This is a genomic window from Pseudomonas sp. NFXW11 (genome assembly GCF_049887815.1).
GTDB lineage: Bacteria > Pseudomonadota > Gammaproteobacteria > Pseudomonadales > Pseudomonadaceae > Aquipseudomonas.
Genome location: NZ_JAGEKI010000001.1, coordinates 573,728 through 631,398, shown reverse-complemented (window position 1 = coordinate 631,398; position 57,671 = coordinate 573,728). Strand labels below are relative to the sequence as shown.

At 64.9% G+C, this 57,671-nt stretch carries 43 protein-coding genes and 3 pseudogenes (1 of these 46 cut by a window edge); 23 read left to right on the top strand and 23 right to left on the bottom strand.

Annotated features, from left to right (window positions below; translation table 11 throughout):
* Window positions 1–788, top strand: a pseudogene (locus J4P02_RS02720) (bifunctional diguanylate cyclase/phosphodiesterase) (it extends 1,783 nt beyond the left edge of the window).
* A gap of 7 nt (window positions 789–795) precedes the next feature.
* Here J4P02_RS02720 and J4P02_RS02715 read toward each other — a convergent pair.
* The 4 genes from J4P02_RS02715 to J4P02_RS02700 are packed head-to-tail and all read right to left on the bottom strand — an operon-like array spanning window position 796 to window position 6,912.
* A complete protein-coding gene (locus J4P02_RS02715) occupies window positions 796–2,217 on the bottom strand; it encodes an ATP-binding protein (RefSeq protein WP_426187506.1) in 1,422 nt (473 codons plus the stop codon).
* Window positions 2,218–4,023, bottom strand: a complete 1,806-nt coding sequence (locus J4P02_RS02710) for a DAHL domain-containing protein (protein WP_426187504.1) — start codon at window positions 4,021–4,023, stop codon at window positions 2,218–2,220.
* Window positions 4,020–5,000: a cytochrome-c peroxidase gene (locus J4P02_RS02705; protein ID WP_426187502.1), complete on the bottom strand. Its 981-nt coding sequence runs from the start codon at window positions 4,998–5,000 to the stop codon at window positions 4,020–4,022. Before J4P02_RS02705 ends, J4P02_RS02710 begins: the two co-directional genes overlap by 4 nt.
* Window positions 4,987–6,912 (bottom strand): putative bifunctional diguanylate cyclase/phosphodiesterase, encoded by a 1,926-nt coding sequence (locus J4P02_RS02700; RefSeq protein ID WP_426187500.1) that lies wholly within the window; start codon window positions 6,910–6,912, stop codon window positions 4,987–4,989. Before J4P02_RS02700 ends, J4P02_RS02705 begins: the two co-directional genes overlap by 14 nt.
* Before the next feature lie 197 nt (window positions 6,913–7,109).
* Between J4P02_RS02700 and J4P02_RS02695 the strand changes: the two genes are divergently transcribed.
* Together J4P02_RS02695 and J4P02_RS02690 are read left to right on the top strand one after the other, a co-directional pair.
* Window positions 7,110–8,468 carry an HD domain-containing phosphohydrolase gene (locus tag J4P02_RS02695; protein ID WP_426187498.1) on the top strand — a complete coding sequence of 453 codons (1,359 nt, stop codon included), beginning with the start codon at window positions 7,110–7,112 and terminating at the stop codon, window positions 8,466–8,468.
* A 187-nt stretch (window positions 8,469–8,655) separates the two neighbouring features.
* The gene (locus J4P02_RS02690) at window positions 8,656–9,312 is read left to right on the top strand and encodes a ribonuclease T2 family protein (RefSeq protein ID WP_426187496.1); all 657 of its coding nucleotides are present in this window, start codon (window positions 8,656–8,658) and stop codon (window positions 9,310–9,312) included.
* A 134-nt stretch (window positions 9,313–9,446) separates the two neighbouring features.
* Here J4P02_RS02690 and dapA read toward each other — a convergent pair whose 3' ends face one another.
* Complete coding sequence (dapA, locus tag J4P02_RS02685) at window positions 9,447–10,307, bottom strand: 4-hydroxy-tetrahydrodipicolinate synthase (RefSeq protein ID WP_426187494.1); 861 nt, start codon at window positions 10,305–10,307, stop codon at window positions 9,447–9,449.
* A 616-nt stretch (window positions 10,308–10,923) separates the two neighbouring features.
* Between dapA and J4P02_RS02680 the strand changes: the two are divergent.
* The 3 genes and pseudogenes from J4P02_RS02680 to J4P02_RS02670 all read left to right on the top strand — a co-directional run.
* Window positions 10,924–11,253 (top strand): annotated as a pseudogene (locus tag J4P02_RS02680) (PAS domain-containing protein); the annotation flags it as partial.
* 258 nt (window positions 11,254–11,511) lie between these two features.
* Entirely contained in the window at window positions 11,512–12,489 is a 978-nt protein-coding gene (locus J4P02_RS02675) for a methyl-accepting chemotaxis protein (RefSeq protein WP_426187719.1), read from the top strand.
* A gap of 91 nt (window positions 12,490–12,580) precedes the next feature.
* Window positions 12,581–13,165, top strand: a complete 585-nt coding sequence (locus J4P02_RS02670) for a LysE family translocator (protein ID WP_426187492.1) — start codon at window positions 12,581–12,583, stop codon at window positions 13,163–13,165.
* Between the two features lie 12 nt (window positions 13,166–13,177).
* On the opposite strand, the gene J4P02_RS02665 is transcribed toward J4P02_RS02670, so the two are convergent.
* The 4 genes from J4P02_RS02665 to J4P02_RS02650 form a co-directional block, all read right to left on the bottom strand.
* Window positions 13,178–14,011: an AraC family ligand binding domain-containing protein gene (locus tag J4P02_RS02665; RefSeq protein WP_426187490.1), complete on the bottom strand. Its 834-nt coding sequence runs from the start codon at window positions 14,009–14,011 to the stop codon at window positions 13,178–13,180.
* Between the two features lie 140 nt (window positions 14,012–14,151).
* On the bottom strand, window positions 14,152–16,626 hold the full coding sequence (locus J4P02_RS02660; protein WP_426187488.1) for a TonB-dependent siderophore receptor: 2,475 nt from the start codon (window positions 16,624–16,626) through the stop codon (window positions 14,152–14,154).
* A 98-nt stretch (window positions 16,627–16,724) separates the two neighbouring features.
* Window positions 16,725–17,702, bottom strand: coding sequence for a FecR domain-containing protein (locus tag J4P02_RS02655; protein WP_426187486.1), 978 nt, complete (start codon window positions 17,700–17,702; stop codon window positions 16,725–16,727).
* 6 nt (window positions 17,703–17,708) lie between these two features.
* Window positions 17,709–18,242, bottom strand: coding sequence for a sigma-70 family RNA polymerase sigma factor (locus J4P02_RS02650; RefSeq protein ID WP_426187484.1), 534 nt, complete (start codon window positions 18,240–18,242; stop codon window positions 17,709–17,711).
* A 316-nt stretch (window positions 18,243–18,558) separates the two neighbouring features.
* On the opposite strand from J4P02_RS02650, the gene J4P02_RS02645 reads away from it, so the two are divergent.
* Window positions 18,559–20,646 carry an EAL domain-containing protein gene (locus tag J4P02_RS02645; RefSeq protein ID WP_426187482.1) on the top strand — a complete coding sequence of 696 codons (2,088 nt, stop codon included), beginning with the start codon at window positions 18,559–18,561 and terminating at the stop codon, window positions 20,644–20,646.
* A gap of 34 nt (window positions 20,647–20,680) precedes the next feature.
* Here J4P02_RS02645 and J4P02_RS02640 read toward each other — a convergent pair whose 3' ends face one another.
* Window positions 20,681–23,113: a hypothetical protein gene (locus J4P02_RS02640; protein WP_426187480.1), complete on the bottom strand. Its 2,433-nt coding sequence runs from the start codon at window positions 23,111–23,113 to the stop codon at window positions 20,681–20,683.
* A 220-nt stretch (window positions 23,114–23,333) separates the two neighbouring features.
* Between J4P02_RS02640 and J4P02_RS02635 the strand changes: the two genes are divergently transcribed.
* On the top strand, window positions 23,334–24,302 hold the full coding sequence (locus tag J4P02_RS02635; RefSeq protein WP_426187478.1) for a sensor domain-containing diguanylate cyclase: 969 nt from the start codon (window positions 23,334–23,336) through the stop codon (window positions 24,300–24,302).
* A gap of 39 nt (window positions 24,303–24,341) precedes the next feature.
* Here the strand turns inward: J4P02_RS02635 and J4P02_RS02630 are convergent, their stop codons facing one another.
* The 8 genes from J4P02_RS02630 to gloB form a co-directional block, all read right to left on the bottom strand.
* A complete protein-coding gene (locus tag J4P02_RS02630; RefSeq protein WP_426187476.1) occupies window positions 24,342–25,217 on the bottom strand; it encodes a hypothetical protein in 876 nt (291 codons plus the stop codon).
* A 155-nt stretch (window positions 25,218–25,372) separates the two neighbouring features.
* On the bottom strand, window positions 25,373–26,983 hold the full coding sequence (locus J4P02_RS02625) for an ABC transporter ATP-binding protein (protein ID WP_426187474.1): 1,611 nt from the start codon (window positions 26,981–26,983) through the stop codon (window positions 25,373–25,375).
* Window position 26,984: 1 nt separating this feature from the next.
* Window positions 26,985–28,004 carry an ABC transporter permease gene (locus J4P02_RS02620; RefSeq protein WP_426187472.1) on the bottom strand — a complete coding sequence of 340 codons (1,020 nt, stop codon included), beginning with the start codon at window positions 28,002–28,004 and terminating at the stop codon, window positions 26,985–26,987.
* 1 nt (window position 28,005) lies between these two features.
* A complete protein-coding gene (locus J4P02_RS02615; RefSeq protein ID WP_426187470.1) occupies window positions 28,006–29,079 on the bottom strand; it encodes a microcin C ABC transporter permease YejB in 1,074 nt (357 codons plus the stop codon).
* A 3-nt stretch (window positions 29,080–29,082) separates the two neighbouring features.
* A complete protein-coding gene (locus J4P02_RS02610) occupies window positions 29,083–30,933 on the bottom strand; it encodes an extracellular solute-binding protein (protein ID WP_426187468.1) in 1,851 nt (616 codons plus the stop codon).
* Complete coding sequence (locus J4P02_RS02605; protein ID WP_426187466.1) at window positions 30,930–32,759, bottom strand: extracellular solute-binding protein; 1,830 nt, start codon at window positions 32,757–32,759, stop codon at window positions 30,930–30,932. Before J4P02_RS02605 ends, J4P02_RS02610 begins: the two co-directional genes overlap by 4 nt.
* Before the next feature lie 229 nt (window positions 32,760–32,988).
* Window positions 32,989–34,419: a transglycosylase SLT domain-containing protein gene (locus tag J4P02_RS02600; protein WP_426187464.1), complete on the bottom strand. Its 1,431-nt coding sequence runs from the start codon at window positions 34,417–34,419 to the stop codon at window positions 32,989–32,991.
* 99 nt (window positions 34,420–34,518) lie between these two features.
* On the bottom strand, window positions 34,519–35,286 hold the full coding sequence (gene gloB, locus J4P02_RS02595; protein WP_426187462.1) for a hydroxyacylglutathione hydrolase: 768 nt from the start codon (window positions 35,284–35,286) through the stop codon (window positions 34,519–34,521).
* A gap of 65 nt (window positions 35,287–35,351) precedes the next feature.
* On the opposite strand from gloB, the gene J4P02_RS02590 reads away from it, so the two are divergent.
* Both J4P02_RS02590 and rnhA read left to right on the top strand, forming a co-directional pair.
* Complete coding sequence (locus J4P02_RS02590) at window positions 35,352–36,110, top strand: methyltransferase domain-containing protein (RefSeq protein ID WP_426187460.1); 759 nt, start codon at window positions 35,352–35,354, stop codon at window positions 36,108–36,110.
* 107 nt (window positions 36,111–36,217) lie between these two features.
* On the top strand, window positions 36,218–36,667 hold the full coding sequence (gene rnhA / locus J4P02_RS02585) for a ribonuclease HI (RefSeq protein ID WP_058434862.1): 450 nt from the start codon (window positions 36,218–36,220) through the stop codon (window positions 36,665–36,667).
* Between the two features lie 5 nt (window positions 36,668–36,672).
* Here the strand turns inward: rnhA and J4P02_RS02580 are convergent, their stop codons facing one another.
* The gene (locus J4P02_RS02580) at window positions 36,673–36,996 is read right to left on the bottom strand and encodes a DUF2388 domain-containing protein (RefSeq protein WP_426187457.1); all 324 of its coding nucleotides are present in this window, start codon (window positions 36,994–36,996) and stop codon (window positions 36,673–36,675) included.
* A 181-nt stretch (window positions 36,997–37,177) separates the two neighbouring features.
* On the opposite strand from J4P02_RS02580, the gene dnaQ reads away from it, so the two are divergent.
* The 3 genes and pseudogenes from dnaQ to J4P02_RS02565 form a co-directional block, all read left to right on the top strand.
* The gene (gene dnaQ / locus J4P02_RS02575; protein WP_426187455.1) at window positions 37,178–37,918 is read left to right on the top strand and encodes a DNA polymerase III subunit epsilon; all 741 of its coding nucleotides are present in this window, start codon (window positions 37,178–37,180) and stop codon (window positions 37,916–37,918) included.
* A gap of 143 nt (window positions 37,919–38,061) precedes the next feature.
* On the top strand, window positions 38,062–40,317 hold the full coding sequence (locus J4P02_RS02570) for an Orn/Lys/Arg decarboxylase N-terminal domain-containing protein (protein WP_426187453.1): 2,256 nt from the start codon (window positions 38,062–38,064) through the stop codon (window positions 40,315–40,317).
* 14 nt (window positions 40,318–40,331) lie between these two features.
* Window positions 40,332–40,947 (top strand): annotated as a pseudogene (locus J4P02_RS02565) (GNAT family N-acetyltransferase); the annotation flags it as partial.
* On the opposite strand, the gene J4P02_RS02560 reads toward J4P02_RS02565, so the two are convergent.
* Both J4P02_RS02560 and J4P02_RS02555 read right to left on the bottom strand, forming a co-directional pair.
* Entirely contained in the window at window positions 40,916–41,809 is an 894-nt protein-coding gene (locus tag J4P02_RS02560) for a LysR family transcriptional regulator (protein WP_426187451.1), read from the bottom strand. The pseudogene J4P02_RS02565 and the gene J4P02_RS02560 sit on opposite strands and share 32 nt — an antisense overlap.
* A 176-nt stretch (window positions 41,810–41,985) precedes the next feature.
* Window positions 41,986–42,210, bottom strand: a complete 225-nt coding sequence (locus J4P02_RS02555) for a hypothetical protein (protein WP_426187717.1) — start codon at window positions 42,208–42,210, stop codon at window positions 41,986–41,988.
* Between the two features lie 226 nt (window positions 42,211–42,436).
* On the opposite strand from J4P02_RS02555, the gene J4P02_RS02550 reads away from it, so the two are divergent.
* Both J4P02_RS02550 and J4P02_RS02545 read left to right on the top strand, forming a co-directional pair.
* Window positions 42,437–42,994, top strand: a complete 558-nt coding sequence (locus tag J4P02_RS02550) for an NADPH-dependent FMN reductase (protein WP_426187449.1) — start codon at window positions 42,437–42,439, stop codon at window positions 42,992–42,994.
* 141 nt (window positions 42,995–43,135) lie between these two features.
* Entirely contained in the window at window positions 43,136–44,422 is a 1,287-nt protein-coding gene (locus J4P02_RS02545; RefSeq protein WP_426187715.1) for an arsenic transporter, read from the top strand.
* Window positions 44,423–44,549: 127 nt separating this feature from the next.
* Here the strand turns inward: J4P02_RS02545 and J4P02_RS02540 are convergent, their stop codons facing one another.
* Complete coding sequence (locus J4P02_RS02540) at window positions 44,550–45,506, bottom strand: DUF1853 family protein (protein WP_426187447.1); 957 nt, start codon at window positions 45,504–45,506, stop codon at window positions 44,550–44,552.
* Window positions 45,507–45,664: 158 nt separating this feature from the next.
* Between J4P02_RS02540 and J4P02_RS02535 the strand changes: the two genes are divergently transcribed.
* The 6 genes from J4P02_RS02535 to pepN are packed head-to-tail and all read left to right on the top strand — an operon-like array spanning window position 45,665 to window position 52,165.
* A complete protein-coding gene (locus J4P02_RS02535) occupies window positions 45,665–46,555 on the top strand; it encodes an NAD(+) kinase (RefSeq protein ID WP_426187445.1) in 891 nt (296 codons plus the stop codon).
* Window positions 46,552–47,526, top strand: coding sequence for a metallophosphoesterase (locus J4P02_RS02530; protein ID WP_426187713.1), 975 nt, complete (start codon window positions 46,552–46,554; stop codon window positions 47,524–47,526). The genes J4P02_RS02535 and J4P02_RS02530 overlap by 4 nt, the downstream gene beginning before the upstream one ends.
* Entirely contained in the window at window positions 47,523–48,392 is an 870-nt protein-coding gene (locus tag J4P02_RS02525) for a rhomboid family intramembrane serine protease (protein ID WP_426187443.1), read from the top strand. The genes J4P02_RS02530 and J4P02_RS02525 overlap by 4 nt, the downstream gene beginning before the upstream one ends.
* Before the next feature lie 15 nt (window positions 48,393–48,407).
* Window positions 48,408–48,668, top strand: a complete 261-nt coding sequence (locus tag J4P02_RS02520) for a YeaC family protein (RefSeq protein WP_426187441.1) — start codon at window positions 48,408–48,410, stop codon at window positions 48,666–48,668.
* Complete coding sequence (locus J4P02_RS02515; protein WP_426187439.1) at window positions 48,665–49,495, top strand: DUF2797 domain-containing protein; 831 nt, start codon at window positions 48,665–48,667, stop codon at window positions 49,493–49,495. Before J4P02_RS02520 ends, J4P02_RS02515 begins: the two co-directional genes overlap by 4 nt.
* Window positions 49,496–49,507: 12 nt before the next feature.
* The gene (pepN, locus tag J4P02_RS02510) at window positions 49,508–52,165 is read left to right on the top strand and encodes an aminopeptidase N (protein ID WP_426187437.1); all 2,658 of its coding nucleotides are present in this window, start codon (window positions 49,508–49,510) and stop codon (window positions 52,163–52,165) included.
* A gap of 12 nt (window positions 52,166–52,177) precedes the next feature.
* On the opposite strand, the gene J4P02_RS02505 is transcribed toward pepN, so the two are convergent.
* Window positions 52,178–53,836, bottom strand: coding sequence for a SulP family inorganic anion transporter (locus J4P02_RS02505; protein WP_426187435.1), 1,659 nt, complete (start codon window positions 53,834–53,836; stop codon window positions 52,178–52,180).
* Between the two features lie 363 nt (window positions 53,837–54,199).
* Here J4P02_RS02505 and J4P02_RS02500 point away from each other — a divergent pair, with 363 nt between their 5' ends.
* Window positions 54,200–55,246, top strand: coding sequence for a WD40/YVTN/BNR-like repeat-containing protein (locus tag J4P02_RS02500; protein WP_426187433.1), 1,047 nt, complete (start codon window positions 54,200–54,202; stop codon window positions 55,244–55,246).
* Window positions 55,247–55,278: 32 nt separating this feature from the next.
* Entirely contained in the window at window positions 55,279–57,654 is a 2,376-nt protein-coding gene (locus J4P02_RS02495; protein ID WP_426187431.1) for an efflux RND transporter permease subunit, read from the top strand.
* Window positions 57,655–57,671 lie beyond the last annotated feature (17 nt).

Here is a 57,671-nt window from a genome sequence, read left to right as displayed (position 1 = left end):
GGATCATCGAGCGCCGGCGCCTGGAGCAGGACCTGCGGCACGCCATCGAGCAGGACCAGTTGCTGTTGCAGTTCCAGCCACGCTATCGGCTCGGTGACGGCCAACTCATGGCGGCCGAGGCCCTGGTGCGCTGGGAGCATCCGCGCCGCGGGCTCCTGGGCCCGGAGGACTTTATCCCGCTGGCCGAGGACACCGGGCTGATCCTGGCGCTGAGCAACTGGGTGCTGCATGCGGCCTGCCATGCCGCGCGCGCCTGGCCGGAGCGCCTGCCGGTGGCGGTCAACCTGTCGCCCGTGGAATTCCAGCGCGGGCAGTTGCTGGCCAGGGTCGCGGCGACCCTGGATCAGAGCGGCCTGGAGCCCGCGCGGCTGGAACTGGAAATCACCGACAAGGTGCTACTCGATGACACCCGTCCGGTGCTGGCGATCATGCAGGGGCTCAAGGCTCTGGGGGTGCGCCTGCTGCTGGACGATTTCGGCACCGGCTACTCGGCGCTGCAGCACCTGCGCTCCTTCCCCCTGGACGGCCTGAAGATCCACGGCAGTTTCGTCGCCGGGCTGCAGCGCGACCAAGTCGGCCGATCGCTGGTGGAGGCCATCGTCGATCTGGGGCACGCCCTGTCATTGCGGGTGGTCGCCGAAGGCGTGGAGACGCCGCAGCAACTGCAGGCGCTGCGCGAGATGCACTGCGACGAGGTGCAGGGCTTTTACCTGGGGCCGCCGCTGGACGCCGAGGCCTTGTTGCAGCTGTGCCGCCAGCACGCGGATTCCTCACCGTCGATTACCTGAAACCGTCTCAAGCCGCGGTGTCGGGCACTGGCTCGCGGCGCTGGCGGATCGGCAACTCCAGGCGAAAGGTGGTGCCGCTGCCCGGTTGGCTGCGCACGCTGATCTGCCCGCCGTGCTTCTTGACGATGCCATAGGACAGCGACAGCCCCAGCCCTGTGCCCTGGCCCACCGGCTTGGTGGTGAAGAAGGGGTCGAAGATCTTCTGCAGGTGCTGCGGGTCGATGCCGCAACCGCTGTCGCTGACCTCCAGCCACACCTGTTCGCCCTCGACCCCGGTGCTCAGGGTGATGGTGCCGCGCTCCTCACCCATGGCCTGGGCGGCATTGACCACCAGGTTCATCACCACCTGGTTGAGCTGCGAGGGCAGGCACTCGATCTCCGGTAGCTCCTGGTAGTGCTTGATCACATCGGCCTTGTACTTGATTTCGTTGGCGACGATGTTCAGGGTCGAATCGATGCCCTGGTGCAGGTTGGCCAGCTGCCACTGCTGGTCGCTGTCGACCCGGGAGAAGTTCTTCAGGTCCTTGACGATCTGTTCCACCCGGCCGATGCCCTCCTTGGACTCCTTGATCAGCAGCGGCATGTCTTCACGGAGGAACTCCAGGTCGATGCTTTCCCGCAGGCTTTGCAGGCGCTTGCGGATTTCCGGCGCGGCGATGGCTTCCTCGCTTTGGCGATAGGCGCCGAGCATCTGCTCGAGCTGGCCCAGGTAGCCGGCCAGGCTGCCGAGGTTGGAGGAGACGAAGCCGATGGGGTTGTTGATCTCGTGGGCGACCCCGGCCGCCAGCTGGCCCAGGGACGCCAGTTTCTCCGATTGCACCAGCTGGATCTCCAGCTGCTTGCGTTCGTCGATCTCCTGGCGCAGGGCGCTGCTGGTGCGTTGCAGGTCGCTGGTGCGCTGCTCCACCAACTGCTCCAGGTGATGCATTTGCAGTTCGGCGCGGGCGGTCATCTGCCATTTGCTGGTCAAGGTACTGGCCATCTGTTGCACCTCGATATTGTCGAAGGGCTTCTTCAGGATCAGCAACCGGTCGTGGCCCTGCAGGCGTTCGAGCAACTCCTCCCAGGAGTAGTCGGAGTAGGCGGTGCACACCACCACTTGCAGGCGCTGGTCGGCCTGCCACAGGTGTTCGATGGTCTGCACCCCGTCCCAGCCCTGGGGCATGCGCATATCGACGAAGGCCAGGGCATAGGGACGGTCCTGTTCCAGGGCCTGGCAGAGCTTGGCCAGGCCTTCCTGGCCGCCGTAGGCCGAATCCAGCTCGAAGGCCTGTTGCATGGGCTTGGGCGCGGCCCCGAACAACAGGGCCTCGAGGCCGTCCAGGGCACCGTCCTCGGCCGGCGGCGGGGTGAGGATCTTGCGAAAGTCTTCATGGATCGACGGGGTGTCGTCGATCAGCAGGATGCGGCGGTTGCGCAACACGTCCATCTATTGGCCCTCGGCACTGATCAGTGGAACGTCCAGGGTGAAGGTGGCGCCCAGCCCGGGCCCATCGCTGTGCACGCTGAGGCGGCCGTCCATCTCGACGGCCGCCAGGGCGCAGCTGTGCAGGCCGAAGCCGTGACCGTCCTTGCGAGTGGTGAACCCGTGGCTGAAGATCCGCTCCAGGTTCTCGGCGGCGATGCCTTCGCCCTGGTCGCGGACGCTGATGCGCAGGGTTTGGCCATCCACCACTTGGGCGCTGAGGGTCAGCACCCGCAACTGCTCGGCGAGGTCGGACATGGCGTACTTGGCGTTGCTGATCAGGTTGATCAGGATCAGCAACAGGCGGTGCTTGTCGCCCATGATCGGCGGCACCTGGCTGTAGTCACTGACCACCGTGACCTGGTGCCGGGCCAGGGCGCCGGAGTTCATGCGCAGGGCATCGTCCATCAGGTCGGCGACCTGCAGCGGTTCGATCAGGCGCGAAGCCCCGGCGTAGGACTGCTGGGTGGCGACGATTTCCTTGATGTGATCGACGCTGCGGCCCAGTTGCGCCAGCTCCTCGGCCATGCCTTGCTGTTCCGTGGCGATGGCCTCCACCAGCTGGTTGAGGTAGCCAGGCAGCAGCTGGCCTTTCTCGTCCTCGCTGAAGAAGCGCCCCAGGTCGTGCTGGTGCTGGTTGACCAGTTGCATCGCCTTGCCCAGGCCCTGGGCCTTGCTCGAACGCAGGGTGCGGCTGAGGATCTCGCTGGAGATGTTCACGCTGTTGAGCACGTTGCCGACGTTGTGCAGGACATTGGTGGCGATTTCCGCCATGCCGGCCTGGCGCGCGGTGTCCAGCAGCTCGCTCTGGGCTTCCTTGAGCTCGCGGGTGCGTTCCTCGACCCGCTGCTCCAGGTGTTCGTTGGCGCCTTGCAGGTCGGTGTTGACCCGGCGGATCACTCCGTAGCTGCGCACCAGGCGCAGCGCCAGGTAGAGGATCAGCAGCACCAGCAAGGCGGAGAACAGCAGCAGGTACTGGTGCGACCTGTGGTCCCGCAGGTCGGCCTGCAACTGATCGCGGTTGAGCAGGGCGGTGATGTCGTCCAGGCGTTCGGCCACCGGGATCGAGGTGATGCGCTCCAGCAACTCGTTGACCACCGGCTGCTCGCGCAGGATCACCGCCACATGGTTGCTGAGGATATCCACCGGCTCGTGCATGGCCGCGGGCAGGCGTTCCTTGTTGACCGCCAGCTTGTTCAGGCCCACCAGGATGTCCGCGGCCTTGTCGTCGCTGGACACCTGGGCGAACTCCAGGCTGCTGAGCAGCAGGTCGTAGGTATCGATGGCAATGTTCTGCTGGGCCAGGCGCTCGCTGTCATCGAGGTCGGCCAGGCGGCGCTGGATGTCGTCCTCGGCGGTGGGCAGGAAGGCCAGGGAATTGCGCAACACCGAGTTGTGCGACTTGAAGCGCTCCACCAGCCCGGCCTTTTCCTCGAAGGCGGCGAGGAACGCCTGGCGGCTGGCGTGCCAGGCCGTCGGGTCGCTGTGGCCCTGCTGCGAGATCTGCTCCAGGCGGCTCCAGAGTTGATTGATCTGCTGCACCGGGGCCACCAGCGGGTCGTAGTTGTGGGTGATGGCGATGCGCGCCTTGAGCACCTCGGTTTCCCACTGGGCGTTGAGTTGCTTGATATGCCCCACCAGGTCCCGGGACAGGGCGTAGTTCGAGGTCTGGTCGATCACCGTCTTCAGGTAGATAAACGCCAGGGCCATGACCATGCCCAGGGTCAGCAGGGCCAGCAGCAGGTTGGGCACGCGGCGCGACAGCTTCATAGCGGCTTGCCTTGCCACTGGCCGGTGAGGGTCTTGAGAAACTTGACGATCAGGCTGGTGTCCTCGGGGTTGGGCGGGCGCCCCAGCTGGTACTTGAACATCACCTCCACCGCCTGTTCCAGGGTCTGTGCCGAGCCGTCGTGGAAGTAGGGCGCGGTAACCGCCACGTTACGCAGGCTGGGGACCTTGAACACATTGCGGTCCTGTTCGTCGCCGGTGATCAGGAACCGCCCCTGGTCGGCCTCGCTTGGGTTGCCCCGGGCGGCGAAGTAATCGCCCATCACGCCGAACTTCTGGAACATGTTGCCGCCGATATTCACCCCTTGGTGGCAGGCGATGCAGCCGTAGTCCTTGAAGCGCTGGTAGCCGTACTTTTCCTCGATCTCGAGGATTTCGGTGTTGCCCTGCAGGTACTGGTCGAACCGCGAGTTGCCGCTGAGCAGGGTCCTTTCGTAGGTGGCCAGGGCATTTTGCACATTGGCCGCGGTGAGCCCGTCCGGGTACAGGCGGGTGAAGGACTGGCGGTATTGCGGGTCGTTGCCCAGGGTCTGCAGCAGGTTGGGCCAGGTGTTGCCCATTTCGATCGGGCTTTGCAGCACATCGTCGATTTGCGCTTCCAGGCTCTCGGCGCGGCCGTCCCAGAACTGGCGAAAGTTCAGCGCGGCGTTGAACACGCTGGGTGCATTGACCTTGGTGGTCTGCCCCTTGATCCCCAATGACCTGGGCAAGCCGTCGGCGCCGCCCTGGGACAGTTGATGGCAGCTGGCGCAGGAGCGGCTGCCATCCACGGACAGCCGTGGCTCGTTGAACAGCTGGCGCCCCAGCTCCACCCGTTGCGGGTCCAGCTCCGGTGGCGGGGGCAGGGGCTTGAGCGGTTCGTCAAGGGGCGCGGCCCAGGCCACAGTGGTGTACAGCAGCAGGGTTGCCAGCACCGTGAGCCAGGGGCGCGGGCGATGGTGCTGGTCAGCCGTGCTCATGGGGCGCTCCTTGGGCAAATGGGCCCGAAGACTGCAACAACCGGGCGAAGTCGGCCGCAGGCAGGGCCTTGCTGAAGTAATAGCCCTGGCCTTCCTCGCAGCCCTGCTGGCGCAGGAAGGTCAGTTGCTCCAGGGTTTCCACGCCTTCGGCGATCACGTTCAACTCCAGGCTGCGCCCCAGGTTGATGATGGCGCTGACCAGGACCGCGTCCTTGTGGTTGTGGCTCAGGCCGTAGACGAAGGACTGATCGATTTTCAGCACGTCCACGGGAAACTTGCGCAGGTAGCTCAGGCTTGAATAGCCGGTACCGAAATCATCGACGGCCAAGCGCACCCCCAAAGCCTTGATGGCTTGCAGGGTATCCAGGGTGCTGTCGGGGTTCTGCATCAGCACCCCTTCGGTGATTTCCAGCTCCAGCAGCCTGGGGTCCATGCCGCTGGCCAGCAGTGCCGCCTGCAGTTGCTGGAGCAACTGCGGCTGGCGGAAATCGCTGGCCGATAGATTCAGCGACAGGCGAATGGCCGGCAGCCCGGCCTGTTGCCAGGCATGGGCCTGGCGCGTGGCTTCACCCATTACCCACTGGCTGACCCGGTTGATCAGGCCGCTGTCCTCGGCCACCGGAATGAACTGGGCGGGGCTGATCCAGCCCTGTTGCGGGCTGTACCAGCGAATCAGCGCCTCGGCGCCCACCACCTTGCCGGAGGCCAGGTGAATCTTGGGTTGATAGTGCAGGCAGAACTCCTCGCGCTCCAGGGCACGGCGAATACCCGACTCCAGTTGCTGTTGCTCGCGGGCGCGATGGGTCATGTCCTCGGTGAAGAAACCGTAGCTGCCCGGGGCCTGCTCCTTGCTGTTGCGCATGGCCATCTCGGCCTTCTTGACCAGTACCAGGGGGTCCTGGCCATCCTCGGGATAAAGGCTGGCCCCCAGGCTCGCACTGACCCGCAGGTTGTGCCCGGCGATCTCATGAGGCTGGCCCACCGTGGCCAGCAGTTTCTCCGCCAGCGCCCGCACTTGCAGCGGCGTTCGCTGGTCGTGCAGCAGCACCACGAATTCATCGGAGCCGTAGCGGAACACCGAGTCCGACTCACGCATGGCATGCTGCAGGCCATGCGCAGTGCGCTGCAGCAACTCGTCGCCTGCCGGGTAACCCAGGGCATTGTTGATTCGCTTGAAACGGTCGAGCCCAAGGAACATCACCGCCAGGCGCTGGCTGTAGCGTCGGGCCCGGGCCATGGCCTGGCCCAGGCGATCGCCGAGCAGGGTGCTGGACGGCAGGCCGGTGAGCACGTCGTAGTGCAGCATGTGCGAGACCTTGAGCAATTCCTCCACCCGTTCTTCGACGCTGCGTTGCAGGTCGTCGAGTTTCTGCCGCGCGTCCTTGGACAACTGCCATTTCCAGGTCAGGGCGCTGGCCATCTGGCGGATCTCCAGGCTGTCGAAGGGTTTCTTGAGAATCAGCAACTGGTCGTCGAAGGCCAGGCGTTCGGACATTTCCTCGAAGGAGTAATCGGAATAGGCGGTGCACAGGGCAATCTGCAGGTCTGGGTCGGCCTGCCACAGGCGTTCGATGGTTTCCAGGCCATCCCAGCCCGGAGGCATGCGCATGTCGATAAAGGCCAGGGCATAGGGCTGGCCAGATTCTCGGGCCGCCTTGACCTTGCTCAGGGCCTCGCGGCCCTGGAAGGCCGAATCCAGGCTGAAGACCTGCGGCGCTTGGGCCAGTGGGCTGCCGAACAAACGGGCTTCGGCGCGATCCAGATCCTGTTCGGGGCGGGGGCCAAGAATCTTGTGGAAGTCCTCGTGGATCGAGGGGCTGTCATCCACGATCAGCACCCGTCGGTTGACCGGCGCGGACAGCGGGCCCGAAGCGTCCGGCAATCTTTGCTGTGCGTCGCAGTCAGCGTCCATTGGCTTTCCCTAGCGCTCAGAGCCCAAGTTCAACGTTGTCAGCATAGTTACTGGAGCGGCGTTCGCGAGGGGTTTTTTCATCTCATCGGCCCCGGGAAAAAACGCCAAACCTGACTAGGATTGTCTTGGCAATTGTGCCGTTGTCGGTGTTGGAAAAGGGGCGGCGGCGAACGCGATCCAGCACAGGGAGAGGTGATATGGAACAACTGCAACCTGCTGAGCCGGTTCAGCGCCCGAGCCTGTTGCTGGTGGATGACGAGGCCTCGATTCTCAGCAGCCTGCGCCGCCTGTTGCGCAGCGAGCCCTACGAGGTGCTGCTGGCCGAGAGCGGCGCCCGGGCCCTGGAGATTCTTGCCGAGCGCCCGGTGGACCTGGTGCTGAGCGATGCGCGCATGCCGGGCATGGACGGCGCCGCCTTGCTGGCCCGGGTGCGCCAGCTGTACCCGGCCACCCGGCGCATCCTGCTGACGGGCTACGCCGACCTCGACACCATCGTCAAGGCGGTCAACGACGGGCAGATCCACCAGTACCTGAGCAAACCCTGGAATGACGAAGAGTTGTTGCTGATCCTGCGCCAGGCCCTGGCCCTCCAGCAGGCCGAGCGCGAGCTCAAGCGCCTGCAGCAACGGGTGCTGGAACACAACAGCGAACTCAAGGCCAGCAACGCCAACCTGGAAAAGCGCGTGGCCGCGCGCACCGCGGAGCTGCAACAGACCGCCGACATGCTCGACCTGGCCTACGAGGAGCTCAAGCACAGCTACGTGACCGCCACCGAAGTGTTCTCGCTGCTGGCCAACCTGCGCCTGCCGGCGAACAAGCAGACCAACCGCAAGCTGATCGAGCTGGTGCGTGCCTACTGCAAGAGCCATAACCTGGACGAAGCCGAAAGTCGCGACCTGGCCATGGCCGCGGCGCTGTACAACATCGGCAAGCTGAGCTGGAGCGATGCCATGCTGATGGCTCCGGCGGACCTGTTGCGCCATACCGAGCAGGCCCGCTACCGGTCCTATCCCGAGCAGAGCGAATCGGTGCTCCTGGCCCTGGAGCCCATGCAGGACGCAGCGCGGCTGATCCTCCATCACCAGGAACGCTGGGACGGCAGTGGTTTTCCCCAGCGGCTCAAGGGCGAGGCGATTCCCTGGGGGTCGCGCCTGCTCAAGCTGGCGGTGGATTTCATCGAGCTGCAGTGCGGGCTGGTACTGGAGCGTCACCTCAACAGCGACGAGGCCTTGCTGTTTATCCGCAAGTACGCAGGGCGCCTCTATGACCCGGAGCTGGTGGAACCCTTTATCCGGGTCTGCGCCGACTATTTGAGCGACGTGACCCTGGAAGACCCGACAGTGCAGATGCTCGGCACCCGTGAACTGCACGCCGGCATGGTGCTGCGGCGAAACCTCAATGCCGACAATGGCATGTTGCTGCTCAACGCCGGCAAGGTCTTGAGCGAGCTGCTGGTGCAGAAGCTGATTGCCTTCGAGGCGATGGAAGGGGCCAAGTACAGCGTCTTTGTCAGCGTGCCGGAACCTGCCAATCCGCAAACTCGGGAGGGTGGCTAGCCGGCACCGGTGTTTTCAGGAGGTGTTTTGTCTGCGTCGCAGGCAGAATGCCTGGCCGGTTTTCATGGGACCCGGGGCCAGGGCTGTCATGTTCACGCAATCTCCCCATGCCATGAAAGCCTGGTTGCCTGCAATTGCGCTTCACCAGCCAGGGTGGAGCCTATGGATTTCCCAAGGAGAGGTTGTGATGAAAAAAATCTTTACCCTGTTCACCGCCCTGGTGCTGACCCTGGGCCTGGTGGGTGTCAGTGACGCGCGCCAGCCCAAGCAACAGCGGGACTCGGTGGCCGGGGTCTTCGACTATTACCTGCTGACCCTGTCCTGGTCGCCGACTTTTTGCCTGATGCACCCGGACAACGAACAGTGCTCGGGCAAGGGCTATGGTTTTGTCCTGCACGGCCTTTGGCCGCAATACGCCAAGGGCGGCTGGCCGCAATCCTGCCCACCGCTCACGCCCCTGACCGAGGCAGAACGGGCCAAGGGCCTGACTCTGTTCCCCACGGCCAAGCTGATGAACCACGAGTGGAGCAAGCACGGCACCTGCAGTGGCCTGGGCGGCATGGGCTACCTGGAGGCGGCGGACCGGGCGCTGGCCAAGGTGCAGGTGCCCGAGGCCTTGCAGCCTTCGACTGCGGTGCGCTACTTCGAGGCGACGGAAATTGCCCGGCAGTTCCGCCAGAGCAACCCGGGGATGGCCGACAACGGCATCGCCATTCTGTGCAGCGGACCCGAGCTTTCCGAAGTGCGGGTGTGCCTGGACAAGGACCTGGAATTCGGCGCTTGCGGCAAAGGGGTGAAAACCCAGTGCCGCGCCGGACAGATCCGCGTACCGCCAATCCGCTGAGCCCGCCATTGCCCCGCGTAGGAGCCGGCTTGCCGGCGAAAGGGCCCGCCAGCCTTGTAGCGGCCGTGCAGACGCCTTCGCTGGCAAGCGGAACGCCGCCCGGCCAGCTCCTACAGAAGGGGGTTGGGCAACGGCTACAGGTTGCCCAGCAGCAGGCGCAAACGCTCGGCGGTGGCGGCGCTGCAGGGCTGCATCGGTTCGCGCAACTCCGGCCCGATAAACCCCTGCTGGGCCAGCAGGGCCTTGACCGGCGCCGGGTTGGGTTCGGCAAACAGCGCCTGGATCAGCGGCGCCAGCTGCATGAAGGTGGCCCGGGCTGCCAGTAACTGCTGGTCGCCCACCTGCTGCAGCAGTTGCACATACAACTGCGGCTGGATATGCGCCGCGGCCGCAATGGCCCCCGAGGCGCCCAGGCACAGGGCGTTGAACAGTTGCAGATCCTCGCCGCACAACACTTCCACCGCACCGCTGGCCAATAGCGCCAGGGTCTTGTCCAGGCTGCCGCCGCAATCCTTGACTGCGGCAATGCGCGGGTGACGGACGATATTGAGCAGGGTGGCGGTGTCCAGGGTCACCCCGGTGCGGTAGGGAATGTCGTAGACGATCAGCGGCACGCTGGAGGCCTCGGCGACCGTATGGAAGAAGCTTTCCAGGGCCGCCTGGGACGGCCGGATGTAGTAGGGCGCCGGTACCAGCAGGGCCGCCACCGGGCGTTGCAATATGGCCTGTTGACGCGCCAGCAGCGACTTCAGGTGGTTACCCGCCAGGCCCATGATCACCCGCTCGCCGGGGACCACTTGCAGCACTGCGTCGAGCACCGCCAGCTGTTCATCCTGATCCAGCGCCGCAGCCTCGCCGGTGGTGCCGCACACCACCAGCCCGCGCACCCCGCTGTGCAGCAGGTGCTTGCAGAGCCGCTGCAGGGCTTCGAAATCGATGGCGCCGTCGGCGAAGGGGGTGACGATGGGGACCCAGATACCTTGAAACGATGACATGCCTAACTCTCCTGATAGTTGACCGTCGGGTCGTCGTCAGAAGAGTAGAAGGGCAGTAAGCAAGGGGGGAGATCCGTAGCGCTTGGTGTCCTGTCAGCTCATCTGACGGGACACAGCGCCCCGGTCACATGAGCGACTGTTTCTTCGATTTGGAGCTGCAGGCCACACGCACTTCGGCCTTGGCCGTAAGGCCAATGACAGGGAAGCGCAAGGTGATGGCGTTGGACATGGTCGCTGCAAGCTCGAAAAATCAGGCGCTCAGTTTTAAAAGTTGACCCGGGCTTTGTCAATGCCCCCGGTTTGGCAATCGGTGTGCGGTATGGCCATGCACCCCTCTGAAACTGCGCGAGCATGGACATGCTTGCCTGGCTAAGGGTTGATCCAGGTCAGGTTTTCTCGTTCTAGGCCCTTGCACGGCAGTTGCCGGGGCAATCTTTCCCTGCGTTGTGCCTGGCCGAATCTAGACTCGAAGCGGTTGGACCTCGGGTGGCCATGGCCCAAGAGGTCCAGGAAAGTTCTGCAGGCAGGCAGAAGCAGTCTTCGGGAAATCGCAGGATGCGCAAGTTGCTGTTTGGGCAAGACAGACACTTATCTACTTTCCTGCGAGGTTTTTCCGATGAAAAACAATCTCCCGGTGACTCAGAGTGAGCGGGTGTTTCCTGGCGAGCAACGGTTGATCTCGGCCACCGATACCCACGGCAAGATCACCTACTGCAATGATGAATTTGCCGCGGTCAGCGGCTTTTCCCGGGAGCAGCTGATCGGCAGCCCACACAACATCGTGCGCCACCCGGACATGCCCGAGGCGGTGTTCGCCCATATGTGGTCCTACCTCAAGGACGGCAAGAGCTGGATGGGCATCGTCAAGAACCGCTGCCAGAACGGCGATCACTATTGGGTCAACGCCTATGTCACGCCGATCTTCAGCAAGGGCGTGATCGCCGGTTATGAGTCGGTACGGGTCAAGCCCGAGCGTCGCCAGGTGGAGCGCGCCGATGCCCTTTATCAGCGCCTGCGCGGCAAGCAGCAGGCACTGCCCTGGGGCCACAGGGCGGCGCGGGTCGGGGATTTTCTCCTGGCACCGCTGCTGGCCCTGGGCACCACCCTGGGTGCCTATTGGCTGGGGGGCACCTGGGCGGCGCTGCTGGCCTTGGCGCTAGCCTGTTTCGCCCAGCAAGGCTATGCCAGCTACCGCACCCGGCAGATGTTGCGGCGGATCGGCGAGGTGTCCCTGGGCAGTTTCGACAGCGAGCTGATCGCCCGCACCTACACCGACGAGCGGGGGCCGGTGGCGCGCCTGCAGATGATCCTGATCAGTGAGTCGGCGAAAATCCGCACCGCCCTGAGCCGCCTGGGGGACTACGCCAACCAGGCCGCGGCCCTGGCCTCCACCAGCCAGGAGCTGTCGCGCCGAGCCGAATCGGCCCTGGGCCAGCAGCGCGACGAGGCCGATCAGGCGGCCACTGCGATGAACCAGATGGCCGCGTCCATCGCCCAGGTGTCAGTGCATATCCACGACACCGCCAGCGCCGCCGACCAGGTCAACGACCTGACCCGGGTCGGCTCCGAGGAAGTGCGCAACACCCGCCTGATGATCGAGAAGCTGGCAGACACCGTGGATGCCGTCAGCCGCTCGGTGCAGGGTCTGGCCGAGGAGACCCAGTCCATCCAGCAGGCGGCCAACATGATTCGCTCGATCGCCGAGCAGACCAATCTGCTGGCGCTGAACGCTGCCATCGAAGCCGCCCGGGCCGGCGAGCAGGGGCGGGGCTTTGCGGTGGTGGCCGATGAGGTGCGGGCCCTGGCCTCCAAGACCCAGGAGTCGACCATGAGCATCCAGCGCATCATCCAGAGCTTGCAGGACGTGGCCAGCCAGGCGGTGCAGGTGGCGCACCAGGGCAGTGTCGAGGCGCGCTCGGGGGTGAGCCAGGTGATCAGCACCCAGCAGGCCCTGGACGGGATCAACAGCGCGATGGAGCGCATCCAGCAGATGAGCCAGCAGATGGCCACCGCTTCGGAGCAGCAGGCCCAGGTGGCCGAGGAGATTTCCGCGCAGATCACCCGCATCGCCCAGGTTTCGGACCAGAACGCGGAGATCGCCGTGCATTCCTCCAGCGTCGGGGGCGACCTGGCCGTCACCGCCCACGAGCTCAATGCTCTGGTGATCAGGTTCAACGGCTAAGCGCGGCAGGGTAGTTTTGTTCAATACCCCAGGCGGGGCGCTACATACCCTGTTGTGCGATCGATTCGATCCACAACCGAGAGATGAGCCTATGAGCCTGGTACTTTCCATGGCGGCCTTTGCCCTGGCCGCGTCCATTACCCCGGGGCCGGTGAATATCCTGGCCCTGGGAGCGGGGGCGCGCTTCGGCTTGCGCGCCAGCCTGCGGCACGTCACCGGGGCCACCCTAGGCTTCACCCTGCTGCTGGTGCTCACGGGCCTGGGCCTGCATGAGCTGCTACGCCAGTGGCCGCTGCTGACCCAGGGCATCCGCCTGTTCGGCGTGGCCTTCCTGTTGTACATGGCCTGGAAGCTGGCCTGCGACGATGGGCAACTGGCCGGCGAGACCCGGGTGCGTGCGCCCTCGGCCTGGTATGGCGCGTTGATGCAGTGGCTCAACCCCAAGGCCTGGCTGGCCTGCGTGGCCGGCATGGGGGCCTTTGCCGCCGATGGCGAGGTGCGCCTGGTGTGGTTGTTCGCGGCGGTGTACGGGGTGATCTGCTACCTGTCGATTGCCTGCTGGGCCTACGCCGGGAGCTTTCTGCGGCATTACCTGGACAACCCCGCGGGCCTGCGCCGCTTCAATCGCAGTATGGCCGCACTGCTGGCGGCCAGTGCCGCCTACCTGTTGCTGTGAGCGGCATGCTGTTCAGGCCAACGCCGGCCCCTGGTATTGCCCCGGGGTGGCCGCCAGGTGTTGCTTGAACACCCGCTGCAGGTGCGCCTGGTCAGCGAAACCCGCGGCTTGCGCCACCTCGGCGATGGCCGCGCCCTGGCGCAGGCGGGCCTGGGCGTACTGCACCCGCTGGTTCACCAGGTAGGCGTGGGGCGCCAGGCCGTACTGCTGCTTGAAAGCGCGAATCAGGTAGGACGCCGACAGCTGCGCGGCCTGGCAGATCTGCGCCAGGTCCAGGGGCTCGGTGCAGTGCTGGCGGATAAAGTGCGCGGCCCGCTCCAGCTTGTGATTGCTGTAGCGCGGGCTGCTCGGCGCAGGGTTGAGGCGCTGTTGCAGCTCGCTGAAGAAGGCCACCACCGCACTGTGCTTGTGCAGGGTGTCGTTCTCCGGGTTCACCAGGGCCTGGTACAGCTGCTGCAGCTCGGTGAACAGCTGCGGGTCGCGGCTGTGGGTTTCGGCAAAGGGGCGAAAATCCAGTTGCGGGCTGAAGCCCAGCTCGTGCTGCAAGGCGGTGAGCCAGGGCGTGTCGACATACAGCATGCGATACGACCAGGGCTGATTGTCGATGGGGTTGCAGGCATGCACCACGCCGGGGTTCATCAGCACCAGGGTGCCGGCGCTGACCCGGCACTGAGTGTGCCCGCTGAGGTAGGTGCTGTGCCCGGCGGTAATGCTGCCGATGGAAAACTGCTGGTGGGCGTGGCGGTTGTAGCAAACCAGGCGCCCGTCGGCGATGGCGCGGGCTTCGATAAAGGGCAGGGCCGGGTCGCGCCAGAACTGCGGGGCCTGATCGGGAGCGGGTTTCATGCTGGGCTTTCCATCGCTGGGGGAACTGCCGGCGAGTGTATTAGTTCTAGCCGTCGAAGGCGCGGCTTGATCACGCTTGCTCAAGCGTAGTCAAGCCGGGCGGTTGCCGGTGCGCCGCAGATCGGCCACCGGCCGGCGCTTCAGAAGTCCCAGCGGGTGGCCAGTTGCAGGCTGCGGGGTTCGCCGTAGAAACCGGTGCCGAAGTTGCCGATGCCGGTGTAGTACTTCTTGTCGAACAGGTTCTTCACGTTGAGGGTGGAGCTCAGGTGCGAGTTGAACTGGTAGCGGGCCATGGCATCCACCAGGAAGTAGCCGTCCTGGGCGATGCGCGAGTCATGCCCGCCATTCAGCGCATCGTTCGGGTCGGGCTGGTAGACCTTGCCGAGGAACTGGCTCTGCCAGTTGACCCCGCCGCCCAGGGTCAGGCGTTCCCAGGCGCCGGGCAGGCGGTAGGTGCTGAACAGCCGGGCCACCTGCTGCGGTTGGGTGGTTTGTAGCACCGAGCCGAAGACCCGTTGGTGATTGGCGTCGCGGGTGTGGTTGTAGCTGTAGCCGGCGGAGAGGTTCCAGCCGTCCAGCAGCTCGCCGGCCACCTCCATCTCGAAGCCCTTGGTGGTGGCGCCCTTGGTGGGACGGTAGACGGCATCGATGCCCCAGCCGTCCACCAGTTGCGCAACGTTGTCCTGCTGCACATGGAACACCGCGAAGCTGGCATTGACCCGGCCGTCCAGGTACTCGGCCTTGATCCCGGCCTCGTAGCTGTCGCCTTCCACCGGGTCCAGCAGCTTGCCGCTGACGTCCTTGCTCATCTGCGGCTGATAGATGCTGGTGTAGCTGGTGTAGACCGAGTAGGTGTCATCCAGGTCATAGATCAGCCCGGCATAGGGGGTGACCACGCCGGTCTGCTGGTAGCGCTGGCGGGCGTCGGCGCGGCTGGGGTCGAAGTAGCGGGTGTTGTCGATGCCCTTGAAGTCGCTGACCCGGGTGCCGAGGATCAGCGCCAGGTCGTCAGTGGGCTTGAGCCGGGTGGCCAGGTAGGCGCCGGTCTGGCGCTGGAGGATGTCGTTGTCGCCGATCTTGGGGATGTCCGGCTTGGCGAACTCGCCGCGCCAGTCGTAGATGCTGCCGCCCACCGGTGGGTACACCGAACCGTGCACCGGGATGTCCTGCTTGGCGTTCATCAGCATGAAGCCGGCGATCAGCTCATGCTCGCGGCCGAACAGGCTGAAGGGCCCATGCAAGTTGATGTCGAGGTTGTCCTGGCGCTGCTCGCCCTTGAACTTGCCCATGTACATGAACATGCCGTTGCCGCTGGCCTGGTCCGGGTTGCCGCCGCTGGCCGAGCCCAGCAGGGTGTCGTGCTGGCGGCGCAGGTGGTCGTAGCTGACCTTCAGGGTCCAGTCGTTGGTCAGTTGCTGTTCCAGGGAGGTGAACAGGGTCTGGTTGCTGAAGTCGCGGCGGCTCCAGTCGGTGGCCGGGTTGAACGAGCGGGAGAAGTGGGTGCGCGAGCCGTTGCTGAAGTACATCGGGAAACCGGTCCAGGTGGCGCCCCGGGAGCGGGTGTTCTGCTGGTCGAGGCCGATGGTCAGCAGGGTGTCCGGGGTCAGGTCGGCCTCGAGCACGCCATAGGCGATGTCCTTGGTGTTCTGGTAGTGATCCAGGTTCGAGCTGCGGTCCTGGTAGACCCCGACAAAGCGCCCGCGCAGGTTGCCGGTGTCGGTCAGCGGGCCGGAAATATCCCCTTCGCTGCGGTAGTTGTCCCAGGAGCCGACAGTGCCGGTGACCGAGGCCTTGAAGGCCTTGGTCGGCCGCTTGCGGATCAGGTTGACGGTGGCCGAAGGGTCGCCGGAGCCGGTCATCAGGCCGGTGGCGCCCTTGATGATTTCCACCCGGTCGAAGGTCGCCATGTCGGTGCTGGTGGTGCCGTAGTCGTAGACCCCGTCGTAGGTGGCATTGACCCCGTCGTACTGGAAATTGGTGATGGGCATGCCGCGGCTGGAGAACTCCCAGCGCTCGCTGTCGTAGTTCTGCACGCTGACCCCGGGGGCCCGGCGCAGGGTGTCGGCGATGCTGGTGGCGCCCTGGTCGTCCATCTGCTGGCGGGTGATCACCGTGACCGTTTGCGGGGTTTCCCGCAGCGACAGGTTGAGGCCGGTGGCCGAGGCGCTGGCGCCGGTGGTGTAGCTGTGGCTGTCCTCGGTGATGGCGCCCAGGCCCTGGGCGGAAACCTGGGTGGTGCTCAACTGCAACGGACCGTTGGTGGCGGGTAGCGCCTTGAGCACATAGCCGCCGTTCACCGCCTGGGCCTGCAGGCCGGAGTCGGCCAGTAGCCGTTGCAGGGCCTCGGCGACGCTGTAGCGACCGTTCAGGCCGGGGCTTTGCTTGCCCGCCGCCAGGTCATTGTGCCCGGCGATAAATACCGCGCTCTGCTCGGCGAAGCGATTGAGCACCGTGACCAGCGGCCCGGGGCCGATGCTGTAGGGGCGGCGCAGGGCTTCGCTCTGGCTGTCGGCGGCCGCTGGTGCGGCATCGGCCCAGGACGCGGCGCCGCAGAGCAGCGCGGTGCACAGGGGCAGGGTATGGAAGGGCAGGCGCGAACGGCGGGGTGATGGCATGGGGTTCCCTTGTGGGTCGGTAGTCTGAAGGCTGTTACCGGGTTAACCGAACCAGAAGGAAAAAAGGGAACCAGGGCCTTGAATATTTTTTCTCCGGGTCAGCCCCGGGGCTCCAGGGTTACCCACCAGGAGGCCAGGCGCTCCACGCGCACCGGCAGCGCCGCCTCCAGCAGCGCCAGGGCCTGGTCGGAATCGTGCAGCGGAAAACTGCCCATCACTGGCAGTTGGCCAATGGCCGGATCGCAGCCCAGATGCCCCGGGCGATAGCGCCCCAGCTCTTCGAGCAACTGCGCCAGCGGCAGGTTGTCGGCCAGCAACAGGCCACGGCTCCAGGCTTCACGGGCGGCGCTGGCGCCCAGCAGCGGGCCCAGCCCGGCGGCGTCGAAGGCCAGTTGCTGACCGGCCTGCACCACCTGCACCTGGGCGCCGTTGGCGCTTTGTACCTGCACCGCGCCGGCGTAGACATTCAGCAGGCTGCGCTGGGCCTCGCGGCGCACGCTGAAACGGGTGCCCAAGGCTTGCAGCCGACCGTGTTCGGTGGCCACCCGAAATGGCCGCTGCGGGTCCTGGGCGGTGTCGATCAGGATCTCCCCCTGGTGCAGCCACAACAGCCGCTGCAGAGCGCTGTAGCGCACATCCAGGGCCGTCAGGGCATTGAGCCAGAGGTGAGTGCCATCGCTGAGCCGGGTGTCGCGAATTTCCCCGGTGCCGGTGGCGTAGTCCGCGCGCCAGCGTTCCAGCGCCTGGGGCAGCGCGGTATTGCGCCAGGTGCCCCAGCCCAGGCCCATCAGCAGCAGGCCGCCGAGTACCTGGCGCCGCGCCAGTGGCTTGCGTCGCTCGGCCCGCAGGGCCTGGCTGGCGGCTTGCTGGGCGCCGGCTTCCTGCAAGGGCAGCAGGCGCTGGCTGACCCGCTGCACATAACCCCAGGCCTGGCGGTGTTCCGCGGCCTGGTCGATCCAGGCCTGCCAGTGCCGGCGCTGCTCGTCGCTGACCGCCGCATCCTGCAGCTGCACGTACCAGTTCGCCGCCTGTTGCAGGCTGGCGTGGCTCAATCGGTTGACCGGGGCTGGGTTCATGGCGGCTTACTCGATCAGCAGGCCGTCGAGTTCGGCCTCCAGCAGTGCGCAGTGCATCAGGGCCTGGGCCAGGTATTTCTTCACCATGCGCAGCGACACCCCCAGTTCATCGGCAATCGCCTGGTAGGGCCGGCCGTGCAGCTGCGCCAGGATAAACGCCTCGCGCACCCGCTGCGGCAAGCGCCCGAGCATGGCGTCCACCTGGTGCAGGGTCTCGACGATGATCGCCCGTTGTTCGGGGGAGGGCTGCAGGGCTTGTGGGCGTGCCGCCAGGGCCTGGAGCCAGGCCTGTTCCAGCTGGCGGCGACGCCAGTGATCGATGCACAGGCCCCGGGCAATGGTCGCCAGGTAGGAACGTTGCTGCACGTCGTCCTCGAGCTGCGGCGGACGCTTGAGCACCCGGACGAAGATCTCGTGGGCTAGGTCCGCGGCATCCCAGGCGTGGTTCAGGCGCCGCCGCAGCAACTCGTAGAGCCAACGGTGATGGCTGTCATACAGGGCATGGACCAAGGCGGTGCTGGCGGGCGGAGTGGAGGGCAAGGGCGTGGTCCGGTGGCGATCGAGTTGTAAATGGGAATTGATCGCGATTAAACCAAAAAGCCTCGATCCCGTGCAAATGCTATTGATTGGCGATCACTGCCCTGGCAACCCCCGCCGGCCTGACGGCAAGTACGCCAAGCTAAATGCCGAAGGGATAAAAGACCTGGAACACTGGCATTCGGGGCTTGCTGAGCGGGGTTTCTTCAGTGGTATCTTCACCTGCATTCCCGTCGCGATACCTGGCAGCGTGCTTGCCTGCCGGTCTGGGCGGGGCCGTCTGCAGGAAGTCGGCGCGCAGTGGCGCAGGGGAAGGTTGATGGGCTACCCACGGATCAGGCTGTTTCTCACCCACCGCCTGGCGCTATTGGCGGGTGCCGAGTCTTTGCGTTCGATCCGCGAGGGCCTGCTCTGGCTATTGCCCTGCCTGCTGGTGTCGGCGGTGATGCTGATTCTTGCCCAATGTGCCCAGGCCCTTGGCGCACCCGGTAGCCTGGTGGAGCTGCTGACCGGGCTGCATAACCGCCTCAGTTCGATCATTCCCCTGCTGGTGGCGGCGTCCATCGGCTACATGCTGGCGTTGCAGTACCGCCTGCCGCAGTTGCCGGTGGCCTTCCTGTGCCTGTCCCATGTGGTGATCGCGATCTTCCTGATGCGCGACTACCCCCTGGCCGCGGCGACCTTCGTGCTGTTTATCGCCATCGCCTCGCCGCTGCTGAATGTGCCGCTGATGGCCTGGCTGCACCGCTGGCGCTGGACCCGGCTGGTGGACGAGGACCTGGTGGGGCAGAACCTCAAGGGCACCATCAATATGGTGCTGCCCGGGGTGCTGACCTCGCTGATGCTGGTGGTGGTGCTGCAGTTGCTGTTGCAGGTGCACGATGTTGCCTATGTGCAGCGGCCGTTGGATATCGACAGCCTGGAGCACCCTTACCTCAACGCGATCTTGCTCACTTCGAGTAATTCCTTGCTGTGGTTCTTCGGCATCCATGGCACCCATGCCATGCAGCCCTTGATGGACGTGATGGAGCAGGCAGTGGCGCTGAATGCCGCCGAGCAGGCCGCCGGGCAACCGGCACGGCATGCCCTGAATAGCGGCCTGCTGGGCTGCTTCGCCTTTATTGGCGGCTCCGGTGGTTCCCTGGCGCTGGTGCTGGCGATCCTCGGTTTTTCGCGCAATCGTTCCATGCGCCTGCTGGCGCTGGCGAGCCTGGCGCTGTCGCTGTTCAACGTCAACGAACTGCTGCTGTTCGGCCTGCCGATCATCCTCAATCCGCGCTTGCTGGTGCCCTTTATGCTGGTGCCGATGGTCAACGTGTGCCTGGCGCTGCTGGTGGTGCAACTGGGCTGGGTCGGCCCGGCGCTGGTCAGCGTGCCCTTCACCTCGCCGGTGCTGCTCAACGCTTACCTGAGCACCCAGGGCGACTGGGGCGCGGTGCTGCTGCAAGTGGCCCTGCTGGGGGTCGGCACCCTAATCTACAGCCCCTACGTGCGCAGCCTCCAGCGTCAGGGCGAAGGTGCCGACCAGGTCTACCTGAAGACCTTCGACACCACTTTCCGCGCCCTGGAAGAGCGCGGCCGGCTGTTCGAGCTGGACCCGATGGTGGCGTCCTACAAGCAGGCGGCCCAGCAGTCTTTGCAATTGGCGCGCATCCAGCAGTTGAGCGAGTACGACTTTCATCTGGAATACCAGCCTCAGGTGGTCAAGGACAGCGGCCTGTGCAATGGCTGCGAGGCGCTGATCCGCGCTCGCGACCGTGACGGCCAGGTGCGGTCGCCCTGGGAGTTGCTGCAGTGGCTGGGGCAGGCCGGGCTGATGCCCGAGGTGGACTTCTGGGTGGCCACCCAGGCGGTGCGCCAGCAGCAGGCTTGGAGCCGGATCGGCTTCGAACTGCCCATCACCATCAATATCTCCAGCGCCACCCTGGCCTCGGCGGAGCATGGCCGGCGCCTGCTGGAGATTCTTGCCCGGGCCCATGGCCGAGTATCGGTGGAGATCACCGAGGATGCCCTGGTGGGCGATGCGCTGCTGACCCAGCAGTGGATCGGCAAGCTGCATGCCCTGGGCGCACGGCTGTATATCGACGATTTCGGCACCGGTTTTTCCGCCCTGAGCTACCTGCATCAGTTTCCGGTGGATGGGATCAAGATCGACCGCAGTTTCGTTCTTGCCCTGCGTGAGCCCAAGGGCGCCCAGGTGCTTAACGGTCTGCTGCGGTTTTGCGAGACGCTCAAGCTCAAGGTGGTGGTGGAGGGGGTGGAAACCCGCGAGCAGCTGGATTTTCTTGAGTCCAGTTCCGAGCTGACTATCCAGGGTTGGTACTACAGCAAAGCGCTGCCCGGGGAGCAGATCCCCGGGTTTGTCAGCCAGCTCGCGCGCAATGCCCTAGCGCCCAGCGAGGAATGACTAGACGCCCAGCGAGGACTGACCTAGCGCCCCCTCAGGGGCGGTGAAAGGCCGGGTGATCCGGGCGCTTGAGCACCTGCCAGGCAGCGGCCTGGGGCCAATCGGCGGCGCACAGCCAGAGGCCCTGGGACTCGCGCAGGGGCTCGGCGGGTAGGCGCAGCAGGGCTGCCAGTTGCCACTGCAACGGGCGCCCCGGGTCGGGGTCGTCCAGGGCTTCCCAGTCCCGTTCGAACAGCCGCAGTTCCAGCTCTTGGTCGTCGAAGCGCTGCAGCAGCGGTCGATGGCGCAGCCAGTCGGGGGCGATGCGTAGGCTGCGTTCCTCGACATCCAGCACCAGCAGCTGCCAGGCGCGATAGCCGTCCTCGACATCCAGCCTGAGCCGGGTCAGGGCCAGGTAGCGGGCGTTGCTGCTCCAGATCAAGGATGGCGCCAGGTCCGCCAGGGCGCAGCCGGAAGCGGTCAGCAGGTGGCCGCCGAGCCGCGGGCTGGTTTCCCGCAGCCAGCTGTCGGCGTATTCGGTCTGGCTGCCGAACAGCCAGGCGGCGTCGCGGCCAGTGGGCGCCAACTGGATGAAATCGCCCTCGGCGACCGCTACCTGGGGCCGGTCCACCAGGCGCCAGTCGGCCAGGCGTTGCAGCTGCTGCTCGCCCACCTGCAGGGTGCAGCGCTGGTAGTACAGGCGTGAATCCTCGTGCTCGGCACAGAAGGCCGCGGCGTGCTTGGCGGCCGGCGCGGGCTGGTCGAAGCGTTGCAGGGGGCTGCTGGCCAGGTCGCGGTGCAGGCGTCCGGCGACCAGCGCCAGGCTCAGGCGGCCCTGGCGAAAGTCCAGCAAACGCGCCACCAGCAGTTCCTCGCTGCACAGCAGGGATTGACGCTGGAGGTCGGCCACCACCACTCCGGCGCAGGCCGCCGGTGCTTCGGCAAAGGGCAGCAGGGCCAGGTAGCGCTGGCAGTCGGACACCCGATGATCGAGCTGCCAACTGCCGGGCAGTTGCCAGTCGCCAATGCGGCAACTGTAGGCGCCCAGGCCCTGGTCGCTGTCTTTCAGCCAGGTCAACAGGGCGCGCCGGCCGCCCAGCAGCGGCGCCGATTGGATCTGGCTGGCGCCGCGCTGGCCGCTGCCGTCCAGGGCTTGACGCACTCGGGTGCGGGCCAGGGCCAGCGGCACCACCTGCAAGCGGCCCTGGGGGTCGTGGCCGTGGCCGATTTCGCTGTCACTGTGAATGCTCTGCAGGCCATAGCCGTAGCTGGCGTGGTCCGGCTCGGGGTGGTCCAGATAGGCCGCGTGGTACAGGTGATGAGTGTCCAGTTCGAGCAGCGCGCCGGGGTAGAAGGACGGCTCGGTCGGGCTGGCGACCCAGGGCGCGGGCAACAGACGCCAGCCGTGCTCGGCCTGCCATAGCCAGCAGCCGACGGCTTCTGGCTGCTGTTCCAGGCTGGCCATGCAGGCCAGGGCCTGGCCGTTGGCGGCCCACAGGCGTGAAGCCCGGGCGCGGATCAGCAGGCCGCTAGGCTGGCCGTCGAGGCTCAGGCAATAGGGCGCGTCGCGCAGGCAGTCCAGGGGCTGGGGCAGGTCCCGCAGGCTGGCGGGCAGGGCCAGCTGGGCCTGGAGTTGGTGCTGGCCGTCGGGGGACGGTTCGACAAAGCCCTGGCGTTCGAGCTCCTGCTGCCAGTCGCCGGGCTCCAGCCACAGGTCGGCCACCGCCACCAGGTCGATGGCCTCGGCTTGCTCCAGCAGGGCCGTCAGGCTGGCTTCCCGGGCGCCGTTGTCCAGCAGCGGGCTGTGACGGCCGCTGAGGCGGTCGCCATTGAAGGCGTCCAGTTCCCAGAACTGTTCCTGGTTGCAGCGGTACAGGCGACGCAACGATCGGTCGAAAATCGCCAGGCCCCAGCGCTGGCGCGACGGTAGCGGTGCGGCGAAATAGCGCCCGTCGGCGGAAAAGCGCGCCGAGGAACCCAGGCCTTGCAGCAGCACGCCATCGGGCAACAGGTAGTCGCAATAGGTGGGGCCGCCCATGGCGATCTCGCCGTGGTTGAACACGCGGATCGGCAGACCCTCCGGAGTCTGTTGCGGTTCGCCGCCACCCCAGGCGCTGGTGCTGCTCGAGGTGGGCGTTACCAGGCCGAGGCGCCGTTCCAGGCTGCTCACCGCCGCCATGGCGGCAAACATCGTGGCGCCGGCCGCGGCGATATCCCAGTAGGCCGGCAGGGCCCGGCCCAGGCTGAAGCCCAGGCCGAAGCCGGCGCTGGTCATCAGCCGCGCGCTGGCACGGGCGCTGCGACGCCAGCCCAGGCGGGCCGCGAGGATCATGCAGCCTGCGCACGCGAGCAACACCAGCAGTGCCGCGAAGGGCGGCAGCAGGGTGACCAGGAAGATCGGCAGCAGCAGTGCGCACAGCTGCCAGAACAGCTCCAGCAACAGGCGCAGCAGGCTTTTTTCGTTAGGGCTGGAAGCTGCGGTGGACACCGGGGACATCCTTGTAAGGTAGACAGAGGCAAGGGGGTGCCAATCTACGCCGCTGGCGGAAAAAAGGCAGCGGGCAGCTGTTGTGATCGGGTCGACTCCAGCCTGCCGAGCCCGGGCTTCAAGTTCGGCCCTGGGGCTCTGCGCCGGGCCTGTGCCCGGGCGGGAGGGCGCCGGCATTTTGAACTACGCTTGCGTACTACGCCGTGAACGGAGTCCAGCGATGTTGTTTCCCAGCAAACCCAACAATGAGGCCTTGAGAGTCCAGACCCTGCGGGAGCTGAATATTCTCGATACCCCGCCGGAAGAGCGTTTCGACCGCCTGACCCGGCTGGCCAAGCGCCTGTTCAACGTGCCCATCGCCCTGGTCAGCCTGGTGGATAGCGACCGGCAGTGGTTCAAGTCCTGTGTCGGCCTGGATGCCAGTGAAACCCCCAGGGATGTTTCTTTCTGCGGCCACGCGATCCTCGGCGACCAGATTCTCACCGTGCCCAATGCCGAGCAGGACGAGCGCTTCCATGACAACCCGCTGGTGCTCGGCGACCCGGGCATCCGCTTCTATGCCGGCTGCCCGCTGACCGTGCCCAATGGCAGCAAGCTCGGCACCTTGTGCCTGATCGACGTCAAGCCGCGGGACCTGGATGACGAGGAACGGGCGCTACTGCGGGACCTGGCGCGCATGGCCGAGCAGGAGCTGGCGGCGGTGCAGATGGCGAGCATGGACGAGCTGACCCTGCTGTCCAATCGCCGTGGTTTCGAGGCCCTGTCGCGGCATGCCCTGGCGGTGTGCAAGCGCCTGGAGAAACCGGCGACCCTGCTGTTCTTCGACCTCAACGATTTCAAAGAGATCAACGACACCTATGGCCACGCCGAGGGCGACGGCGCCTTGAAGACCTTTGCCGATGTACTGCGCATCGCCTTTCGCGAGAGCGATGTCATCGGCCGCCTGGGCGGGGACGAGTTCGTGGCTCTGCTGACCGCCGCCGATCATCTGAAAACCTCGTCGATCATGGAGCGCCTGCGGGAGATTCTCGATGAACGCAACGCCACCTTGAAGCGCGGTTATGACATCCGCTTCAGCGTTGGCCAGATCCAATACGACCCCCAGCGCCACCCCGGTATCGAGCAGTTGCTGGCGGATGCCGACCAGGCCATGTACCAGCACAAGCAGGCCGGCAAACGGGCCCGCTGAGTGGGGCCGTGGGGCGACCTGAAAGGCGTTCGCCGAGCGCTATGGGCTACGTTCCATGGCCGGTGGCGTGTAGGCTTCTTCAATGTTTGCCCCGGCCGCCTTGGCTTGAGTTTCAGTGTGTGAACGACGTTGCAGCAGTTGTTTTAGATGAGCGGGAAACAGTGTTTTCCATTGTGCTCTTTGTGCTTCTGAAAAATTGCTTGCCCAGAATTTGTCCAGCGAGACGACCTGCAGGCTGATCAGGTAGGTGCCGGTTTCCAGCGGTGCGTTCCTGGAGTCCTGGCGCAGGGCCCGTACGTGTGCAAGGTAGTTGCCGTGGTAGAGATACCAGTCATAGAACGTAGAGAGGCCGAGCCACTCTTCAAGGCTCATCTCAAGGTCGGCATCGAACTGCGGATGGCTTAACGGGTGGGAGCCCGGAAGACTTTTTTCCCAGTCGAATTTGTTCAATTCAGCGCCGGAAATTCGCGGGTCGGAAGGGAAGTAGTATTTTTTCCAGCCCGCGCTCTTCAGCTTCTTGATCAGGCGATAGATAAGGTCCTTGTTTTCCTGGTGAGTGCTGTTGTCCGGCAGGCCACGCAGGTCGATGTTCAGCTCCTGGATAGTGCTCGAGATGTTGCCATCAACGGCAATGCTCAGTCCGGCTACCTGGTCCAGCTCAAGCGTGCCCTCAGGTTGAGAGAGGCTCAGGTCAAGGAGCGCTTGTTGCTGATCCGCTTCATACCAACACATACCGATGGCATCCAGGCAGTCGGCGGTAAAGTGCACCGGGCTCTTTTCCAGGAACTCGTCAACCGCGCTGCCCAATGGGAGGTAAAGGCGTGCGGCGGTGCCCTGAGGGTTATCCGGGGCTTTGTCTTGAGTGTTGTCGCAGCCGGCCAGAAAGATCAGTAGCAACAGATAGCACAGCTTCATGTTGCACTTTTCCATGGGGTGATCTGGCTGATGTCATTGTCCATATGATTGTTTGATCGCTCATCAGTGAGAGACAGGTTTCAGCGCTGCAAGGGCGCGGGCTGCGTAGAACAGCAAGGGCGAGAAACCCCATAGGTCGCTACGCCTGTTCCAGATTATTCGGCGCCTGCCGGTGCCAGGAAGGCGGCCTCCAGCAGTTGCCGGGTGTAGGGGTGCTGGGGCGCCGCGAAGATCGCCTGGGCGTCGCCTTGCTCCACCACCTGGCCGTGCTTGATCACCATCAGCTGGTGGCTCAGGGCCTTGACCACCGCCAGGTCGTGGCTGATGAACAGGTAGGTCAGGTTGTATTTGCTTTGCAGGCGGCGCAGCAGCTCAACCACTTGGCGCTGCACGGTACGGTCCAGGGCCGAGGTCGGCTCGTCCAGCAGGATCAGCCGCGGCTTGAGCACCAGGGCCCGGGCAATGGCGATGCGCTGGCGCTGGCCGCCGGAGAACTCGTGGGGGTAGCGGTGCCGGGTGTCCGGGTCCAGGCCCACCTCCTTGAGCGCCTCGATAATCGCCTGTTCCTGCTCCTGTTCCGTGCCTATGTGGTGAATGCGCAGGCCCTCGCCGACGATCTGGCTCACGCTCATGCGCGGGCTGAGGCTGCCGAAGGGGTCCTGGAACACCACCTGCATTTCCCGCCGCAGGGGCCGTACCTGGGGCTGGGACAGGCGGTCGAGCTGCTGCCCTTCGAAACGAATCCCGCCCTGGCTGGCGATCAAGCGCAGGATCGCCAGGCCCAGGGTCGACTTGCCCGAGCCACTCTCGCCGACGATGCCCAGGGTCTGGCCCTGGGGCAGGCTGAAGTGCACGCCGTCCACTGCCTTGACGTGATCCACGGTGCGCCGCAGCAGGCCTTTCTTGATCGGAAACCAGACCTTGAGGTTGTCCACTTCCAGCAGCGGCGGGCCGATTTCATTGGTCGACGGCAGGCCGCTGGGCTCGGCGGCCAGCAGTTCCCGGGTATAGGGGTGCTGCGGCGCGCGAAACAGCTGTTCGCAAGGCGCCTGCTCGACGATGCGGCCTTGCTGCATCACGCACACCCGGTGGGCGATTCGCCGCACCAGGTTCAAGTCGTGGCTGATCAGCAGCAGGGCCATGCCCAGGCGTGCCTGCAACTCCTTGAGCAGTTCGAGGATCTTCAACTGCACGGTCACGTCGAGGGCGGTGGTGGGTTCGTCGGCGATCAGCAGTTCCGGCTCGTTGGCCAGGGCCATGGCGATCATCACCCGTTGCCGTTGGCCGCCGGAAAGCTCGTGGGGCAGGGCCTTGAGGCGCTTGTGCGGCTCGGGGATGCCCACCAGCTCCAGCAGCTCCAGGGTGCGCCGGGTGGCCACCTTGCCGGTCAGGCCCTTGTGGATGCCCAGCACCTCGTTGATCTGCTTCTCGATGCTGTGCAGCGGGTTCAACGAGGTCATGGGTTCCTGGAAGATCATCGCGATGCGGTTGCCGCGAATATGCCGGATGGTCTTTTCCTTGAGGCTCAGCAGGTCTTGCCCGGCGTACTGGATGACCCCGGACGGATGCCGTGCCAGGGGGTAGGGCAACAGCCGCAGGATCGAATGCGCGGTCACCGATTTGCCCGAGCCGGATTCGCCCACCAGGGCCAGGGTCTCGCCGCGCTTGATATCGAAGCTGATGCCTTCCACCACGCGCTGCTGGCGCTCGCCGGCGACGAACTCCACGGCCAGGTCGCGGACTTCGATCAGGGTGTCCTGGGTCATGTCATTTCCTCGGGTCGAAGGCATCGCGGGCGGACTCGCCGATAAACACCAGCAGGCTGAGCATCAGGGCCAATACGGCAAAGGCGCTGATGCCCAGCCAGGGAGCTTGCAGGTTGGACTTGCCCTGGGCCACCAGCTCGCCCAGCGATGGCGCCCCCGGCGGCAGGCCGAAGCCGAGGAAGTCCAGGGCGGTGAGGGTGCCGATGGCGCCGGTGAGGATAAAGGGCATGAAGGTCATGGTGGAAACCATGGCGTTGGGCAGGATATGGCGGAACATGATCGCCCCGTTTTGCATGCCCAGGGCCCGGGCTGCACGCACGTACTCCAGGTTGCGCCCGCGCAGGAACTCGGCGCGCACCACGTCCACCAGGCTCATCCAGGAGAACAGCAGCATGATGCCCAGCAGCCACCAGAAGTTCGGTTGCACGAAGCTGGCCAGGATGATCAGCAGGTAGAGCACTGGCAGCCCCGACCACATTTCCAGGAAGCGCTGCCCGGCCAGGTCCACCCAGCCGCCGTAGAAGCCCTGCAGGGCGCCGGCGATCACCCCGATGATCGAGCTGAGGATGGTCAGGGTCAGGGCGAACAGCACTGAGATGCGAAAGCCGTAGATCACCCGGGCCAGCACGTCGCGACCCTGGTCATCGGTGCCCAGCAGGTTGTCCGCGGAGGGCGGTGCCGGGGCCGGCACCCGCAGGTCGTAGTTGATGCTCTGGTAGCTGAAGGGGATCGGTGCCCAGACCACCCAGGCATCCTTGTGCGCCAGCAGCTCGCGGATATAGGGGCTCTTGTAGTTGGCTTCCAGGGGAAATTCGCCGCCGAAGGTGGTTTCCGGGTAGCGCTTGAGCGCGGGGAAGTACCAGCCGCCGTCGTAGTGCACCACCAGCGGCTTGTCGTTGGCGATCAGCTCGGCGCCCAGGCTGAGCACGAACAGCACCAGGAACAGCCACAGCGACCACCAGCCGCGCTTGTTGGCCTTGAAGCGCTCGAAGCGCCGGCGATTGAGGGGGGATAGGTTCATCTCAATGCTCCCGGCTGTCGAAGTCGATGCGTGGGTCGACCAGGGTGTAGGTCAAGTCGCCGATCAGTTTCACCACCAGCCCCAGCAGGGTGAAGATGAACAGGGTGCCGAACACCACCGGGTAGTCGCGGTTGATCGCCGCCTCGAAGCTCATCAGGCCCAGGCCGTCGAGGGAGAAGATCACCTCCACCAGCAAGGAACCGGTGAAGAAGATGCCGATAAAGGCCGCGGGAAAACCGGCGATCACCAGCAGCATGGCGTTGCGGAACACATGGCCGTAAAGCACTCGGCGCTGGGTCAGGCCCTTGGCCTTGGCGGTGATCACGTACTGCTTGTTGATCTCGTCGAGGAAGCTGTTCTTGGTCAGCAGGGTCATGGTGGCGAAGTGGCCGATCACCAGGGCGGTGACGGGCAGCGCCAGGTGCCAGAAGTAGTCGAGGATCTTGCGTCCCCAGCTCAGCTGGTCGAAGTCGTTGGAGGTCAGGCCGCGCAGCGGGAACCAGTTGAGGTAGCTGCCGCCGGCGAACACCACGATCAGCAGGATGGCGAACAGGAAGGCCGGAATGGCGTAGCCGATGATGATCGCCGAGCTGGTCCAGACATCGAAGTGGCTGCCGTGGCGGGTGGCCTTGGCGATGCCCAGGGGGATCGACACCAGGTACATGATCAGGGTGCTCCACAGCCCCAGGGAAATCGACACCGGGAGCTTTTCCTTGATCAGGTCCACCACCTTGGCGTCACGGAAGAAGCTGTTGCCGAAATCCAGGGTGGCGTAGTTCTTGATCATGATCCAAAGGCGTTCCGGCGCCGACTTGTCGAAGCCGTACATGTGCTCGATTTCCTTGATCAGCGCCGGGTCCAGGCCCTGGGCGCCACGGTAGCTGGAACCGGCCACCGAGACTTCGGCGCCGCCACCGGCAATGCGGCTGGTGGCGCCGTCGAAACCCTCGAGCTTGGCGATCATCTGCTCCACCGGGCCACCGGGGGCAGCCTGGATGATCACGAAGTTGATCAGCAGGATGCCCAGCAGGGTGGGGATGATCAGCAGCAGGCGGCGAACGATATAGGCCAGCATTTTCTAGTGCACCGCTTCGGCCGCAGCCGCCTGGTTGGGGGCCGCTGGCGCGGCGGGCTGGGCATCGGGCTTGACCCACCAGGTGTAGAGGCCGATGTCGTACTTGGGCGCGACCTTGGGGTGGCCGATATGGTTCCAGTAGGCCACGCGCCAGGTTTTAATGTGCCAGTTGGGGATCACGTAGTAGCCCCATTGCAGCACCCGGTCCAGGGCCTTGGCATGGGCCACCAGGCTGGCCCGGGAGTCGGCGTTGATCAGGCTTTCCACCAGGCTGTCGATGGCCGGGTCCTTGAGGCCGATGTAGTTGCGGCTGCCGGGCTTGTCGGCGCTGGAGGTCATCCAGAACTCGCGTTGCTCGTTACCCGGGGAATTGGACTGGGGAAAGCTGCCGACGATCATGTCGAAGTCTCGCGAACGCACCCGGGTGATGTACTGGGAAACGTCGACACGGCGGATCACCAGGTCGATGCCGAGGTCGGCGAGGTTGCGCTTGAAGGGCAGCAGCACCCGCTCGAAGTCGGTCTGGGCGAGGAGAAACTCGATCACCACGGGCTGGCCCTGGGCGTCGACCATCTTGTCGTCGACGATCTTCCACCCGGCTTCCTGCAGCAGCTGGTAGGCCTGGCGCTGCTGGGCGCGGATCATGCCGCTGCCGTCGCATACCGCGGGCGAGAACGCCTGGTCGAACACCTGCTCGGGGATCTGGCCCCGCAGCGGTTCGAGGATTGCCAGCTCCTCGGGGCCCGGCAGCCCGGTGGCGGCCATTTCCGAATTCTCGAAGTAGCTGCGGGTGCGGGTGTAGGCGCCGTTGAACAGCTGCTTGTTGCTCCACTCGAAGTCCAGCAGCAGGCTCAGGGCGTGGCGTACTCGCACGTCCTGGAACAGCGGTCGGCGGGTGTTGAAGACAAAGCCCTGCATGCCGGTGGGGTTGCCATTGGCAATCTCCTCCTTGATCAGCCGGCCCTGGGCCACCGCGGGGACGTTATAGGCGTTGGCCCAGTTTTTCGCGGTCATTTCCAGCCAGTAGTCGAACTGCCCGGCCTTGAGGGCTTCCAGGGCCACGGTGTTGTCGCGGTAGTAGTCGCTGGTGATCAGGTCGAAATTGTAGAAACCGCGGTTCACCGGCAGGTCCTTGGCCCAGTAGTCCTTGACCCGCTCGTAGCGGATCGAACGCCCGGCCTTGACCTCGGTCACCCGGTAGGGGCCGCTGCCCAGGGGCACTTCCAGGTTGCTCTTGGCAAAGTCGCGGCCTTCCCACCAGTGCTTGGGCAGCACCGTCAGTTGGCCGAGAATCAGCGCCAGCTCGCGATTGGTGTTGTGCTTGAACTTGAACAGCACCCGTTGCGGGTCTTCGGCAATCACCTGGTCGACGTCGGCATAGTAGCCGCGGTACAGCGGCGAGCCGGCGCTCATCAGGCTCTGGAAGCTGAACACCACGTCTTCGGCATGGATCGGCTGGCCGTCGTTGAAGCGTGCCTCGGGGCGCAGGTAGAAGCGCACCCAGCTGTTGTCCGGTGCCCTCTCGATCTTGCTCGCCACCAGGCCGTACTCGGTAAAGGGCTCGTCCAGGCTCTGGGTCATCAGGGTGTCGTAGATCAGGCCGATGTTGGCTTCCGGCACCCCCTTGCTGATAAACGGGTTGAGGCTGTCGAAGCCGCCGTAACCGGCAATGCGCAAGGTACCGCCCTTGGGCGCGTCGGGGTTGACGAAGTCGAAGTGCTGGAAGTTCTCCGGGTACTTGGGCGCTTCGTTGTACAGGGTCACGGCATGTTGCGGCGCTGCCTGGGCACAGCAGGCGATGACGCCGAACAACAGGCCGCTGGTGCGCAGGAACAGCGAACGCAGAGGCATCATTGGGTGTTCTCCGAGGATTTCAGCCACCAGGCGCCAAGGCCCAGGGTATAGGGCGGCGTGGTAACGAAGGCGAAGCGGTTACGGTAGGCCAGGCGGTGATAGTTCAGGTACCAGTTGGGAATCATGTAGTGCTGCCACAGCAGTACCCGGTCCAGGGCACGGCCGGCGGTCAGTTGCTCGTCGCGGGTGCTGGCCGCCAGCAACTGTTCCAGCAGGTGATCGACCACCGGGTTATTGATGCCTGCATAGTTCTTGCTGCCCTTGACCGCCACCTGGCTGGAATGGAAGTACTGCCACTGTTCCAGGCCCGGGCTCAGGGTCTGGTTGAGGGTCATGAGGATCATGTCGTAGTCGAACTGGTCCAGGCGCTGCTTGTATTGCGCCCGGTCAACGGTACGCAAGCGCGCCTCGATGCCGATGCTGGCCAGGTTCTCCACATAAGGCTGGAGAATCCGTTCCAGGTTGGGGTTGACCAGCATCAGCTCGAAGCGCAGCGGCTGCCCGGCGCTGTTCAGCAGGCGTTGGCCATTGAGCTTCCAGCCGGCCTCGGCCAACAGGCCCAGGGCCTGGCGCAAAGTGTCGCGGGGGATGCCGCGGCCTTCGGTGCGCGGCAGGCTGAAGGCCTGGGTAAAGAGCGCGGCGGGCAGTTGCTCGCGGTAGGGCGAAAGCAGCAGCCATTCACCGCCCTGGGGCACGCCGCTGGCGGCGAACTCGCTGTTGGGGTAGTAGCTCAGGGCCCGTTGGTAGGCGCCGCTGAACAGGGCGCGGTTGGTCCACTCGAAATCGAACATCAGGCCCAGGGCCTGGCGCACCCGTACATCGGCGAAGGTGGTGCGCCGGGTGTTCATGAACAGGCCCTGGGTCTGGGTGGGAATCCGGTGGGCGATCTGCGCCTTGATCACCTCGCCGCGCCTGACCGCCGGGAAGTCGTAGCCGTTGGTCCAGTTCTTCGCCTGGTGCTCGATATAGATGTCGAATTCGCCGGCCTTGAAGGCTTCGAAGGCCACGTCGCTGTCGCGGTAGAACTCCACTTCGACCCGGTCGAAGTTGCTGAAGCCACGATTCACCGGCAAATCCTTGCCCCAGTAGTCCTTGACCCGCTCGAACACCAGCTGGCGCCCGGGTTGCACCTGGGTGATGCGGTAGGGGCCGCTGCCCAGGGGCGGGGTGAAGGTGGTGGCCTTGAAGTCGCGGTCCTTCCAGTAGTGCTGGGGCAGCACCGGCATTTCACCCAGGCGCAGGATCAGCAGCGGGTTGCCGGCGCGCTTGAAGACAAAGCGGATGCGCTGTGGGCCGAGCACATCCACCCGCTCGACCTCCTGCAGGCTGGTGCGGTACTGCGGGTGGCCTTCCTTGAGCAGCAATCGATAGGAAAAGGCCACGTCGCGGGCGGTGATCGGCTGGCCATCGTGGAAGCGCGCCTCGGGGCGCAGGTTGAATACCACCCAACTGCGGTCCTCGCTGTATTCCACGCTGCGGGCGATCAGCCCGTAGCTGGAGGTGGGCTCGTCGCCCGAGGGCGCATATTGGCCGGTGCCCACCATCAGGGGTTCGTTGAGTTCGTTGACCCCGTACTGCAGGAAGTTCGGCGTGGCAACGGGGCTGGTGCCCTTGAAGGTGTAGGGGTTGAGCGAGTCGAAGGTGCCAAAGGCCATGAGCCGCAAGGTGCCGCCCTTGGGCGCTGCGGGGTTGACCCAGTCGAAGTGGGTGAACTTTGCCGGGTACTTGAGTGTGCCGAACTGCGCGTAACCATGACTTTCAGTGATCGTTGCGCTTGCGGGAAAGCTCAAGGCCAGACTGATAAGGAGCAGAAGGAGGGGACGCATCAAGGCAGAGATCCGATCCAGGCGGCTTGGGCTGTGTGCTCAGTACAGTAACAGCTTGTATCGGCAGGAAAAAGCGGGCTGGCGCGCGCTGTGGGCATTTCTCCCAAGGCGTCCGGTGAAGACTCTGCAATGTCTTGCGTAGGAGCTGGCTTGCCAGCGAAAGCGGGCACTGGGCACCGCAAGGCTGCGGGCCTCTTCGCCGGCAAGCCGGCTCCTACGGCGGGAGGCGTTAGTGCGGCAGGTAGACGGTCAGGGTCTGGCCGGGCTTGAGGGCCTGGGCCGCCCGCGGGTTCCAGCGCTTGAGGTGCTGCATCTCGACATTGAAGCGCTTGGCCACCATGTACAGCGAGTCGCCTTGCTTGACCTTGTACTGGGTCGCCTTCTTCTTCTCGGTGCCGGCCACCAGGGTCTTCTTGCCCGTGGTCTTGCGGGCATCTTGCAGCACCAGGGTCTGGCCGACCTTGAGCTTCTTGCTGCTGAGCTTGTTCCAGCGTTGCAGGTCGCGGACCTCGACCTTGTTGGCCTTGGCGATCTGCGCCAGGCTTTCGCCGTTCTTGACCTTGTAGAGGCGCTTGGGACGCAGCGAGTCGCGGCCTTCATCATCGGCGAACGCCGACTTCAGCGAGCGCTTGCTGATCAGCTCCTCGGGTTTCATGGTGGACAGGCTGGTGGTCAGCAACTGCGCCTTGGAGGTGGGTACCAACAGGTGTTGCGGGCCGTCGAGGGTGGTGCGCTGCTTGAACGCCGGGTTGAGCTGGAACAGCTCGTCCTCGTCGATATTGGCCACCGCCGCGACCTTGGACAGGTCCATGCGCTGGTTGATTTCCACCACCTGGAAATAGGGTTCGTTGGCAATCGGGTTGAGGTTGACGCCGTAGGCTTCCGGGGTCAGTACCACTTGCGACAGGGCCAGCAGCTTGGGCACGTAGGCCTGGGTTTCCGCCGGCAGCGGCAGGTTCCAGTAGTCGGTGGGCAGGCCGAGCTTCTCGTTGCGCTCGATGGCCCGGCTCACCGTGCCTTCGCCGGCGTTGTAGGCGGCCAGGGCCAGCAGCCAGTCGCCGTTGAACATGTCGTGCAGGCGGCTCAGGTAGTCCATGGCCGCGGTGGTGGAGGCAGTGATGTCGCGGCGGCCATCGTAGAAACGGGTCTGGCGCAGGTTGAAGTAGCGCCCGGTGGCCGGGACGAATTGCCACAGGCCCACGGCATCGGCGCGGGAATAGGCCAGGGGGTTGTAGGCGCTCTCGATCACTGGCAGCAGGGCCAGCTCCAGCGGCATGTTGCGTTCTTCCAGGCGCTCGACGATGTAGTGGATATACAGGCTGCCGCGCTCGCCGGCGTTCTCCAGGAAGGACGGGTTGCTGGCGAACCACAGGCGCTGCTGTTCGATACGCGGGTTGACGCCCAAGCCTTCTTGCAACTGGAACCCCTGGCGCATGCGTTCCCAGACGTCCTGGGGCACTTGCGGGCTGGGCTGCTTGCTCAGCCAGATGGGTTTTTGCTTGATGCGGGCGTTGAAATTCTGGGTGTGCGTCGCGTCGCTCTGCGGGGCATGGCCGGTGCTTTGGCAGCCCGCAAGAGTCGCTGACACAGCTACCGCGATGGCCTGGGCCAAGCGCGTCAATGCGTCTGAACTGATGGAATAACGAATAGATGACGACATTGGCTGGAAGTAAGTTCCGGGCAAAAATGTCGGGCGATTCTAGAAAGCACCCGGGGTGCGGTCAACCATTCAGAATTTTCGTAGCAATGGATAGCCTGCTTAGAATTTATCTTTCCACGCCCTGAGCACCGCAAAAACCGCACTCTGCGACGGGTTATCCTGGCCGTTCCGTTCGTCCGCTTTTTGTTTAACGAATGTTTCACCGGTACGCAGGAATGGGTTGGTGAGTTTCTCCAGGGCCAGGGTCGAAGGCAGGCTCATGCGGCCTTGTTCGCGCAGTTGGCTGACCTTGTCCAGGCGCTGGGCGATGTCCGGGTTGGCCGGTTCCACCGCCTGGGCGAAGCGCAGGTTGCCGAGGGTGTATTCGTGGGTGCAGTAGATCAGGGTGTCGTCGGGCAATGCGGCCAGGCGGCTCAGGGACTGGTGCATCTGTTCCGGGGTGCCTTCGAACAGGCGCCCGCAACCGGCGGCGAACAGGGTGTCGCCACAGAACAGCAGGCCGTGATGGTAGTAGGCGATATGCCCCAGGGTGTGGCCGGGCACGGCCAGTATCTCGAACTCCCAGCCGAGGATGCTGGCCCGGTCGTTGTCGTCCAGGGCCACGTCGCGCCCGGGGATCTTTTCCCGTGCCGGGCCGTACACGGTGGCGCCACTGTGCTGCTTCAGGCGCTCGACGCCGCCGACGTGATCATGGTGATGGTGGGTGATCAGGATGTCGCTCAGCGCCCAGCCCGGGTGCTGCTCGAGCCAGGCCAGCACGGGCGCCGCGTCCCCCGGGTCGACCACCGCGCAACGTTGGCTGCGGTGATCCTGTAACAACCAGATGTAGTTGTCGGTGAAGGCGGGCAGGGCACTGATCTGTATCATCTTCGGATTCGCCAAGCGGAAAACAATGGCGCATCTTAGAGCTTCTTGGCGTGTTGGAGAATGCAATGACCGATAAAGCCTTCGCTCAGGCAGATCCCGACTGGCTGGCCCTGATCAGCGCGGCGCGGGATTGGTTGTCCGGCCCCCTGGGGCAATTCCTGCTGGATGAAGAACGGCGCATGCTCGAAGAGGAACTGGGGCGTTTCTTCGGCGGCTACCTGGTGCACTACGGGCCGTCGGCGCAGACCCCGCCGGCGGCGCCCCAGGTGCAGCGCAATGTGCGCCTGGGGGCGCCGCTGCCGGGGGTGGAGATCGTCTGCGAGGAACAGGCCTGGCCCCTGAGCGAGCACGCCGCCGATGTGGTGGTGCTGCAACATGGCCTGGATTTCTGCCTGTCGCCCCACGGCCTGCTGCGCGAAGCGGCCAGCAGCGTGCGTCCGGGCGGGCACTTGCTGATTGTCGGCATCAACCCCTGGAGCACCTGGGGCCTGCGTCATGTGTTCGCCCATGACGCCTTGCGCCAGGCGCGCTGCATTGCCCCGTCGCGGGTCGGTGACTGGCTCAACCTGCTGGGTTTCGCGCTGGAGAAACGCCGCTTCGGGTGCTATCGTCCGCCGCTTGCTTCGCCGGCATGGCAGGCGCGGCTGGCCGGCTGGGAGCGCAAGGCCGGGCAGTGGCAACTGTCGGGGGGCGGCTTCTATCTGCTGGTGGCGCGCAAGATTGCCGTCGGCCTGCGACCGGTGCGCCAGGTGCGGCGCGAGCCGATGGGCAAGCTGGTGCCGCTGCCCATGGCCAAGGTCAATCGGCGCAACAGCCAGCCTTGATCTCGGTTTGAATCTTCTTTTTATACACAGTGGCCGGTTTTGCCCGGCCAGCGGCACTGCCGATGGCGTTCGGCAGGCCACTGGCAATTTTCTGATGGAAGGCGTGGATGAGCGATAGCGTAGAAATCTTTACCGACGGTGCCTGCAAGGGCAACCCTGGCCCCGGTGGCTGGGGCGCATTGCTGGTGTGCAAGGGGGTCGAGAAGGAACTCTGGGGCGGTGAAGCCAATACCACCAACAACCGCATGGAGCTGATGGCGGCGATTCGCGGCCTGGAAGAACTCAAGCGTCAATGCGACGTGCAACTGGTGACCGACTCGCAGTACGTGATGAAGGGCATCAACGAGTGGATGGCCAACTGGAAGAAGCGCGGCTGGAAGACCGCCGCCAAGGAACCGGTGAAGAACGCCGACCTGTGGCAGCAGCTGGATGAGCAGGTCAACCGCCACAACGTCACCTGGAAATGGGTGCGTGGCCACACCGGCCACCACGGTAACGAGCGGGCCGACCAGTTGGCCAACCGTGGCGTGGATGAGGTGCGCGGCTACAAGGGCTGAGTTCGCTAAAGGGTGAGGATCGCCGCGGCCAGTTGCGCGTCGCTGTGTTGCGATTCGGGCCAGAGCCGGCGAATCCGTTCCAGCGCCGACTCCAGTCGCACCCCGCGCAGTTGGCCGTCGCTGGCGACGAAGGCTGCGGCATCGCTGCGGGCCGCGAGCACTATCTTGTCGTCGCTGAAGGAACTGCTGATGTTCGACGTGCCTTCGCTGCTGCTCAGCACTCCACTCATGCTCAAGTCGGTGCTGATTACCAGGCTGGTGGCCTGGCTCGACGTGCTGAGCAGGCAAAGCAGCAACAGGCCGGGCAGGCGGGGAGGGCGCAAGGTCATGACTGCAAGTTTCCATGGCGAAGATCGGCGGCACCCTAGCAGCGGCTCAACTGGCAAGCTGCATGAGCTTTGCGAATAACTGTTAAAAAGTGCGCCTGGCGGATCACCCCGCGCAGGCGCGCCGACCTTGGGCCGGGCGTGCTAAAATCCCGCCCTTTGCCAGATTGAGAACGCACCACTGATGGCCAACAGATCTGTTGTACTCGATACCGAAACCACCGGCATGCCGGTGACCGACGGCCACCGGATCATTGAAATCGGTTGCGTCGAGTTGTTCGGCCGGCGCCTTACCGGCCGCCATTTCCACGTCTATCTGCAACCGGATCGCGAAAGCGACGAGGGCGCCATCGGCGTCCACGGCATCACCAACGAATTCCTGGTGGGCAAGCCGCGCTTTGCCGAAGTGGCCGATGAGTTCTTCGAGTTCATCGAGGGCGCGCAGCTGATCATCCACAACGCGGCGTTCGACGTTGGCTTCATCAACAACGAATTCGCCTTGCTGGGCCAGCATGAGCGCGCGGACATCACCCGGCACTGCAGCATCCTCGACACCCTGCTGATGGCCCGTGAGCGGCACCCGGGCCAGCGCAACAGCCTCGATGCCCTGTGCAAGCGCTATGGCGTCGACAACTCCGGCCGCGAACTGCACGGCGCCTTGCTCGACTCGGAGATTCTTGCCGACGTCTACCTGACCATGACCGGTGGCCAGACCAGCCTGTCCCTGGCGGGCAATGGCAGCGACGGCGATGGCAATGGCATCGGCCGAGCCTCGGCGATCCGCCGCCTGGCGGCCGATCGTCCGCGGGGGCGGGTGCTGCGTGCCAGCGCCGAAGAACTGGCCGAGCACCAGGCGCGCCTGGAGATCATCGCCAAGTCCGCCGGCGGCCCGGCCTTGTGGACCCAGCTCAGCGAAGGCCAGTAACCCTTGTCGCCTGCGCGGCGGCAATTGTTTCCAGGCGACTTTTTGTTACAGGCAGTCCCTGGCCGGCGTGACAGCTTGCCACTGGTGCTTCTAACCTGAGGCGATTGGCGGGGCCCACCCGCCGTCTCAGGACACTTTGCCCCATGTATAAAGACCTGCAGTTTCCGATCCTGATCGTGCATCGCGACATCAAGGCCGACACGGTGGCCGGAGACCGGGTACGGGGCATCGCCCGAGAGCTGGAGAAAGATGGCTTCAGCATCTTCTCCGCGGTGAACTACGCCGAAGGGCGCCTGGTAGCGTCCACCCATCACGGCCTGGCCTGCATGTTGATCGCCGCCGAGGGCGCCGGGGAAAACACCCACCTGCTGCAGAACATGGTGGAACTGATTCGCCTGGCCCGGGTGCGGGCGCCGCTGTTGCCGATCTTCGCCCTGGGCGAGCAGATGACCCTGGAGAACGCTCCGGCCGACGCCATGAGCGAGCTCAACCAGCTGCGGGGCATTCTCTACCTGTTCGAGGATACGGTGCCGTTCCTGGCCCGGCAGGTGGCCCGCGCCGCGCGCAATTACCTGGATGGCCTGCTGCCGCCGTTCTTCAAGGCCCTGGTGCAGCACACCGCCGACTCCAACTATTCCTGGCACACCCCGGGCCACGGCGGTGGCGTGGCCTATCGCAAGAGCCCGGTGGGGCAGGCGTTCCACCAGTTCTTCGGCGAGAACACCCTGCGCTCGGATCTTTCGGTGTCGGTGCCGGAACTGGGTTCGCTGCTGGATCACACCGGCCCCCTGGCCGAGGCCGAGGCCAGGGCGGCGCGCAATTTCGGCGCCGATCACACCTTTTTCGTGATCAATGGCACCTCCACCGCCAACAAGATCGTCTGGCACTCCATGGTCGGCCGCGACGACCTGGTGCTGGTGGACCGCAACTGCCACAAGTCGGTGCTGCACTCGATCATAATGACCGGCGCCATTCCCCTGTACCTGTGCCCGGAACGCAACGAGCTGGGGATCATCGGGCCGATTCCCCTGAGCGAGTTCAGCCCCGAATCGATCCAGGCCAAGATCGATGCCAGCCCGCTGACCCGTGGCCGGCCGCCCAAGGTCAAGCTGGCGGTGGTCACCAATTCCACCTACGACGGCCTGTGCTACAACGCCGAGCTGATCAAGCAGAGCCTGGGCAACAGCGTCGAGGTGCTGCACTTCGACGAGGCCTGGTACGCCTACGCGGCGTTTCACGAGTTTTTCGCCGGGCGCTACGGCATGGGCACCTCGCGCAGCGCCGACAGCCCCCTGGTGTTCACCACCCATTCCACCCACAAGCTGCTGGCGGCCTTCAGCCAGGCTTCGATGATCCATGTGCAGGACGGCGGCGCGCGCCAGCTCGACCGGGAGCGCTTCAATGAAGCCTTCATGATGCATATCTCCACCTCGCCGCAGTACAGCATCATCGCCTCCCTGGATGTGGCCTCGGCGATGATGGAGGGCCCGGGCGGGCGCTCGCTGCTGCAGGAAATGTTCGACGAGGCCCTGAGCTTTCGCCGGGCCCTGGCCAACCTGCGGCAGAACATCGCTGCTGATGACTGGTGGTTCTCGATCTGGCAGCCGGAGCGGGTCGAGGGCATCGATCAGGTGCATACCGGCGACTGGCTGCTGGAGCCCGAAGGCGAGTGGCACGGTTTTGCCGGGGTGACCGACGACTACGTGCTGCTGGACCCGATCAAGGTGACCCTGGTGATGCCTGGCCTGACCGCCGGCGGGGCCCTGAGCGAACATGGCATTCCAGCGGCGGTGGTGGGCAAGTTCCTCTGGGAGCGCGGGCTGGTGGTGGAGAAGACCGGGCTCTATTCGTTCCTGGTGCTGTTTTCCATGGGCATCACCAAGGGCAAATGGAGCACCTTGCTCACCGAGTTGCTGGAGTTCAAGCGCAACTACGACGCCAACGCCAGCCTCGCCGCTTGCCTGCCCAGCGTCGCCAGCCAGGACCCGCAGCGCTACCAGGGCATGGGCCTGCAGGACCTGTGCGACCAACTGCACGCCTGCTACCGCAGCAACGCCACGGCCAAGCACCTCAAGCGCATGTACACGGTATTGCCCGAGGTGGCCCTCAAGCCCGCCGATGCCTACGATCACCTGGTGCGTGGCGAGGTCGAGGCGGTGCCCATCGACCAGTTGCAAGGGCGCATCGCCGCGGTGATGCTGGTGCCTTATCCGCCGGGCATCCCGCTGATCATGCCCGGCGAGCGCTTTACCGAATCGACCCGCTCGATCATCGACTACCTGGCCTTTGCCCGGGCCTTCGACAGCAGCTTCCCCGGTTTCGTCGCCGATGTGCACGGCCTGCAAAGCGAGGGGCAGGGCAGCGATCGGCACTACAGCGTCAACTGCATCAAGGCTTGAGGAGCATCGTGCCCATGCAACCTGTTGTGAATCCCCGGCACCCGGGGCTGGCGGTGCGGGTGGCCGACGAGGCATTCGCCGCCTATGTCTGCGCCAGCGACTTCAGCTTCCAGGTCAGCGCTTATGCCGAGGCCGAGCGTGGCCGGCCGGTGGCGGACTGGCCGCTGCACCCGGTCACGCCGTACCGCAAATGCTATGGCATCGATCCGGAGGAGTTCAGCAGCTACCGCAACGCCGCGGACAGCGAGATCTTCATGGCCTGGCTGGATGACCAGCCGGTGGGCCATGTGGTGGTCAGCACCAACTGGAACGGCTATGGGCATATCGACGAGCTGGCGGTGCATGCCCCGGCCCGACGCCATGGCGTGGCCCGGGCCCTGCTCGATGTGGCGCGCTTCTGGTGCGGCAAGAAACAGTTGCCGGGGCTGATGCTGGAAACCCAGAACAACAACCTCGGCGCCTGCCGCCTGTATGAACGTTGCGGTTATGGAGTGGGTGGCGTGGATCACCTGCGCTATCGCGGTATCGACCCGCAGACGCGGGAGATCGCGATTTTCTGGTACCTGCTGTTCGCCGATGCCGATGCCGCAGGGTCGGCCTAGCCGGCCAGCAGGGCCTCGGCCTGTTCCCTCAGCAGTTGCAGCAACGCCTCGAGCAGGGGCGAGCTGTCGCTGCCATTGCGGCGCAGGGCGTACAGGGTGACGCCAATCGGCGGCGACAGCGGGCATATATCCAGCCCGCTGCCCCGGGCGCCGGCCGCGGTGAAGGGGTCGACCACTGCCAGGCCGGCACCGGCTTCCACCAGGCTGCGCATCATCTGATAGGTCTGTACCCGGGTCTGGATCACCGGGCTGGGCCGCAGGCTTTGCAGCTTGCTGGCGAGGATCAGGCTCAGTGGGTCCTGGCCCTCCAGGCCGATCATCGCCTGGCCGGCCAGGTCTTGCAGGGCGACGTATTTCTGCTTGGGTTGCAGCCAGCCGTGGGGCGCCAGCAAAAACAGCTTGCCCTGGGCCAGTGGCTGGCTGTGGATGTCCGGGTGTTCAGGGTCGTGCAGGCCGAGGCCCAGGTCGCACTCGCGCAGCAGCAGGCTTTGCACCATGTCCCGGGTGCTCTGGCTGAGCAGGCTGCACGGGGTGTCGGCAAAGCGCCGGCGCAGGGCGGCGATGCATTGCGGCAGCAATTGCTGGACCAGCGGCGCGGTGGCAATCAGGCGCAAGGGCGGTGCCTGATGGAAACGCAGGGCATCGGCCAGGCGTTGCAGCGGTTCGACGGCGTCATACACCCGGTTGATCGAAGGTTGCAGTTCGCGGGCCTCGCGGGTGGCCTGCAAGCGCCCGCGTACGCTGGCGAACAGCATGCACCCCAACTGGCTTTCGGCATCGCGCAGCAAGGCCTCGACCTCGGCCACCGAGAGTTGCAGCAGCTCGGCGGCGGTGCCCAGGTGCGCGGTTTGCAGGAGCGCCTGAATCACTTCGATATGACGTAAACGCATGCTTGAAGTCCATCTCCAGCCGGTTGGGGAGTCAAGCGTGGAATCCTACCCCAAGTCACGGCCCGGAATCTGTAGCCGCCGTGGGCACGGCGTCGCAGGGGCTTCGCTCAGGGTTTGGAGGGGGGCAGGCAAGGTCTTGCGCAGCCGGGGCGGCTACGCGTTTGGCTGGCATGGGGTCATTCGCTGGCCGGCGGCTCGGGCTCGCGCACCAGGGTGACATCGGTCTGCACCAGCAGGAACTGGTTGTCATCGAGTTTTCTGATCCGGTCGCCGATCGCCAGGCGATAGGTGGTGACGGGTTCGGCGCCGTCCTCAGGCATGGATTCGCGGAATTCGTGTACTGAGTACACACGCCCCTCGGCATCTCTTGCATGGAATTGTCCGACAAGTACTGCAGCCATCTTTTCAGCCTCTGGAGATAGAACACGCAAATTGCGGTGCTGTAGACCCGGTGGATGCCAGGGAAGTTTTGCCCGGGCAAAAAAATATTCCGCGGCCATTGCCGGCACCCGCGCGGCGTGTACCGAAGGGCATTATTTGTGCGAAAAATGGCGGTTGCGGGGTGGCAGGCACCCCCCAGGCTCATCTATAACTGGCAGCTCCTTCAAGCCAATGGCGGGAACCCCCATGAGCAACGTGCACAAGGTAGCAGTGCTGGTCGGCAGCCTGAGAAAGCAGTCCCTGAATCGCAAGGTGGCCCTGGCCCTGGCCGAGCTGGCACCGGCCAATCTGCAGTTGGAGATTGTCGAGATCGGCGACTTGCCGCTGTACAACGAAGATATCGACGTCACTCCCCCTGAGGCCTACACGCGCTTTCGCCAGCAGATCGGCGCCGCCGATGCGGTGCTGTTCGTCACCCCGGAGTACAACCGCTCGGTGCCGGCGCCCTTGAAGAATGCCATCGACGTCGGCTCGCGGCCCTATGGCAAGAGCGCCTGGGGCGGCAAGCCGGGGGCGGTGATCAGCGTGTCGCCGGGAGCCATCGGCGGCTTTGGCGCCAACCATCATCTGCGCCAGTCCCTGGTGTTCCTCAATGTGCCGTGCATGCAGCAGCCCGAAGCCTACCTGGGCGGTGCCGGCGCGGCATTCGACGAATCCGGCAAGCTGGCGGACGCCACCCGGCCGTTCCTGCAAGGCTTTATCAACGCCTATGGGCAGTGGGTCGAGCAGCAGAAAAAGGGCTGAGGCGAGGCCGAAACTGGCCTGAACCGATGTCGCAGCCGGCTTGCCGGCGAACAGGCCCTTGGATTGGGCGGTGCTCTTGCGGGCGCCTTCGCTGGCTTGCGCCACCGCCGGTTCTCGCACGCGGTTGAAGACCTATCAATGATGCTGATTGCCGTACTGATCTTCCTCCTGACCATCACCCTGGTGATCTGGCAACCCAGGGGCCTGGGTGTTGGCTGGAGCGCGACCCTGGGCGCGATCCTGGCGCTGCTCTGCGGGGTGGTGCAACTGAGCGATATCCCGGTGGTGTGGCAGATCATCTGGAATGCCACCGGCACCTTCGTGGCGCTGATCATCATCAGTCTGCTGCTGGACGAGGCCGGTTTTTTTGCCTGGGCGGCGCTGCATGTGGCGCGTTGGGGCCAGGGCAATGGGCACCGGCTGTTTGCCTACATGGTGTTGCTGGGCGCCCTGGTTTCGGCGCTGTTCGCCAATGATGGCGCGGCGCTGATTCTGACGCCGATCGTCATCTCCATGCTCCTGGCCCTGGGTTTTTCCCCGGCCACGACCCTGGCGTTTGTCATGGGCGCGGGTTTTATCGCCGATACCGCGAGCCTGCCGCTGGTGGTGTCGAACCTGGTGAATATCGTTTCCGCGGACTTCTTCGGCATAGGCTTCAAGGCCTATGCGGCGGTGATGCTGCCGGTCAACCTGGTGAGCGTGGCGGCGACCCTGGCGGTGCTGCTGTGGTTTTTCCGCCGGGACATCCCCCGGCACTACGACCCTCGGCAATTGGCCGAGCCCACCAGCGCCATCCACGACCGGGCGACCTTCCTGGCTGGCTGGTGGGTGCTGCTGATCCTGTTACTGGGCTGTTTCGTGCTGGAGCCGCTGGGTATTCCCATCAGTGCCATCGCCGCGCTGTGCGCGGCCCTGTTGCCGGCGATCGCCGCACGCGGGCACAGGATTTCCACGCGCCGGGTGCTCAGGGAAGCGCCCTGGCAGATTGTGATCTTTTCCCTGGGCATGTACCTGGTGGTGTATGGCCTGCGCAATGTCGGGCTGACCGGCTACCTGGCGGGCTGGCTCGATGGGTTCGCCGCGGGCGGGATCTGGGGCGCGGCCCTGGGCACTGGGCTGTTGACCGCGGGGCTGTCGTCGGTGATGAACAACCTGCCGACGGTGCTGGTAGGCGCCTTGTCGATCGATGCCAGCCAGGCCACCGGGGTGATCAAGCAGGCGATGATCTACGCCAATGTGATCGGCAGCGACCTGGGGCCGAAGATCACCCCCATCGGCAGCCTGGCGACCCTGCTCTGGCTGCATGTGCTGGAGCGCAAGGGCATCCATATCGGCTGGGGCTACTACTTCCGGGTCGGCATAATACTGACCCTGCCGGTGCTGCTGGTGACCCTGGTGGCGCTGGCGCTGCGCCTGTCAATGATGTGAAGCGGGCGCGGACATTGCGCATTTCTCGTAGGAGCTGGCTTGCCAGCGAAGACGTCCGCGAGGGCGGTGCAAGGCTCAAGGGCCTATTCGCCGGCAAGCCGGCTCCTACAGTCAGGGCAGCTGCCGGCTAAGGCGCGGAAATCCCCGGCACATGGGGCCAGAGATCCGCCACCAGAAACAGTCGTTCTGCCTCTTCCCAGTCGCCGTCGTCGGTCTCTTCGAGGCGCACCAGCAACTGCGCCGGGGCATGCGGGTCCAGTGCTTCCAGCCACAGTTGCAGTTGCCCGGCTGTCCAGGCCTGCTGCGGCCCATAGCGCGCCGGCGCCAGCCAGGCCTGGCGGGGCAGGGGTTGCCAGCGTCCGGGCTGGCTCTGGGCGATAAAGGCCGGCCAGTCCCGCTGATGCAACCAGCGCCCCCGAAGGTGCTGCGGGTGGGCCCCGGCAGGTGGTTCGGCGTGCCCGGGCCAGGGGTAGAGCAGGTAGCCCCCCAGCCACAGGTGCGCCTGCAACTGCTGGATGTCCAGGGTGTTCAGGGCCTCGCGGCTTTCCTCGCGGGTGGAAATCGGCAGTTGGTGCGCCGCCAGGTGGGCCAGCTTGCGGTCCAGGCGGTCATGGCAGCCGGGGCCCAGCCATTGCCCGCTGTCCACCCCGTTGCCCTGCTGCGGGCCCAGGTAGAGCTTGATCGCCAGCTCCAGGTGGTGCACGCCGTCGCGGTCGCGCAGCAGCAGGTCGAGTTCGCCCAGGGTGTGGCTACCCCGGCGGATCGGCAGGTTGGCCGCCAGCAGTTGCACGCCCGGAGCGTGCTCCACGGCAAACTGCCACAGGCGTTCGTAGTACAAGCCCAGGCGCCGAGTCTGGCTGCGGGCCAGCCACTGGCGCAGGGCGCGGCTGTCCAGGTCCTGGCGGCGCAACCAGTGCGCCAGCAACTGCGGCGCCTGCACCCAGTCGCTGGCGGCGAGCGGGTGGCGCTGGGGCCAGGGCGTGTGGCTGAGCATCGGCGGCGCGAGGATGACCCAGGCGAGGTCGCGGACTTCAGGTTGACGCAACTGGCGCGGGAGGCTGAGCAGTTCCGGGAACAGGAGCATGTTGCGAGCATAGACGCAAACCGTGGCTTTCCAGGTAAATGCGTGCCACTCGCAATTGTCGGCCTCGCCCGCTGCGGATGGCTGAAAGGGTTTTGTCTAACGCCGGGTTTCGCCCATAATCCCCGGTTTGGCCAGTACCCGAACATCGCAGGAGCCCCATGGAACAATTTCGCAATATCGGCATCATCGGTCGCCTGGGCAGTTCCCAGGTGCTGGACACAGTGCGCCGACTGAAAAAGTTTCTGCTCGAACGCCACCTGCACGTGATCCTCGAGGACACCATCGCTGAGGTGCTGCCGGGGCACGGCCTGCAAACCTCCTCGCGCAAGCTGTTGGGCGAGGTCTGCGACATGGTCATAGTGGTGGGCGGCGACGGCAGCCTGCTGGGCGCGGCCCGGGCCCTGGCGCGGCACAATATCCCGGTGCTGGGGATCAACCGCGGCAGCCTGGGCTTTCTCACCGACATCCGCCCCGATGAACTGGAGGTCAAGGTCGCCGAGGTGCTGGACGGCCACTACCTGGTGGAAAACCGCTTCCTGCTGCAGGCCGAGGTACGGCGCCATGGCGAGGCCATCGGCCAGGGCGATGCGCTGAACGACGTGGTGCTGCACCCGGGCAAGTCGACGCGGATGATCGAATTCGAGATCTACATCGACGGCCAGTTCGTCTGCAGCCAGAAGGCCGACGGCCTGATCGTCGCCACTCCCACAGGTTCCACCGCCTATGCGCTGTCCGCTGGCGGGCCGATCATGCATCCCAAGCTCGATGCCATTGTGATTGTGCCGATGTACCCCCATACCTTGTCGGGAAGGCCGATTGTGGTCGATGGCAACAGCGAGCTGAAAATCGTCGTGTCCAAGGATTTGCAGATCTACCCGCAGGTCTCCTGCGATGGCCAGAACCACTTCACCTGTGCCCCGGGCGACACCATCACGGTCAGCAAGAAGGCGCAGAAGCTGCGCCTGATCCACCCGCTGGACCACAACTACTACGAGGTCTGCCGGACCAAGCTCGGCTGGGGCAGCCGCCTGGGCGGTGGAGGCGACTGATGCTCGATCCCGCGCGTAGCTATGACCTGATCGGTGATGTGCACGGTTGCGCCCTGACCCTGGAGCACCTGCTGGATCGCCTCGGCTATCACAAGCAGGGCGGTGTCTGGCGCCACCCGTCGCGGATGGCGGTGTTCCTCGGCGACATCATTGACCGTGGCCCGCGGATTCGCGAGGCGCTGCATATCGTCCACGACATGGTCGAGGCCGGGCAGGCGCTGTGCATCATGGGCAACCACGAGTTCAACGCCCTGGGCTGGAGCACCCCGGCCGCCCCGGGCAGCGGCAAGCAGTTCGTGCGCGAACACACGCCGCGCCATGCCAGGCTGATCCACGAGACCCTGGCCCAGTTCGAACAGTACCCGGGGGACTGGCACGACTTCTTGCAGTGGTTCTACCAGATGCCGCTGTTTGTCGACGCCGGGCGTTTCCGGGTGGTGCACGCCTGCTGGGACGCCGAACTGATCGCGCCGCTACGCCAGCAGTACCCGAACGGCTGCATCGATCGCGAGTTCCTCCAGGCCTCGGCGCTGCCCGAGAGTTTTGCCAGCACCGTGTTCGACCGCCTGCTGCGCGGCACCGACATGCGCCTGCCCCATGGCCTGACCATGACCAGCGGCGATGGCCTGATCCGCTCGTTCTTCCGCACCAAGTTCTGGGAAGACAATCCGCAGACCTATGGCGACATCGTCTTCCAGCCCGATGCCCTGCCGGAACCCGTGGCGCGCACACCGCTGTCGCCGGCGGAGAAGAACCGCCTGCTGCGCTATCCGGAAGACCAGCCGCTGCTGTTCGTCGGCCACTACTGGCGCAGCGGCAAGCCGGCGCCGATCCGCCCCAACCTGGCCTGCCTGGATTACAGCGCAGTGCTCTACGGCAAGCTTGCGGCCTATCGGCTGGACCAGGAAACCCGCCTGGACCCGAATAAATTCGTCTGGGTCGATGTCGAGCGGCCCGAGGTAGTGCGATGAGTGCGGTAGCGGTTTTGCGTCTGCCCCTGGCCACCGACCTGAGTGGCTTCGTCCAGTTGCTGCAACGCATGCAGGTGCCGCACCGGGTCAGTGAAGAGGCCGGGCAGCAGGTGCTCTGGGTGCCGGAGTCGATTCGCGACGATGTGCTGGGCCTGTACCAGCGCTTCCCCGAGGGCGACCCCGAACAGCAGTTGGACATTCCCCAGGCCGCGGCGCCGGCGCGTATCGGCCTGGTGCAGCAACTGCGCCGCAGCCCGGTCACGGCGCTGATCCTGCTGCTGAGCCTGGCGGTGTGCGGCATCACCCTGCTGGGGGAGAAGCTGCAGGTGCTGAGCTGGTTCACCTTCCTCGACTTCCGCGTGGTCGGCGACTACATCCACTTCACGACCCTGGGCGACAGCCTGGCGGCGGGGCAGTGGTGGCGCCTGGTGACACCGATGCTGGTACATTTCGGCATCCTGCATATCGCCATGAACGGCATGTGGTACTGGGAGCTGGGGCGGCGTATTGAACTGCGCCAGGGCAGTATCAACCTGCTGGGCCTGACCCTGCTGTTCAGCCTGGTGTCCAACTTCGCGCAATATCTTTTCAGTGGCCCCAGCCTGTTTGGCGGCCTGTCCGGGGTGCTGTACGGCCTGCTCGGGCATTGCTGGATCTATCAACTGTTGTCTCCCAACCCCATCTACCGCCTGCCCCGGGGCGTGCTGGTGATGATGCTGGTGTGGTTGCTGCTGTGCCTGTCCGGGCTGGTCTCGATGATAGGCTTCGGCGCCATCGCCAACGCCGCTCACGTCGGCGGCTTGCTGATCGGTTGCCTCACCGGCTTGTTGGGCGGCCTCTACAGCCGCCGTAAACCGGCCCTTTAAACGCTGGAGTCCTGTATGTCGTCTTTTGCTCAAATGATCGAAAACATCACCCCCGATATCTACCAGAGCCTGAAACTGGCGGTAGAGATCGGCAAATGGTCCGATGGCCGCAAGCTCACCGCCGAGCAGCGTGAACTGTCGCTGCAAGCGATGATCGCCTGGGAGCTGCAGAACCTGCCCGAAGACCAGCGCACCGGCTACATGGGCCCGCAGGAGTGCGCCTCGAAGTCGGAAACCGTGCCGAACATCCTGTTCAAGTCGGATGCCATCCATTGATCGAGATCGGCCGTGGTTCCATCAGCAAGATGTCGGCGCGCCTGGATGGCGCCGAGGTGCAATACGCCTTTCGCCTGGGCGACAGCGAGGTGCCGGTCAACCCACTGATCGGCAGCACCTTGCGCCTGGAGTACCTGGGGGCGATCCACTGCAGCCATTGCGGGCGCAAGACCAAGACCAGCTTCAGCCAGGGCTACTGCTACCCGTGCATGACCAAGCTGGCCCAGTGCGATATCTGCATCATGAGCCCGGAGCGCTGCCACTACGACGCCGGCACCTGCCGCGAGCCGTCCTGGGGCGAGCAGTTCTGCATGACCGATCATGTGGTCTACCTGGCCAATTCCTCGGGGGTCAAGGTCGGCATCACCCGTGCCACCCAGTTGCCCACCCGCTGGCTCGACCAGGGCGCCAGCCAGGCGTTGCCGATCATGCACGTGGCGACCCGCCAGCAGTCCGGTTTCGTCGAGGACCTGCTGCGCTCGCAAGTGGCCGACAAGACCAACTGGCGCGCCTTGCTCAAGGGCGATGCGCCGCCGGTGGACCTGCTGCAAGTGCGTGAGCAACTGTTCGAGTCCTGCGCCGAGGGCCTGCTGGCCCTGCAGGAGCGTTTCGGCCTGCAGGCGATTCAGCGGGTAGCGGATCTTCAGCCCCTGGAGATCCGCTACCCGGTGCGCCAGTACCCGGCCAAGATCGTCAGCTTCAACCTGGACAAGAACCCGATTGCCGAAGGCACCCTGTTGGGGATCAAGGGCCAGTACCTGATCTTCGATACCGGGGTGATCAATATTCGTAAGTACACGGCTTACCAGCTCGCCGTGCATCAGTAGAAGGAATTCGCCATGCGCACCGAACAACCGAAGATGATCTACCTCAAGGACTATCAGGCACCCGAGTACCTGATCGATGAAACGCACCTGACCTTCGAGTTGTTCGAGGACCACAGCCTGGTCCATGCGCAGCTGGTGATGCGCCGCAACCCGGCGCGTGGTGCCGGCCTGCCGCCGCTGGTGCTCGATGGCCAGCAGCTGGAGCTGCTGTCGGTGGCCCTGGGCGACCGCGAACTGACGGCGTCCGACTACCAGCTCGACGACAGCCACCTGACCCTGCACCCCGACAGCGCCAGCTTCACCCTGGACACCAGCGTGAAGATCCACCCGGAGAGCAACACCGCCCTGGAAGGCCTGTACAAGTCCGGCGGCATGTTCTGCACCCAGTGCGAAGCCGAGGGCTTTCGCAAGATTACCTACTACCTCGACCGCCCGGACGTGATGAGCACCTTCACCACCACCCTGGTGGCCGAGCAGCATCGCTACCCGGTGCTGTTGTCCAATGGCAACCCGATCGCCAGCGGCCCCGGCGAAGACGGCCGGCACTGGGCGACCTGGGAAGACCCCTTCAAGAAACCGGCCTACCTGTTCGCCCTGGTGGCCGGTGACCTGTGGTGCGTGGAAGACAGCTTCCACACCATGAGCGGTCGCGATGTGGCGCTGCGCATTTATGTCGAGCCGGAAAACATCGACAAGTGCCAGCACGCCATGAACAGCCTGAAGAAGTCCATGCGCTGGGACGAAGAGACCTACGGCCGTGAATACGACCTGGACATCTTCATGATCGTCGCGGTCAACGACTTCAACATGGGCGCCATGGAAAACAAGGGCCTGAACATCTTCAACTCCAGCGCCGTGCTGGCCCGCGCCGAAACCGCCACCGACGGCGCCCACCAGCGGGTCGAGGGCATCGTCGCCCATGAATACTTCCACAACTGGTCGGGCAACCGGGTGACCTGCCGCGACTGGTTCCAGCTGTCGCTCAAGGAAGGTTTCACGGTGTACCGCGATGCCGGTTTCTCCGCCGACATGAACTCGGCCACGGTCAAGCGCATCCAGGACGTGGCCTACCTGCGCACCCACCAGTTCGCCGAGGACGCCGGCCCCATGGCCCACGCCGTGCGCCCGGAAAGCTTTATCGAGATCTCCAACTTCTACACCCTGACCGTGTACGAAAAGGGTTCGGAAGTGGTGGGCATGATCCACACCCTGCTGGGGGCCGAAGGCTTCCGCAAGGGCAGCGACCTGTACTTCGAACGCCATGACGGCCAGGCCGTGACCTGCGACGATTTCGTCAAGGCCATGGAAGACGCCAATGGCGTCGACCTGACCCAGTTCAAGCGCTGGTACAGCCAGGCCGGCACGCCACGTCTGGCGGTCAGCGAGGCCTACGACGCCAAAGCGCAGACCTACAGCCTGACCTTCCGCCAGAGCTGCCCGCAAACCCCGGACAAGCAGGAGAAGCTGCCGTTCGTGATTCCGCTGGCCCTGGGCCTGCTGGATGCCAAGGGCAACGACCTGCCACTGCGCCTGGCCGGCGAAAGCGCCGCCCAAGGCACAAGCCGGGTGATCTCGGTGACCGAGGCCGAGCAGACCTTTACCTTCGTCGATATTGCCGAGCATCCGCTGCCCTCGCTGCTGCGGGGCTTCTCGGCGCCGGTGAAGCTGAGCTTCCCCTACAACCGCGACCAGCTGATGTTCCTCATGCAGCACGACAGCGATGGCTTCAACCGCTGGGAGGCCGGCCAGCAACTGGCGGTGCAGGTGTTGCAGGAGCTGATCGCTCAGCATCAGCAGGGCGTGGCCCTGGAGCTGGACCAGCGCCTGGTTACCGCCCTGGGCACGGTGCTGGCGGACCACAGCCTGGACCCGGCCATGGTCGCCGAAATGCTCTCGCTGCCGGGCGAGGCCTACCTCACCGAAATCAGTGAAGTGGCGGATGTCGAGGCCATTCACGCAGCGCGGGAGTTTGCCCGCCGGCAACTGGCCGAACAGCTGTCCGGCAGCCTGTGGCAGCGCTATCAGGCCAACCGTGCCCTGTCCAAGGCCACCGCCTATGTGGCCGAGTCCGAGCACTTTGCCCGGCGTGCCTTGCAGAACATCGCGCTGTCGTACCTGATGCTGACCCGCAAGCCCGAAGTGCTGGCGGCGGCCATCGAGCAGTTCGATGCCGCCGACAACATGACCGAGCGCCTGACTGCCCTGGCGGTCCTGGTCAACTCGCCCTTCGAGGCCGAGAGGGCCCAGGCCTTGGCGGTGTTCGCCGAGAACTTCAAGAACAACGCCCTGGTCATGGACCAGTGGTTCAGCGTGCAGGCCGGCAGCCCCTTGCCCGGTGGCCTGGAGCGGGTCAAGGCGTTGATGCAGCACCCGGCGTTCACTATCAAGAACCCGAACAAGGTGCGGGCGCTGGTGGGGGCTTTTGCCGGGCAGAACCTGATCAACTTCCACGCCGCCGATGGCTCGGGCTACCGTTTCCTGGCGGACCTGGTGATCCAGCTCAATGCCCTCAACCCGCAGATTGCCTCGCGGCAACTGGCGCCGCTGACCCGCTGGCGCAAGTACGACAGCGCCCGCCAGGCGCTGATGAAGGCCGAGCTGGAGCGCATCCGCGCCTCCGGCGAGCTGTCCAGCGATGTGTTCGAAGTGGTGAGCAAAAGCCTGGCCTGATCCGGCCAGCGCCTACGGGGCGGTGGTGGGCGGTTCGGGGGTTGCGACCTGCAACGCTTCGGCCAGGTTGGGGTGATAATTCTGCGCGCCAATGGCGTGCAGGATGCCCACTCGCTCAAGCTTGGCATGCACCCTGGGATTGGCTTCGCACAGCTTCACCACTATTCCGCGTTTTTGCAGCTGCTCTAGCACTTCCTCCAGAGTCTGCAGCCCCGTGATGTCCATGAAGGGCACATGCCTCAGGCTGATGATCAGCAGCCATGGGTCGCTGTGGGTGTGGGCCAGCGCCCGTTCGAAAGTCTCGGCAGCGGCAAAGAACAACGGCCCTTCGATGCTGTAGACCAGCACCCCCGGCGGCAATTGCCCCTGCGCCTGGCCACGCAGTTCATGCTGCAACTCCTCGCCCAGCACCTGCTGCACCTCCACCGAGGAGGCCATGCGTCGCAGGAAATGCAGCATGGCCAGGATCACCCCGATGTTCACCGCGATCACCAGGTCGCTGAACACCGTCAACACGAAAGTCACCAGCAGAATCGCCACATCGGCCCGTGGCGCCCGGCGCAGCATGCGCTTGAAATGCGCCAGCTCGCTCATGTTGTAAGCCACCACGAACAGAATCGCCGCCAGGGCGCACAGCGGGATATTGGCCGCCAGCGGCGCCAGGAACAGCACGATCAGCACCAGCAGCAGGGCATGGATGATCCCCGCCAGCGGGCTGTTGCCGCCGTTGCGGATATTGGTCGCGGTGCGGGCGATGGCGCCGGTGGCGGCGAACCCGCCGAACAGCGGGGTGACCAGGTTGGCGATGCCCTGGCCCATCAGTTCCTGGTTGGAATCATGGCGGGTGCCGGCCATGCCGTCGGCCACCACCGCCGACAGCAGCGACTCGATGGCCCCGAGCATGGCAATGGCGAAGGCCGGGCCGATCAGGTCCAGCACCCGTGGCAGGCTGATCTCGGGTAACTGCAAGGCGGGCAAGCCCTGGGGAATGCCACCGAAGGCGCTGCCGATGGTGGCCACGCCGTCGAACTGCAACAGCGACTGCAGGGCGGTGGCCAGGGTCATGGCGATCAGCGGTGCCGGCAGGCGCTTGAGCGGCTTGATCTTTGGCACCGCCAGCAACACCACCAGGCTCAGCAGGGCCAGCAGGGTGGTGGCCGGGTGCAGCTCGGGCAGCGCTTGCAGCAGGTGCCAGAACCGCTGGTGAAAATGTTCGCCCTGGACCGCCGGCAAGCCGAAGAAGTCGCGCCACTGGCTGACCCAGATGATCACCCCGATGCCGGCGGTGAAACCGAGGATCACCGGCGCGGGAATGAACTTGATCAAGGCCCCCAGGCGGCTGACGCCCAGCAGGAACAGGATCAGCCCGGCCATCAGGGTCGCCAGTTGCAGGCCATCCACCCCGTACTTGGCGGTGACCCCGGCGAGAATCACGATAAAGGCCCCGGTGGGCCCGGCGATCTGCACCCGGCTGCCACCGAACAGCGACACCAGCAGGCCACCGACTATGGCGGTGTAGATACCCTGTTCCGGCTTGACCCCGCAGGCGATGGCAAAGGCCATGGCCAGGGGCAGGGCCACCACCCCGACTATGACCCCGGCCACCAGGTTGCGAGCCCAGTGGGCGCGTCCGAGCAATCCGTTGTTCCAGGCCTCGCGTATGGCAATCATGCTTCCCTCCTGAAGCGTGTCGGGCTGGCAAGCCAGGTCGCTCATCATAGCCAAAGGCGGCGAGGGGGCCGCCATGCCCTGGATCAGCCTTTGTTCCTGCTGTTGCCGGCGTAGTAGCGACTACTATCGATCAGGTCAGCGAATGCCCGAGTATTCAGGGCAGCGGGCAGGGGCGCTGATTAACAAAAGATAACGTGGTGTCGATTGTCAGACGTTTCCAAAGCCCGATAGGATAGCCCGCAGCCAAAGGGGCTCTAGATTGCAGGTTTCAGGACGATCAACATGATCGATCCAGCCTCCACAACCCCTGCAAGGCGCCCTGAAAGGTTGAATGACCTGACAATAATAATGGGGGAATGGTCTATGAGTGAGCCTGTCATGGGTGTGGTGGTTGGCCGCCCGCCGGCGTTGCGCACCTTTGCGTCGCTGGCTGCAGCGCTCTCGTTGTTGGGTGTCGTGACGCTGTCGACACCGCTTCTGGCCGCCGATGCCGCGGCCACCGTCTACTCCATCGAATCGCCCAAGGCGGCGAAAAGCCTGATGCTCGATGTGGTCCACGCCGGCAAGCGCCTGGTGGCCGTGGGCGATCGCGGGCATATCCTCTATTCCGATGACCAGGGCCGCACCTGGCAACAGGCCAAGGTGCCGACCCGACAACTGCTCACTGCGGTGTATTTCGTCGATGAGCAGCACGGCTGGGCGGTGGGCCACGATGCCCAGGTGCTGGCCAGTACCGACGGCGGCGTCACCTGGGTGCAGCAGTTCCAGGACCTCAAGCGAGAAGCGCCGCTGCTGGACGTGTGGTTCAAGGACACCCAGACCGGCTACGCCGTGGGGGCCTACGGCGCCTTGCTGGAAACCACCGATGCGGGCCAGCACTGGGAGGACGTCGGCGACCGCCTGGACAACCCCGATCAGTTCCACCTCAACGCCATCACCCAGGTCAAGGATTCCGGGCTGTTTATCGTCGGCGAGCAGGGCAGCATGTTCCGCTCGGCCGATGACGGGCAGACCTGGGAACGCCTGGAGGGGCCTTATGAAGGCTCGCTGTTCGGCGCCATCGGCACCGGCCAAGCGGCCACGCTGCTGGTCTATGGCCTGCGCGGCAACCTCTACCGCTCCACGGATTTCGGCAGCACCTGGGAGCAGGTACAGCTCAACGCCGCCCGCGGCGCCCTGGAGTTCGGCCTGTCTGGCGCCAGCCTGCTGGACGACGGCTCGCTGGTGATAGTCGGCAACGGTGGCAGCGTGATCCGCAGCACCGACCACGGCCAGAGCTTCAGCGTGTTCAACCGCGCAGACCGTATCTCGCTGTCGGCAGTGACCGCTGCCGGCGACGGCCAATTGATCCTGGCCGGGCAGGGCGGGGTGCGCATCGCCACCGCCAGCGGCGCTGAACTCGGCCAGTAGGCCGGGCACATAATAAGAAGGTGGGGAATTCCATGAGCAGTCATCACCAGGACAAGGCGACCTTTCTCGAACGCCTGATTTTCAACAACCGCCCGGCAGTGATCTTTATCTGCCTGCTGGTCAGCGCTTTCCTGTTCTGGCAGGCAATCCTGATCCGCCCCTCCACCAGTTTCGAAAAGATGATTCCGCTCAAGCACCCGTTCATCGAGCGGATGATGGAGCACCGCAATGACCTGGCCAACCTGGGCAACACCGTGCGCATCTCGGTGGAGGCCAAGGACGGCGACATCTTCACCCAGGAGTACATGGAGACGCTGCGGCAGATCCATGACGAGGTGTTCTACATCTCCGGCGTCGATCGCTCCGGGCTCAAGTCGCTGTGGAGCCCCAGCGTGCGCTGGACCGAGGTCACCGAGGAAGGTTTTGCCGGCGGCGAGGTGATTCCCCAGAGCTACAACGGCTCCGCCGAGAGCCTCGACAAGCTGCGCAACAACGTGCTCAAGTCCGGCCAGGTCGGGCGCCTGGTGGCCAACGACTTCAAGTCCAGCATCATCGATATCCCGCTGCTGGAGTCCTACCCGGACCCGCAGGACCAAGGCAAGCTGCTGGCCCTGGACTACCAGAAGTTCTCCCACCAGCTGGAGGAGAAGATCCGCGACAAGTTCGAGGCGCAGAACCCCAATGTGAAGATCCACATCGTTGGTTTCGCCAAGAAGGTCGGCGACCTGATCGATGGCCTGATCATGGTGGTGATGTTCTTCGGCGTGGCCTTCATCATCACCCTGGTGCTGCTGTACTGGTTCACCTGGTGCATCCGCAGCACCATCGCGGTGCTGATCACCACCCTGGTGGCGGTGGTCTGGCAGCTGGGCCTGATGCACGCCTTCGGCTTCGGCCTGGACCCGTACTCGATGCTGGTGCCGTTCCTGATCTTCGCCATCGGCATTTCCCACGGGGTGCAGAAGATCAACGGCATCGCCCTGCAATCCAGTGATGCCGACAACGCCCTGACCGCGGCGCGGCGCACGTTCCGCCAGCTGTTCCTGCCCGGGATGATCGCCATCCTCGCCGACGCCGTGGGCTTCATCACCTTGCTGATCATCGATATCGGGGTGATCCGCGAGCTGGCCATTGGTGCCTCCATCGGTGTGGCGGTGATCGTCTTCACCAACCTGATCCTGCTGCCGGTGGCGATTTCCTACGTCGGCATCAGCAAGCGCGCCGTCGAGCGCAGTAAGAAGGACGCAGCCCGCGAGCATCCGTTCTGGCGCCTGCTGTCGAATTTCGCCAGCCCCAAGGTGGCGCCGGTGTCCATTGCCCTGGCCCTGGTGGCCTTCGGTGGCGGCCTCTGGTACAGCCAGAACCTGAAGATCGGCGACCTCGACCAGGGCGCTCCGGAGCTGCGCCCCGACTCGCGCTACAACAAGGACAACAACTTCATCATCAGCAACTACTCCACCAGTTCCGATGTGCTGGTGGTGATGGTCAAGACCGCCGCCGAAGGCTGCTCGCGCTACGAGGCCATGGCACCAATCGACGAGCTGATGTGGAAGATGCAGAACACCGAGGGCGTGCAGTCGGCGATCTCCCTGGTGACCGTGTCCAAGCAGATGATCAAGGGCATGAACGAGGGCAACCTGAAATGGGAAACCCTGTCGCGCAACCCCGATGTGCTGAACAACTCCATCGCCCGCGCCGATGGCCTGTACAACAACAACTGCTCGCTGGCACCGGTGCTGGTGTTCCTCAACGACCACAAGGCCGCGACCCTGGACCGCGCCGTGCATGCGGCGCAGGAGTTCGCCAAGGAGCACAACAAGGACGGCCTGGAATTCATCCTGGCCGCCGGTAACGCCGGGATCGAGGCGGCCACCAACGAGGTGATCAAGCAGTCCGAGCTGATCATCCTGATCCTGGTGTACATCTGCGTGGCGGCCATGTGCATGATCACCTTCCGTTCCTGGGCGGCGACCCTGTGCATCGTCCTGCCGCTGGTGCTGACCTCGGTGCTGGGCAACGCGCTGATGGCCTTCATGGGCATCGGGGTCAAGGTCGCGACCCTGCCAGTGGTGGCGCTGGGGGTGGGCATCGGCGTGGACTACGGGATCTACATCTACAGCCGCCTGGAAAGCTTCCTGCGTGCCGGCCTGCCGCTGCAGGAGGCCTACTACCAGACCCTACGCTCCACCGGCAAGGCGGTGCTGTTCACCGGCCTGTGCCTGGCCATCGGCGTATGCACCTGGATCTTCTCGGCCATCAAGTTCCAGGCCGACATGGGCCTGATGCTGACCTTTATGCTGCTGTGGAACATGTTCGGCGCCCTGTGGCTGCTGCCGGCCCTGGCGCGGTTCCTGATCAAGCCGGAAAAACTCGCGGGGCAGAAGGGCAACTCGCTGTTCGCCCACTGATCCGGCAACGCCAGTGA

Excerpts from the sequence above, each read along its gene's own strand:
- J4P02_RS02520 (WP_426187441.1), top strand. The coding sequence starts at position 48,408 with ATGTCGTCTTTTGCTCAAATGATCGAAAACATCACCCCCGATATCTAC.
- J4P02_RS02545 (WP_426187715.1), top strand. The coding sequence starts at position 43,136 with ATGCTGATTGCCGTACTGATCTTCCTCCTGACCATCACCCTGGTGATC.
- J4P02_RS02670 (WP_426187492.1), top strand. The coding sequence starts at position 12,581 with ATGAGCCTGGTACTTTCCATGGCGGCCTTTGCCCTGGCCGCGTCCATT.
- J4P02_RS02625 (WP_426187474.1), bottom strand. The coding sequence starts at position 26,983 with ATGACCCAGGACACCCTGATCGAAGTCCGCGACCTGGCCGTGGAGTTC.
- J4P02_RS02580 (WP_426187457.1), bottom strand. The coding sequence starts at position 36,996 with ATGACCTTGCGCCCTCCCCGCCTGCCCGGCCTGTTGCTGCTTTGCCTG.
- J4P02_RS02675 (WP_426187719.1), top strand. The coding sequence starts at position 11,512 with ATGTTGCGGCGGATCGGCGAGGTGTCCCTGGGCAGTTTCGACAGCGAG.
- dapA (WP_426187494.1), bottom strand. The coding sequence starts at position 10,307 with ATGTCATCGTTTCAAGGTATCTGGGTCCCCATCGTCACCCCCTTCGCC.
- J4P02_RS02700 (WP_426187500.1), bottom strand. The coding sequence starts at position 6,912 with ATGGACGCTGACTGCGACGCACAGCAAAGATTGCCGGACGCTTCGGGC.
- J4P02_RS02600 (WP_426187464.1), bottom strand. The coding sequence starts at position 34,419 with ATGTCGTCATCTATTCGTTATTCCATCAGTTCAGACGCATTGACGCGC.
- J4P02_RS02645 (WP_426187482.1), top strand. The coding sequence starts at position 18,559 with ATGGGCTACCCACGGATCAGGCTGTTTCTCACCCACCGCCTGGCGCTA.
- J4P02_RS02690 (WP_426187496.1), top strand. The coding sequence starts at position 8,656 with ATGAAAAAAATCTTTACCCTGTTCACCGCCCTGGTGCTGACCCTGGGC.
- J4P02_RS02695 (WP_426187498.1), top strand. The coding sequence starts at position 7,110 with ATGGAACAACTGCAACCTGCTGAGCCGGTTCAGCGCCCGAGCCTGTTG.
- gloB (WP_426187462.1), bottom strand. The coding sequence starts at position 35,286 with ATGATACAGATCAGTGCCCTGCCCGCCTTCACCGACAACTACATCTGG.
- pepN (WP_426187437.1), top strand. The coding sequence starts at position 49,508 with ATGCGCACCGAACAACCGAAGATGATCTACCTCAAGGACTATCAGGCA.
- J4P02_RS02705 (WP_426187502.1), bottom strand. The coding sequence starts at position 5,000 with ATGAGCACGGCTGACCAGCACCATCGCCCGCGCCCCTGGCTCACGGTG.
- J4P02_RS02540 (WP_426187447.1), bottom strand. The coding sequence starts at position 45,506 with ATGCTCCTGTTCCCGGAACTGCTCAGCCTCCCGCGCCAGTTGCGTCAA.
- rnhA (WP_058434862.1), top strand. The coding sequence starts at position 36,218 with ATGAGCGATAGCGTAGAAATCTTTACCGACGGTGCCTGCAAGGGCAAC.
- J4P02_RS02710 (WP_426187504.1), bottom strand. The coding sequence starts at position 4,023 with ATGAAGCTGTCGCGCCGCGTGCCCAACCTGCTGCTGGCCCTGCTGACC.
- J4P02_RS02630 (WP_426187476.1), bottom strand. The coding sequence starts at position 25,217 with ATGAAGCTGTGCTATCTGTTGCTACTGATCTTTCTGGCCGGCTGCGAC.
- J4P02_RS02550 (WP_426187449.1), top strand. The coding sequence starts at position 42,437 with ATGAGCAACGTGCACAAGGTAGCAGTGCTGGTCGGCAGCCTGAGAAAG.
- dnaQ (WP_426187455.1), top strand. The coding sequence starts at position 37,178 with ATGGCCAACAGATCTGTTGTACTCGATACCGAAACCACCGGCATGCCG.
- J4P02_RS02525 (WP_426187443.1), top strand. The coding sequence starts at position 47,523 with ATGAGTGCGGTAGCGGTTTTGCGTCTGCCCCTGGCCACCGACCTGAGT.
- J4P02_RS02615 (WP_426187470.1), bottom strand. The coding sequence starts at position 29,079 with ATGCTGGCCTATATCGTTCGCCGCCTGCTGCTGATCATCCCCACCCTG.
- J4P02_RS02635 (WP_426187478.1), top strand. The coding sequence starts at position 23,334 with ATGTTGTTTCCCAGCAAACCCAACAATGAGGCCTTGAGAGTCCAGACC.
- J4P02_RS02610 (WP_426187468.1), bottom strand. The coding sequence starts at position 30,933 with ATGATGCCTCTGCGTTCGCTGTTCCTGCGCACCAGCGGCCTGTTGTTC.
- J4P02_RS02555 (WP_426187717.1), bottom strand. The coding sequence starts at position 42,210 with ATGGCTGCAGTACTTGTCGGACAATTCCATGCAAGAGATGCCGAGGGG.
- J4P02_RS02590 (WP_426187460.1), top strand. The coding sequence starts at position 35,352 with ATGACCGATAAAGCCTTCGCTCAGGCAGATCCCGACTGGCTGGCCCTG.
- J4P02_RS02570 (WP_426187453.1), top strand. The coding sequence starts at position 38,062 with ATGTATAAAGACCTGCAGTTTCCGATCCTGATCGTGCATCGCGACATC.
- J4P02_RS02620 (WP_426187472.1), bottom strand. The coding sequence starts at position 28,004 with ATGAACCTATCCCCCCTCAATCGCCGGCGCTTCGAGCGCTTCAAGGCC.
- J4P02_RS02500 (WP_426187433.1), top strand. The coding sequence starts at position 54,200 with ATGAGTGAGCCTGTCATGGGTGTGGTGGTTGGCCGCCCGCCGGCGTTG.
- J4P02_RS02495 (WP_426187431.1), top strand. The coding sequence starts at position 55,279 with ATGAGCAGTCATCACCAGGACAAGGCGACCTTTCTCGAACGCCTGATT.
- J4P02_RS02505 (WP_426187435.1), bottom strand. The coding sequence starts at position 53,836 with ATGATTGCCATACGCGAGGCCTGGAACAACGGATTGCTCGGACGCGCC.
- J4P02_RS02655 (WP_426187486.1), bottom strand. The coding sequence starts at position 17,702 with ATGAACCCAGCCCCGGTCAACCGATTGAGCCACGCCAGCCTGCAACAG.
- J4P02_RS02560 (WP_426187451.1), bottom strand. The coding sequence starts at position 41,809 with ATGCGTTTACGTCATATCGAAGTGATTCAGGCGCTCCTGCAAACCGCG.
- J4P02_RS02660 (WP_426187488.1), bottom strand. The coding sequence starts at position 16,626 with ATGCCATCACCCCGCCGTTCGCGCCTGCCCTTCCATACCCTGCCCCTG.
- J4P02_RS02665 (WP_426187490.1), bottom strand. The coding sequence starts at position 14,011 with ATGAAACCCGCTCCCGATCAGGCCCCGCAGTTCTGGCGCGACCCGGCC.
- J4P02_RS02715 (WP_426187506.1), bottom strand. The coding sequence starts at position 2,217 with ATGGACGTGTTGCGCAACCGCCGCATCCTGCTGATCGACGACACCCCG.
- J4P02_RS02535 (WP_426187445.1), top strand. The coding sequence starts at position 45,665 with ATGGAACAATTTCGCAATATCGGCATCATCGGTCGCCTGGGCAGTTCC.
- J4P02_RS02605 (WP_426187466.1), bottom strand. The coding sequence starts at position 32,759 with ATGCGTCCCCTCCTTCTGCTCCTTATCAGTCTGGCCTTGAGCTTTCCC.